Source organism: Macrococcoides goetzii (assembly GCF_002742385.2).
GTDB lineage: Bacteria > Bacillota > Bacilli > Staphylococcales > Staphylococcaceae > Macrococcoides > Macrococcoides goetzii.
The window spans coordinates 865072-922742 of the sequence record NZ_MJBI02000001.1 but is presented as its reverse complement, the minus strand read 5'-3'; the positions used below and the strand labels follow the sequence as shown (position 1 = coordinate 922742).

At 33.8% G+C, this 57671-nt stretch carries 60 protein-coding genes and 1 pseudogene (2 of these 61 only partly in view); 51 read left to right on the top strand and 10 right to left on the bottom strand.

What is annotated here, in order from left to right; all coding sequences use genetic code 11:
* From BFS35_RS04845 to BFS35_RS04825, 5 genes are all read left to right on the top strand, one after another.
* Positions 1-483: the 3' end of an ABC transporter ATP-binding protein gene (locus tag BFS35_RS04845; protein WP_099580715.1), read on the top strand. It extends 600 nt beyond the left edge of the window; 483 of the gene's 1083 nt are visible here — the last part of the coding sequence; its start codon lies off the left edge, out of view; the stop codon is at positions 481-483.
* A gap of 1 nt (position 484) precedes the next feature.
* Complete coding sequence (locus tag BFS35_RS04840) at positions 485-1291, top strand: ABC transporter permease (protein ID WP_099580717.1); 807 nt, start codon at positions 485-487, stop codon at positions 1289-1291.
* A complete protein-coding gene (locus BFS35_RS04835) occupies positions 1288-2100 on the top strand; it encodes an ABC transporter permease (RefSeq protein ID WP_099580719.1) in 813 nt (270 codons plus the stop codon). The genes BFS35_RS04840 and BFS35_RS04835 overlap by 4 nt, the downstream gene beginning before the upstream one ends.
* Positions 2097-3170 carry an ABC transporter substrate-binding protein gene (locus BFS35_RS04830; protein WP_099580721.1) on the top strand — a complete coding sequence of 358 codons (1074 nt, stop codon included), beginning with the start codon at positions 2097-2099 and terminating at the stop codon, positions 3168-3170. The genes BFS35_RS04835 and BFS35_RS04830 overlap by 4 nt, the downstream gene beginning before the upstream one ends.
* Before the next feature lie 109 nt (positions 3171-3279).
* The gene (locus BFS35_RS04825) at positions 3280-4119 is read left to right on the top strand and encodes a DUF4064 domain-containing protein (protein WP_099580723.1); all 840 of its coding nucleotides are present in this window, start codon (positions 3280-3282) and stop codon (positions 4117-4119) included.
* Positions 4120-4140: 21 nt separating this feature from the next.
* Here the strand turns inward: BFS35_RS04825 and BFS35_RS04820 are convergent, their stop codons facing one another.
* A complete protein-coding gene (locus BFS35_RS04820; protein ID WP_099580725.1) occupies positions 4141-4752 on the bottom strand; it encodes a YktB family protein in 612 nt (203 codons plus the stop codon).
* Between the two features lie 135 nt (positions 4753-4887).
* On the opposite strand from BFS35_RS04820, the gene BFS35_RS04815 reads away from it, so the two are divergent.
* Positions 4888-5709, top strand: coding sequence for an inositol monophosphatase family protein (locus tag BFS35_RS04815; RefSeq protein WP_099580727.1), 822 nt, complete (start codon positions 4888-4890; stop codon positions 5707-5709).
* 300 nt (positions 5710-6009) lie between these two features.
* On the opposite strand, the gene BFS35_RS04810 is transcribed toward BFS35_RS04815, so the two are convergent.
* On the bottom strand, positions 6010-6576 hold the full coding sequence (locus BFS35_RS04810) for a hypothetical protein (RefSeq protein WP_099580729.1): 567 nt from the start codon (positions 6574-6576) through the stop codon (positions 6010-6012).
* 165 nt (positions 6577-6741) lie between these two features.
* Entirely contained in the window at positions 6742-6936 is a 195-nt protein-coding gene (locus tag BFS35_RS04805; RefSeq protein ID WP_331466701.1) for a DUF5325 family protein, read from the bottom strand.
* 107 nt (positions 6937-7043) lie between these two features.
* Here BFS35_RS04805 and typA point away from each other — a divergent pair, with 107 nt between their 5' ends.
* Both typA and BFS35_RS04795 read left to right on the top strand, forming a co-directional pair.
* Positions 7044-8888, top strand: a complete 1845-nt coding sequence (gene typA / locus BFS35_RS04800) for a translational GTPase TypA (protein ID WP_099580730.1) — start codon at positions 7044-7046, stop codon at positions 8886-8888.
* A 3-nt stretch (positions 8889-8891) separates the two neighbouring features.
* On the top strand, positions 8892-9233 hold the full coding sequence (locus BFS35_RS04795) for a YlaH-like family protein (RefSeq protein WP_099580732.1): 342 nt from the start codon (positions 8892-8894) through the stop codon (positions 9231-9233).
* Positions 9234-9290: 57 nt separating this feature from the next.
* Here the strand turns inward: BFS35_RS04795 and BFS35_RS04790 are convergent.
* Positions 9291-9766, bottom strand: a pseudogene (locus tag BFS35_RS04790) (hypothetical protein).
* A gap of 118 nt (positions 9767-9884) precedes the next feature.
* On the opposite strand from BFS35_RS04790, the gene BFS35_RS04785 reads away from it, so the two are divergent.
* The 3 genes from BFS35_RS04785 (at position 9885) to BFS35_RS04775 (ending at position 15063) form a co-directional block, all read left to right on the top strand.
* Positions 9885-10160, top strand: coding sequence for an Fpa/YlaN family protein (locus BFS35_RS04785; RefSeq protein WP_096076877.1), 276 nt, complete (start codon positions 9885-9887; stop codon positions 10158-10160).
* Between the two features lie 50 nt (positions 10161-10210).
* Entirely contained in the window at positions 10211-11398 is a 1188-nt protein-coding gene (locus tag BFS35_RS04780; protein ID WP_099580734.1) for an FtsW/RodA/SpoVE family cell cycle protein, read from the top strand.
* 227 nt (positions 11399-11625) lie between these two features.
* Positions 11626-15063, top strand: coding sequence for a pyruvate carboxylase (locus tag BFS35_RS04775; RefSeq protein WP_099580736.1), 3438 nt, complete (start codon positions 11626-11628; stop codon positions 15061-15063).
* 31 nt (positions 15064-15094) lie between these two features.
* Here the strand turns inward: BFS35_RS04775 and BFS35_RS04770 are convergent, their stop codons facing one another.
* Positions 15095-16003, bottom strand: coding sequence for a COX15/CtaA family protein (locus tag BFS35_RS04770; RefSeq protein ID WP_099580738.1), 909 nt, complete (start codon positions 16001-16003; stop codon positions 15095-15097).
* 252 nt (positions 16004-16255) lie between these two features.
* Between BFS35_RS04770 and cyoE the strand changes: the two genes are divergently transcribed.
* The 7 genes from cyoE to BFS35_RS04735 all read left to right on the top strand — a co-directional run bounded on the left by cyoE (position 16256) and on the right by BFS35_RS04735 (position 22725).
* The gene (gene cyoE / locus BFS35_RS04765) at positions 16256-17179 is read left to right on the top strand and encodes a heme o synthase (RefSeq protein WP_099580740.1); all 924 of its coding nucleotides are present in this window, start codon (positions 16256-16258) and stop codon (positions 17177-17179) included.
* Positions 17180-17210: 31 nt separating this feature from the next.
* Positions 17211-18272 (top strand): cytochrome c oxidase subunit II, encoded by a 1062-nt coding sequence (gene coxB / locus BFS35_RS04760; RefSeq protein ID WP_099580742.1) that lies wholly within the window; start codon positions 17211-17213, stop codon positions 18270-18272.
* 52 nt (positions 18273-18324) lie between these two features.
* The gene (ctaD, locus tag BFS35_RS04755; protein ID WP_170137303.1) at positions 18325-20187 is read left to right on the top strand and encodes a cytochrome c oxidase subunit I; all 1863 of its coding nucleotides are present in this window, start codon (positions 18325-18327) and stop codon (positions 20185-20187) included.
* Positions 20187-20816 (top strand): cytochrome (ubi)quinol oxidase subunit III, encoded by a 630-nt coding sequence (locus BFS35_RS04750; protein ID WP_099580745.1) that lies wholly within the window; start codon positions 20187-20189, stop codon positions 20814-20816. Before ctaD ends, BFS35_RS04750 begins: the two co-directional genes overlap by 1 nt.
* Positions 20816-21169, top strand: coding sequence for a cytochrome C oxidase subunit IV family protein (locus BFS35_RS04745; RefSeq protein ID WP_096076869.1), 354 nt, complete (start codon positions 20816-20818; stop codon positions 21167-21169). Before BFS35_RS04750 ends, BFS35_RS04745 begins: the two co-directional genes overlap by 1 nt.
* A 131-nt stretch (positions 21170-21300) precedes the next feature.
* Positions 21301-22254: a cytochrome c oxidase assembly factor CtaG gene (ctaG, locus tag BFS35_RS04740; RefSeq protein WP_099580747.1), complete on the top strand. Its 954-nt coding sequence runs from the start codon at positions 21301-21303 to the stop codon at positions 22252-22254.
* Positions 22255-22263: 9 nt separating this feature from the next.
* Complete coding sequence (locus BFS35_RS04735) at positions 22264-22725, top strand: DUF420 domain-containing protein (protein ID WP_099580749.1); 462 nt, start codon at positions 22264-22266, stop codon at positions 22723-22725.
* A 45-nt stretch (positions 22726-22770) separates the two neighbouring features.
* Here BFS35_RS04735 and ytvI read toward each other — a convergent pair whose 3' ends face one another.
* Positions 22771-23820 (bottom strand): sporulation integral membrane protein YtvI, encoded by a 1050-nt coding sequence (ytvI, locus tag BFS35_RS04730; RefSeq protein WP_099580751.1) that lies wholly within the window; start codon positions 23818-23820, stop codon positions 22771-22773.
* 71 nt (positions 23821-23891) lie between these two features.
* Positions 23892-24251 carry a YugN family protein gene (locus BFS35_RS04725; RefSeq protein WP_096076864.1) on the bottom strand — a complete coding sequence of 120 codons (360 nt, stop codon included), beginning with the start codon at positions 24249-24251 and terminating at the stop codon, positions 23892-23894.
* 128 nt (positions 24252-24379) lie between these two features.
* On the opposite strand from BFS35_RS04725, the gene BFS35_RS04720 reads away from it, so the two are divergent.
* The 3 genes from BFS35_RS04720 to BFS35_RS04710 are packed head-to-tail and all read left to right on the top strand — an operon-like array spanning position 24380 to position 26487.
* Positions 24380-25459 (top strand): CAP-associated domain-containing protein, encoded by a 1080-nt coding sequence (locus BFS35_RS04720; protein ID WP_099580753.1) that lies wholly within the window; start codon positions 24380-24382, stop codon positions 25457-25459.
* Positions 25460-25470: 11 nt separating this feature from the next.
* The gene (locus BFS35_RS04715; RefSeq protein ID WP_240628364.1) at positions 25471-25893 is read left to right on the top strand and encodes a YlbF/YmcA family competence regulator; all 423 of its coding nucleotides are present in this window, start codon (positions 25471-25473) and stop codon (positions 25891-25893) included.
* A 9-nt stretch (positions 25894-25902) separates the two neighbouring features.
* Complete coding sequence (locus BFS35_RS04710; RefSeq protein ID WP_099580755.1) at positions 25903-26487, top strand: methyltransferase domain-containing protein; 585 nt, start codon at positions 25903-25905, stop codon at positions 26485-26487.
* Positions 26488-26514: 27 nt separating this feature from the next.
* Here BFS35_RS04710 and BFS35_RS04705 read toward each other — a convergent pair whose 3' ends face one another.
* Entirely contained in the window at positions 26515-27435 is a 921-nt protein-coding gene (locus BFS35_RS04705) for a glycerophosphodiester phosphodiesterase (protein WP_240628363.1), read from the bottom strand.
* An 89-nt stretch (positions 27436-27524) separates the two neighbouring features.
* Here BFS35_RS04705 and BFS35_RS04700 point away from each other — a divergent pair, with 89 nt between their 5' ends.
* Positions 27525-27785 (top strand): DUF2129 domain-containing protein, encoded by a 261-nt coding sequence (locus tag BFS35_RS04700; RefSeq protein ID WP_099580757.1) that lies wholly within the window; start codon positions 27525-27527, stop codon positions 27783-27785.
* Here BFS35_RS04700 and BFS35_RS04695 read toward each other — a convergent pair.
* Positions 27769-28158, bottom strand: a complete 390-nt coding sequence (locus BFS35_RS04695; protein WP_099580759.1) for a DUF7147 family protein — start codon at positions 28156-28158, stop codon at positions 27769-27771. The two genes, BFS35_RS04700 and BFS35_RS04695, sit on opposite strands and share 17 nt — an antisense overlap.
* Before the next feature lie 104 nt (positions 28159-28262).
* On the opposite strand from BFS35_RS04695, the gene rsmD reads away from it, so the two are divergent.
* Positions 28263-28802 carry a 16S rRNA (guanine(966)-N(2))-methyltransferase RsmD gene (rsmD, locus tag BFS35_RS04690; RefSeq protein WP_099580761.1) on the top strand — a complete coding sequence of 180 codons (540 nt, stop codon included), beginning with the start codon at positions 28263-28265 and terminating at the stop codon, positions 28800-28802.
* On the top strand, positions 28795-29298 hold the full coding sequence (gene coaD, locus BFS35_RS04685) for a pantetheine-phosphate adenylyltransferase (protein ID WP_099580763.1): 504 nt from the start codon (positions 28795-28797) through the stop codon (positions 29296-29298). Before rsmD ends, coaD begins: the two co-directional genes overlap by 8 nt.
* Positions 29299-29446: 148 nt before the next feature.
* On the opposite strand, the gene BFS35_RS04680 is transcribed toward coaD, so the two are convergent.
* The gene (locus BFS35_RS04680) at positions 29447-30517 is read right to left on the bottom strand and encodes a tRNA(Met) cytidine acetate ligase (RefSeq protein ID WP_099580765.1); all 1071 of its coding nucleotides are present in this window, start codon (positions 30515-30517) and stop codon (positions 29447-29449) included.
* 124 nt (positions 30518-30641) lie between these two features.
* On the opposite strand from BFS35_RS04680, the gene BFS35_RS04675 reads away from it, so the two are divergent.
* The 27 genes from BFS35_RS04675 to carB form a co-directional block, all read left to right on the top strand.
* A complete protein-coding gene (locus tag BFS35_RS04675; RefSeq protein WP_099580767.1) occupies positions 30642-31154 on the top strand; it encodes a YceD family protein in 513 nt (170 codons plus the stop codon).
* A 21-nt stretch (positions 31155-31175) separates the two neighbouring features.
* Positions 31176-31349, top strand: a complete 174-nt coding sequence (rpmF, locus tag BFS35_RS04670) for a 50S ribosomal protein L32 (protein WP_099580769.1) — start codon at positions 31176-31178, stop codon at positions 31347-31349.
* Between the two features lie 116 nt (positions 31350-31465).
* Positions 31466-33061, top strand: coding sequence for a bacillithiol biosynthesis cysteine-adding enzyme BshC (gene bshC, locus BFS35_RS04665; protein ID WP_099580771.1), 1596 nt, complete (start codon positions 31466-31468; stop codon positions 33059-33061).
* Between the two features lie 172 nt (positions 33062-33233).
* On the top strand, positions 33234-33665 hold the full coding sequence (gene mraZ, locus BFS35_RS04660; protein ID WP_099580773.1) for a division/cell wall cluster transcriptional repressor MraZ: 432 nt from the start codon (positions 33234-33236) through the stop codon (positions 33663-33665).
* A 9-nt stretch (positions 33666-33674) separates the two neighbouring features.
* A complete protein-coding gene (gene rsmH / locus BFS35_RS04655) occupies positions 33675-34607 on the top strand; it encodes a 16S rRNA (cytosine(1402)-N(4))-methyltransferase RsmH (protein ID WP_099580775.1) in 933 nt (310 codons plus the stop codon).
* 11 nt (positions 34608-34618) lie between these two features.
* Complete coding sequence (ftsL, locus tag BFS35_RS04650) at positions 34619-34993, top strand: cell division protein FtsL (RefSeq protein WP_099580777.1); 375 nt, start codon at positions 34619-34621, stop codon at positions 34991-34993.
* A complete protein-coding gene (locus BFS35_RS04645; RefSeq protein WP_099580779.1) occupies positions 34980-37319 on the top strand; it encodes a penicillin-binding protein in 2340 nt (779 codons plus the stop codon). The genes ftsL and BFS35_RS04645 overlap by 14 nt, the downstream gene beginning before the upstream one ends.
* A gap of 35 nt (positions 37320-37354) precedes the next feature.
* Positions 37355-38323 carry a phospho-N-acetylmuramoyl-pentapeptide-transferase gene (gene mraY, locus BFS35_RS04640; RefSeq protein ID WP_099580781.1) on the top strand — a complete coding sequence of 323 codons (969 nt, stop codon included), beginning with the start codon at positions 37355-37357 and terminating at the stop codon, positions 38321-38323.
* On the top strand, positions 38324-39664 hold the full coding sequence (gene murD, locus BFS35_RS04635) for a UDP-N-acetylmuramoyl-L-alanine--D-glutamate ligase (protein WP_099580783.1): 1341 nt from the start codon (positions 38324-38326) through the stop codon (positions 39662-39664).
* Positions 39665-39667: 3 nt separating this feature from the next.
* Positions 39668-40564, top strand: coding sequence for a cell division protein FtsQ/DivIB (locus BFS35_RS04630; protein ID WP_099580785.1), 897 nt, complete (start codon positions 39668-39670; stop codon positions 40562-40564).
* A 138-nt stretch (positions 40565-40702) separates the two neighbouring features.
* The gene (gene ftsA / locus BFS35_RS04625) at positions 40703-42091 is read left to right on the top strand and encodes a cell division protein FtsA (protein WP_099580787.1); all 1389 of its coding nucleotides are present in this window, start codon (positions 40703-40705) and stop codon (positions 42089-42091) included.
* A gap of 33 nt (positions 42092-42124) precedes the next feature.
* Complete coding sequence (ftsZ, locus tag BFS35_RS04620) at positions 42125-43252, top strand: cell division protein FtsZ (RefSeq protein ID WP_099580789.1); 1128 nt, start codon at positions 42125-42127, stop codon at positions 43250-43252.
* Between the two features lie 103 nt (positions 43253-43355).
* Entirely contained in the window at positions 43356-44144 is a 789-nt protein-coding gene (gene pgeF, locus BFS35_RS04615) for a peptidoglycan editing factor PgeF (protein WP_158554251.1), read from the top strand.
* Between the two features lies 1 nt (position 44145).
* Positions 44146-44808: a YggS family pyridoxal phosphate-dependent enzyme gene (locus tag BFS35_RS04610; protein WP_099580793.1), complete on the top strand. Its 663-nt coding sequence runs from the start codon at positions 44146-44148 to the stop codon at positions 44806-44808.
* A 10-nt stretch (positions 44809-44818) separates the two neighbouring features.
* Positions 44819-45373: a cell division protein SepF gene (locus BFS35_RS04605; protein WP_099580795.1), complete on the top strand. Its 555-nt coding sequence runs from the start codon at positions 44819-44821 to the stop codon at positions 45371-45373.
* Positions 45373-45666, top strand: a complete 294-nt coding sequence (locus tag BFS35_RS04600; protein ID WP_099580796.1) for a YggT family protein — start codon at positions 45373-45375, stop codon at positions 45664-45666. Before BFS35_RS04605 ends, BFS35_RS04600 begins: the two co-directional genes overlap by 1 nt.
* Positions 45667-45722: 56 nt before the next feature.
* Positions 45723-46493, top strand: coding sequence for a YlmH family RNA-binding protein (locus BFS35_RS04595; protein WP_099580798.1), 771 nt, complete (start codon positions 45723-45725; stop codon positions 46491-46493).
* A 15-nt stretch (positions 46494-46508) separates the two neighbouring features.
* Complete coding sequence (locus BFS35_RS04590; protein WP_099580800.1) at positions 46509-47003, top strand: DivIVA domain-containing protein; 495 nt, start codon at positions 46509-46511, stop codon at positions 47001-47003.
* A gap of 287 nt (positions 47004-47290) precedes the next feature.
* Positions 47291-50038 carry an isoleucine--tRNA ligase gene (ileS, locus tag BFS35_RS04585; protein WP_099580802.1) on the top strand — a complete coding sequence of 916 codons (2748 nt, stop codon included), beginning with the start codon at positions 47291-47293 and terminating at the stop codon, positions 50036-50038.
* Between the two features lie 197 nt (positions 50039-50235).
* A complete protein-coding gene (gene lspA / locus BFS35_RS04580; protein ID WP_099580804.1) occupies positions 50236-50727 on the top strand; it encodes a signal peptidase II in 492 nt (163 codons plus the stop codon).
* Positions 50714-51619, top strand: a complete 906-nt coding sequence (locus BFS35_RS04575; protein WP_099580806.1) for an RluA family pseudouridine synthase — start codon at positions 50714-50716, stop codon at positions 51617-51619. Before lspA ends, BFS35_RS04575 begins: the two co-directional genes overlap by 14 nt.
* 162 nt (positions 51620-51781) lie before the next feature.
* Positions 51782-52306: a bifunctional pyr operon transcriptional regulator/uracil phosphoribosyltransferase PyrR gene (pyrR, locus tag BFS35_RS04570; RefSeq protein ID WP_099580808.1), complete on the top strand. Its 525-nt coding sequence runs from the start codon at positions 51782-51784 to the stop codon at positions 52304-52306.
* A gap of 110 nt (positions 52307-52416) precedes the next feature.
* Positions 52417-53733 carry a uracil-xanthine permease family protein gene (locus tag BFS35_RS04565; RefSeq protein WP_099580810.1) on the top strand — a complete coding sequence of 439 codons (1317 nt, stop codon included), beginning with the start codon at positions 52417-52419 and terminating at the stop codon, positions 53731-53733.
* 36 nt (positions 53734-53769) lie between these two features.
* Positions 53770-54648 (top strand): aspartate carbamoyltransferase catalytic subunit, encoded by an 879-nt coding sequence (locus BFS35_RS04560; protein ID WP_099580812.1) that lies wholly within the window; start codon positions 53770-53772, stop codon positions 54646-54648.
* Between the two features lie 65 nt (positions 54649-54713).
* Positions 54714-55997, top strand: a complete 1284-nt coding sequence (locus BFS35_RS04555; RefSeq protein ID WP_099580814.1) for a dihydroorotase — start codon at positions 54714-54716, stop codon at positions 55995-55997.
* On the top strand, positions 55990-57078 hold the full coding sequence (carA, locus tag BFS35_RS04550; RefSeq protein WP_099580816.1) for a glutamine-hydrolyzing carbamoyl-phosphate synthase small subunit: 1089 nt from the start codon (positions 55990-55992) through the stop codon (positions 57076-57078). The genes BFS35_RS04555 and carA overlap by 8 nt, the downstream gene beginning before the upstream one ends.
* On the top strand, positions 57078-57671 hold the 5' end (the start) of the coding sequence (gene carB / locus BFS35_RS04545; RefSeq protein WP_099580818.1) for a carbamoyl-phosphate synthase large subunit. Its footprint extends 2580 nt past the window's final position; only the first 594 of its 3174 coding nucleotides appear in the window; it begins with the start codon at positions 57078-57080; its stop codon lies beyond the right edge, outside the window. The genes carA and carB overlap by 1 nt, the downstream gene beginning before the upstream one ends.

Below are 57671 nucleotides of genomic sequence, written 5' to 3'. Positions count from 1 at the left end.
ATGAGTGATTATATCTTCGTTATGAACAAAGGAAGAATTGAGCAAAGTGGCACACCAACTGATATTTATGATGAACCAATCAATCGATATGTTGCAGATTTTATAGGAGAATCAAATATCGTTTCTGGTGTAATGAAGCGTGATTATGTTGTTGAAATGTATGGGAATGAATATGCTTGTGTTGATAAAGGCTTTCAACCAAATGCTAAAGTAGATGTTGTCATTCGTCCTGAAGATATTAAAATAACTACTCCTGACGCAGGTAAAGTTAAAGCAGTCGTAGATTCACAATTATTCCGTGGGGTGCATTATGAAATATGTTGTTTTGATGAGGCTGGTAATGAGTGGATTATTCAATCAACGAAAAGTGCAATACCTGGAGAACATGTTGGTCTAACATTTGATGAGGAAGCAATTCATATTATGCTCCCAGGTGAAACCGAAGAAGAATTTGATGCACGTATTGAGTCTTACGAGGTGTAATATGGAAAAAGCAAAAAAATATTTTCTTATTCCCTATTTAATTTGGATTGTTATATTTATTATTGCGCCTTTAGTAATGATTTTTTATACAAGTTTTACAAACAACAGTGGTCATTTTACATTAGAAAATTATAAAGATTTCTTTACGATGTCGTATTTTAATATGACGCTCAGTTCAATCTGGTATGCAGTAATAATTACACTGTTATGTCTCATCATTTCTTATCCGATTGCAATGGTTTTACGCACTGCAAAAAATAAACAGTTCTGGCTGCTTATCATTATTTTGCCGACATGGATTAATCTTTTATTAAAAACTTATGCCTTTATCGGTATTTTTAGTAAGCAAGGTACAATCAATGATTTATTGAACTGGATGCACCTTCCGGCCACGAGTTTATTATTTACGAATACGGCATTTATCTTTGTGTCGGTGTACATTTACATTCCTTTTATGATATTACCAATCTTTAATAGTATGAATGCTATTCCGGAAAACTTATTACAGGCGTCGCGCGATTTAGGTGCAGATGAGATGACAACTTTTAGAAAAGTTATTATGCCTCTATCATGGGAAGGTGTGAAAACAGGTATTCAAGTGACATTTATCCCTGCATTAAGTTTATTCATGATTACGCGTCTTATTGCCGGAAACAAAGTCGTTAACTTAGGTACAGCGATCGAAGAACAGTTTCTTGTAACACAAAACTACGGTATGGGTTCTACAATCGCTGTGTTCTTAATTTTAGCTATGGCGTTAGTCATGATTATTACGAAGTCGAAAGAGGGAAGTGAGGATGTCAAATGAAACTAAGATCTAAACTATTTCTAGCATTTGCATTATTCATTTTATACTTTCCAATTTTCTACTTAATGTTTTATTCATTCAATTCTGCTGGAAATATGAATCATTTTAAATCATTTACATTAGATCACTATATAGCTGTATTTCAAAATAAACGTTTAATGGTCATCATTGTTAATACACTAGCAGTTGCACTGATTGCAGCAAGTATTTCTACAGTGATCGGTATTTGTGGTGCTTTAGGTATTTACTACATGAGAAATAAAAAATTAAAAGTTGGATTACTTACTTTAAATAATATATTGATGGTGAGTAGCGATGTTGTTATCGGTTCATCATTTTTAATTCTATTTACTGTAATCGGACATTATACAGGTATGGGCTTAGGATTCTGGTCAGTGTTGATTTCACATATCGCATTTTGTGTGCCGATTGTCGTACTACTGGTTTTACCGAAGTTATACGATATGAATCAATCACTTATCAATGCAAGTTATGATTTAGGTGCAAGTACTTACCAGACGATTACAAAGGTTGTTATTCCACATATATTACCTGGCGCTATTGCTGGTTTCTTTATGGCATTAACTTATAGCCTTGATGACTTTACAGTGAGCTTCTTTGTAACGGGCAATGGATTTAGCGTATTATCAGTTGAAATTTATTCAATGGCGAGAAAAGGTATTTCTATGGAGATTAATGCAATCAGTACATTACTATTCTTAATTGTCATGACAATTATTGTAATCTATTACTTTATTTCAAATAAACAAGATAAAAGAAGAAAAGTGAAAGCAGGTGTTGTGAAATGAAGCAATTGATGCAGTTAATTCTTATATCTCTTGCAGTTGCCGTACTTTTACTTTTCTCAGCTAAGTTTATCGATCCACCACCAAAAAGCGGTAAAGGTAATATACTTTATGTCTATAATTGGGGAGAATACATCGATCCGGCATTACTTAAAAAGTTTGAAAAAGAGTATGGTATTCGCGTAATACTTGAAACTTTCGATTCTAATGAATCAATGCTCGCAAAAATTAAAAATGGTGGTACACATTATGATATTGCTGTACCAAGTGAATATGCGATTCAGAAGATGAAGGAAGAGAAACTTCTTATTCCAATAGATCATAAGAAACTTCCAAACTTAAAAAATATTAATCCGGATTTTATGAATCTTGATTTTGATAAAGGCAATAAATATTCCATTCCCTATTTCTGGGGTACTGTAGGTATATTATATAATCCTGATAAAACAAAAGGAATTGACTTCTCACGTTGGGATAGTCTCTGGGATCCACGTCTTAAAAATAATGTACTCATCGTTGACGGTGCCCGTGAAGCACTTGGTTTTTCACTTAATAGCATGGGTGAGTCATTAAATGAAACCAATCCACAAATACTTGACAAAGCTGAACAAAAGCTTGAAAAGTTAGGACCTAACGTAAAAGGTGTCGTTGGTGATGAAATCAATACGATGATGGTTCAAAAAGAAGCAGATGTTGCAGTTGTCTGGAGTGGTATGGGTGCTGATATTATGACTGAAAATGAAAATTTAGATTTTGTTGTACCGAAAGAAGGATCAAATCTGTGGTTCGATAATATGGTGATTCCTAAAACTGCACAAAATGTCGATGGTGCGCATAAATTTATTAACTTTTTATTAGATGCAAAAATTGGTAAGCAGAATACGGAATGGGTTGGTTATGCTACTCCTAACACAGCAAGTTATAAATTACTTGATAAAGAAACGAGAGAAGATGAACGCTTTTATCCAAGTAAAGCAGTACAGGAAAAACTTGAAGTATACGAAGATTTAGGATTTGAGAATATTAAGCGCTATAATGAATTATTTTTAAAATTTAAGATGAGTTTGAACTAACAAAAAGTAAGGCAAGAGCCTTACTTTTTTATTTTATTTTTAAATTCTTGCATATATAGGTTATAGTAGGGTATAGAATATTTAAATAAAGTTATAAGGAGATGAACATATGAGTCGTAGAGAATACACACAAACAGTTAAACCTGTAAGTCGCGTTCCGGAAAAAATCTTTGGTTGGTTAGCTTGGTTACCATTATTAGCACTTTCAATCTTTGGTCTTTATCAATTATTAGTGAATGGAAATAATCCGGAGTTTGTTACACAATTAAAAGAAGCATTGAATAATGAATTAGGTAAAAATCCTGATTTTCAAAATTCATTAAATGAAGCAAATATGTCAGTTGATGAATTAGTACCATTAATGATTAAGAGTGTATGGGGCATTATAGCTTACACAATTTTACCATTATTATTTGGTTTAATTGGATTACTTAAAATGAAAAAGCGTATTTTAGCAGGTGTCATGTTATTATTAGCAGGATTACTGACTGCACCATTATTCTTAACAATCATTTTAGGATTTATTCCTTTATTCTTCTTAATCGCAGCAATTTTATTATTTGCGCGTAAAGATAAAGTAATTACAAATAATGATTATTATGAAGATCATCGTGAAGTAGAAACAGTTGAGAGAAAACGTAATGTTGCACCTACTTATGTTGAGCGTGACGAAACAATCGAACGTGAGCGTAACAATGATTATGTTTATGATGCAGATGTTACTAAAGAACGTGAAGTAAATTACAACAATCGTACAGTTGATACTGATCGTGATACAGTAATAGAGCAGAAAAATCATACAAATGTTGATCATGATTTCAACGCTTCAAATGAACGTAATACGTTTGATAATAATCTTGATGGTGATCGTGATCGTGTAACTTATGTTGATAATACAAAAGATGCAGTTAACGAACGTCGTGACAACTACAATAATCGCAACCAGTAAAAAACGCCCTCGGGCGTTTTTTTATTGATATAAAGGTAGTAATTCAAAGTATGTTTTCTCAATTTCATGAATAAATGCTTTATCAGATTTTAAAGCAGCATCGCCAGGAAAGAACACCTTACCAAACATTAATTCACCTTTTTTGACATTAATAAGTCGATCGATATAAGCTTCGATATCTTTCTTTTTTATATCTTTAATGAAATCATAATTTTCTTTCATATGATCGCCTTTAATGATATATTCATCACCTAATGCTTGAATTGTTTTAATTTGTTTCTTCCATTTTTTCGCCATACGTTCCTTATCAGGAGATTCATATATAACTCCGAATAATACAAATGCGTGACTGCCAAACAATCCAATTTGGAAATGAGGTAACATTTTATAACCACGTTTGTTCGTAGCAAAAGCAACCCATGTATCATTTGGGGGATTAGTCTTTCTACGTAGATGTTTGGCAACGTGCGGATAGAAAGTTTCATCTGTTTGTTCACTTAAATATGCACTAAAGTGCTCTCCTAGAGCTTCTAACTTAGGACGTGTCGTGTCAATCAATGCTTCCATACGTGGCGCAAGACCATCAATATTAAAAACATCGAAATCTTTTTTTGTAAAAGTATATTTAACCATAGAAACCTCGCTTATTTTTAAATTTAAATTCAAATGAATCATGATAAATACAACATTACATGAAAAAACATAAAGATAAAACATTTTTGCATATATTTATTCTTGTGTATAATATATGGAACAGGAGGAGTGCTTATGGAACTTTATAATTTTTTAAAAGATATCACATTGCAGGCTGGAGAAAATATCCGCAAGCAATTAAATGAACCACTTTTAATAGAAACAAAATCAAACCCAAATGATCTTGTTACCAATATGGATAAAGCAACAGAAAAATTCCTTTTTGATCGTATACAAGATACATATCCTGATCATCGAATTATTGGTGAAGAAGGTAGTGGAAAAGACATAGATAATTTAAATGGCGTCATCTGGATTATAGATCCGATAGATGGTACATTAAATTTTGTCCATCAACAAGAAAATTTTGCGATTTCTATTGGAATATTTATTGATGGTGAAAAATATGCTGGTGTTGTTTATGATGTTATGCGAAATATATTATTTGAAGCACGTGCTGGACATGGTGCATATAAAAACGGTGTAAAGTTAGAAAATATAACAGAAACACCACTCGCGACGTCTATTATTTCTATGAACCCAAATTGGTTAACGAAAGATTTTACGCGTGATATTTATATCCCGCTTGTCAGAGATTCACGTAGTGCAAGAAGTTATGGTTCTGCTGCATTAGATTTTGCGTATGTAGCATCAAACAAGATAAATGCATATATTACACTTCGCTTACACCCATGGGATTTTGCAGGTGGATTGATTATTGTTGAAGAAGTTGGTGGTATCGTGACAAATCAGTTAGGAGAACCGGTTAATTTACTAACTGCAAATTCTATAGTTGTAGCGAATAAGTCTCTTCATACGGAAATTATGAATGATTATCTTAGTCCGTTTAAATTAGAATTAGAAAAAATACATCAAGGCAGATTTTCTAAACGATAATTTGATTTGTTTGTTTCTTTTTGGATTTCGGAAAAAGTTTTTGTAATTGATAATTCGTAAAGAAATAATCAGAAAATCTTTGTATTTTTGCCTTTGTAATCGTTTGATCTGAGTGAATTTGAATTAATGCATTCAAAGTATAGTTAAAAATTTCATCGATAGTATGTATCGTCTGGCATTGACTGCAATAAACAAGTGATTTGTATTTTGAAATGTGATTTAATGCTTTACATTTTGGACAGACGATTCCTGTACTATAAGCAGATTGTTTGTTGAGGATTGGCTCAATATGTGCACTTTTTAAGTACTCACTGTTCTGAGTGCTTTTTTTTTATTCATTTTGTTGATTTTATTAATATATGGAATGATATCGTGTCTAAAAAGAAATGGATAATGATCAGAATTGGAATCAAGTTCAAACGTTTCATCCATGCACACACATTTAATATATATTGGTAAATGTTTGTATTTACTATCTAATATAGAATATATCGAATATTTTACGCAGTTTAACTGTAATATATCCAACTGCGGCTGTTCAGTAATATAATGTGCCAGAATGCCTTCATTATTTACATAATGCAGGCCAGAATAATTGTTGAGTTTAAAAAGATAGATTGCAGATTCAGATACTAATATGACATTGATTAATGCATCAACATGATAATCTGAATAATTAAATTGCCATATAATATCAAAACAATCGGTGTTTAAATGATTAAGAAAAGATTCAAATTCAATTTCTAAACTTTCTGTATTGCGTAGTAGTATTAATCTTTCTATCTGTTCTTCAGTGAATTCAATTCTACCTTCTAACGCTTCTAAATATGCAAGATGTTTATTCTTTTGTCTTGGCTTTAAGATCATGTTATCACCTCTATATAGAATCAATACAGTGATAATATAATAGACCATTGAATTGTGTGCAAATTGCAGCATTTCAATTTTTTAATAAATATTTGTCCAGAAAATTAATTTTGATTCGAAATATAGGAAAAACTGCAAAGGTTCCTTTGCAGTTTTACAAAATTACTATAACCAATCATTTTTTCGGTATTGACTTTTTAGTGTAAATCCATATCCAAAAGTTGCAATGAACAAAATAATTGATATAACGATTAGTAAATAATTTAATTCAGCTAATCCAATGCTGAAGAGAATTAACATTAACACGGCAAAAATTGCTAACAGAAAAAATGGTAACTTACTTTTTATCAAAAAAAACACCCCTTATATTTTGAATCTGGAATTTATCGATATATAATTAACCTATAATATGATATAATATCACAGTTACATAATAAACTGTAGTTCGATTAAGGAGAAACAAATTAATGACAAATTTTAGAGAAGATGTTCGTAATATTGCAATTATCGCCCACGTTGACCATGGAAAAACTACCCTAGTTGATGAATTATTAAAACAATCAGGTACTTTCCGTTCAAATGAACACGTTGAAGAACGTGCGATGGATTCAAATGATATCGAAAGAGAACGTGGTATCACGATCTTAGCAAAGAACACAGCAATCGATTATAAAGGAACGCGTATCAACATTCTGGATACTCCAGGGCATGCTGACTTCGGTGGTGAAGTAGAGCGTATCATGAAGATGGTAGATGGTGTATGTTTAGTTGTAGATGCATATGAAGGAACTATGCCTCAAACACGTTTCGTATTAAAGAAAGCATTAGAACAAAACTTAAAACCTGTAGTGGTAGTAAATAAAATAGATAAACCTTCAGCAAGACCTGAAGAAGTTTTAGACGAAGTATATGACTTATTTATTGAATTAGAAGCAAATGATGAACAGTTAGACTTCCCAGTAGTATATGCTTCAGCAATTAATGGTACTGCTAGTCTTGATGCGTCGACTCAAGATGAAAACATGCAAAGCTTATACGAAACGATTATCGATTATGTACCAGCACCAGTTGATAACCGTGAAGAGCCATTACAATTTCAGGTTGCTTTATTAGATTACAATGATTATGTTGGTCGTATCGGTATTGGCCGAGTATTCCGTGGAACGATGGAAGTAGGACAACAAGTTTCATTAATAAAGATTGACGGAACAATTAAAAATTTCCGTGTTACTAAAATCTTTGGTTTCTTCGGTTTAAAACGTGTTGAAGTTGAAAAAGCATATGCTGGTGATTTAATTGCTGTATCTGGTATGGAAGACATTAACGTAGGTGAAACTGTTACTCCAGTAGATACTCCGGAAGCTTTACCGATTTTACGTATCGATGAACCAACATTACAAATGACTTTCTCAGTAAACAATTCTCCGTTTGCAGGTAAAGAAGGTAAATTTGTAACTGCGCGTAATATTCAGGACCGTTTAGAATCACAACTTGAGACAGACGTATCATTACGCGTAGAGTCTGTTGGACCTGATAGCTGGACTGTTTCTGGACGTGGAGAATTACATTTATCTATCTTAATCGAAAACATGCGTCGTGAAGGATTCGAATTACAAGTTTCTAAACCAGAAGTTATCGTAAAAGAAATTGATGGTAAGAAATATGAGCCATATGAACGCGTTCAAATTGATGTACCAGAAGAAAATACTGGATCAGTTATTGAATCTTTAGGAACACGAAAAGGTGAAATGGTTGATATGGTTAACAGTGGTAATGGTCAAACACGTTTAATCTTTAACGTACCTGCACGTGGATTAATCGGTTACCGTACTGAATTCATGTCAATGACACGTGGTTATGGGATTTTAAATCACACATTTGATGAATACCGTCCATTATTAAAAGGGCGTATCGGTGGACGTCGTAACGGCGTATTAGTTTCTATGGAGAAAGGAGTAGCTTCAACATATGCTATCTTAGCTCTAGAAGATCGTGGTGTAAACTTTATGGAACCGGGTACTGAAGTATACGAAGGTATGATCGTTGGTGAAAACTCACGTGATAATGACTTAACAGTAAACATTACTAAAGTTAAAGCTGCAAACAATATCCGTAGTGCTACTAAAGAACAAACAACAACGATGAAAAAGCCAAGAACTTTAACGTTAGAAGAAGCTTTAGAATATTTAAATGAAGATGAATTAGTTGAAGTTACACCTGAATCAATTCGTTTAAGAAAGAAAACTTTAGATAAATCTCAACGTGAAAGAGAGCAAAAGAAAGCAAAAGCAGCGATGCAAGAGGAGGAGTAATCAATGAATTTTATGATCGGAAATGCGCAAGTGAGCGTAGATCCTGAACAAAGAATGTCATTTCTTGCTAAACTTTTTGCAGTTGATAAACATCCAGAGACTGGTATGTGGTATTTGTTGATAGCGATATTTATATTAAGTGCAATCGTTTATAATTTAGGATTTGCGAGAAAGTTAAAACCTTGGCAAAACGTGGTCATATATATTCTATTATTCCTGGGCTGTATTATATTAAACTTCCTGGCAGTATTTTTACCTGTCGGTGAAAGTTTAATTATTGCAGCGATTGTACTTGGATTGTATCGATATCGATTACATAAAGAGCGACAACAAAAAGAAGCTTGAGACGAATGTCTTAAGCTTCTTTTTGTGATGAAAAATTTCGAATAATCATCTTATAAATTAAATTAACGCAATACCTGTAACGTGTTTCATGATTAATTTAAGTTCGTCGTTATATAAATATGCATCTACCATACCATCATCGTATAAACGTTTACCGTCTTTTGAAAACTGGAAGTATAGATGCTTTAATTCAGCTAAAGTAATTTGTACTTTAGTATCTTCGTTCGATAATTCAACTTTTGTTGCGTCACTATCTGGTTCTGCATTAATAATAAACGAATGCATATTCATTAAGAAGGTACCTTCTAATAATGCTTGTTTCTTAAATTCTTTTCAGAAACAAGCGTCGGAGGTTTTGAACCACCTTCTAATATTTCGCGGTTCCATTCATAATTATCCTGGAAGGTTATTGGTTCTTCTCCTGAGGATTTACCTTGTAATAGCGCTTCCATTTCAACTTTACGATCATCAAAGATAAAAGTAGATGGATCTAATGTAATATTGAATTTTACTTTCCCTTTAATCTGTATAATCATACTATCACCCTTTCATATTTATAATACCATATTCTATTTAAGTAAATGCTTGATTTTTAAGGACTTGTCATATAGAATTTTAAAGTATAAGAATAATGAAATGAAGGTGTATGCTATGCGTGACCATTTAGATTACAAACAAAAGGCATATGACCAGCTCAATCAAGATGCAGAGAAAATTTTGCAGTTGATTAAAGTTCAAATGGACAACTTAACAATGCCACAATGTCCTCTTTATGAAGAGGTGTTAGATACACAGATGTTCGGTTTAAGTCGTGAAGTAGATTTTGCAACACGTATCGGATTAATTGAAAAAGATGAAGGCAAAAAGATTTTATCTGCTCTCGAGAAAGAACTTTCTAAATTACATGATGCCTTCACAAATGTCTAAAGTCTAGAGCGTTTGCTTTAGACTTAATTTTATTTCAGGAGCGGGTCCTTTTGAAACACATAAGAAATTTTATCGATTACATAAAAGAATATACAAAGTATGTAGACTTTCCACTACTATTGAGTTATGTAGCACTGGTATTGATAGGGTTAGTGATGATTTATAGTGCGAGTATGGTCGCTGCAACGCGTGGGACGTTGACAGGTGGTCGTCCAGTAAGTGCATCTTATTTTTATATTAGACAGCTGGTTACAATTATCTTGAGTTTTGGTATCGTCTTTTTTATGGCCTATTTCATGTCCATTAAAATAATTAAAAATAAACGCGTCCAACAATTCTCGATTATTGCAATTATGATACTATTACTTTTTACGCGTTTATTTGGCGTAGAAGTAAACGGTGCTAAAAGTTGGTTACCTCTGGGTTTTATGCAGTTACAAACTTCAGAATTACTTAAAATTGTTGTAATTATTTATTTAGCATATATTTATGATAAGAAAGAAAATCTTGAAAAGATGAGCTGGGATATTATCGCACCACTTGTTTTAGTAGGTATTTGTGCAGGACTTGTTATTATCCAGAATGACTTTGGATCGACAATGATAATTTTAATGATAATCGGTTGTATTTTCCTATATTCAGGAATCGCATTTCGTGCCATGATGATTATGATTGGTTTAGTAAGTGGTGCAGTTGTACTTATTATGACGGGGATGTTTTTAATCACTGGTAAGTTTTTAGCGACACATCAACAGCAACGTTTTGAGGTGCTTGCAAATCCTTTTAAAGACGAAGAGGGTGCTGGTTATCATTTATCAAACTCGTTAATGGCGATTGGTAACGGTGGTATATTTGGTAAAGGTTTAGGAAATGGTGTGATGAAACTTGGTTATCTACCTGAACCCCATACAGACTTTATATTTGCTGTCATTGCCGAAGAGTTAGGTCTTGTTGGTGCCATAATTATCATATCTTTACTATTCTTTATTGTTTATAAAGGATTTATGTACGCTGCTCTTGCAGATACTGTGTTCTATAAGCTCATTTGCGTTGGTGTAGCAAGTTATATCGGAATTCAGGCTTTTATTAATCTTGGTGGTATATCTGGTTTAATTCCATTAACAGGTGTTCCTCTTCCATTTTTAAGTTACGGTGGATCAAGTTTATTAAGTCTATCTATTGCGGTCGGATTACTATTGATGGCTGCAAAAGATGTAAAAAAGAAATCGTTGGAATAATTAAATTTATTCAAAAATATGAATACGTTTACAGAAATGCATGTGTCTTTTGGCACATGCATTTTTGTATAAGTTGTTGATTTTAAAATAATCAATAAGTATGACCTATTTTCTAATTAGTATGATACAAATGAATATTTTATGTATAATATGTCTTAACAATTTTATTTTGGAAAAGGATTATATATAATGTATGTGAAAAGGATAACATGTCGAGGAGGAATTGTATGAAACACATTAAAAAGTTACTCGTAGCAAATCGTGGGGAAATCGCAATAAGAATTTTCCGTGCAGCAACCGAACTAGAGATACCAACTGTAGCTATTTATTCTAAAGAAGATAAAGGTTCACTTCATAGATACAAAGCGGATGAATCTTATTTAGTTGGTGAGGATATTGGTCCTACTGAAAGTTATCTTCATATCGAACGAATCATTGAAATAGCAAAAAAATGTGGTGCAAATGCAATTCATCCTGGTTATGGTTTCCTAAGTGAAAATATGACTTTTGCTGAACGTTGTGCTGAAGAAGGTATTATCTTTATTGGTCCAGAAACGAAACATTTAGATATGTTTGGAGATAAAGTGAAAGCACGTGCGACAGCAGAAATGGCAGAATTACCGATTATTCCTGGTACGAAGGATGCTGTTACTTCTTTTGAAGAAGTAAAGGAATTTACAGATTTATATGGTTTCCCTATAATTATTAAAGCCATTTCTGGTGGTGGCGGAAAAGGGATGCGAATCGTTAACAATCAGGAAGAATTGGAAGATGCCTATCAACGTGCCCAGTCAGAGGCATTAAAATCATTTGGTAATGCAGAAGTTTACCTAGAGAAGTATATTGATCAGCCAAAACATATTGAAGTTCAAATACTTGGAGACATGCATGGTAATCTGGTTCATTTATTTGAACGTGACTGTTCAGTACAGCGTCGTCATCAAAAGGTAGTTGAAGTTGCGCCTTCTGTTGGTTTAAATGATGATTTAAGAATGCGCATTTGTGAAGCAGCTGTTCAGTTGATGAAAAAGATCAATTATATAAATGCAGGTACTGTTGAATTTTTAGTGAGCGGAAATGAATTTTACTTTATAGAAGTTAATCCACGTGTGCAAGTTGAACATACTATAACTGAGATGGTAACGGGTGTTGATATTGTCAAAACGCAAATATTAATTGCTGATGGTGAGAACATGCATGACGAGCGCATCGCTATGCCTATGCAGAAGGATATTATTACATTAGGTTATGCAATTCAGTGCCGTGTTACGACTGAAGATCCCCTAAATGAATTTATGCCAGACACAGGAACAATTATGGCATATCGCTCTACTGGAGGTTTCGGTGTACGTTTAGATGCCGGTGATGGTTTCCAGGGAGCAGAAATTTCTCCTTATTATGATTCTTTACTTGTAAAAATTTCTACACAAGCGATTACTTTTAAGCAAGCTGAAGAGAAAATGATACGTTCATTACGTGAAATGCGTATCCGTGGTATTAAAACGAACTTACAGTTTTTAATGAATGTCGTTAAGCACCCTAAGTTTGTGAGCGGAAATTATACAACGAATTTTATTGATGATACACCTGAACTATTTGATATTAAAACACCACGTGATCGTGGTACGAAGACGTTAGAATATATTGCAAATGTAACTGTGAATGGTTTTCCTGGTGTTGAAAAAAAAGAGAAACCAAACTTCGAGCCGCTATATATAGAAAAAAAAGAACCGAGTACGGAATCAGGAACGAAACAGTTATTAGATTTACATGGACCTGAATATGTTAAACAATGGTTGCTTGATCAAAAAGATGTTTTAATTACTGATACAACGTTTAGAGATGCACATCAATCATTACTTGCAACACGTGTACGTACAAAAGATATTTTAGAAGTTGCACCTATGACCAGTCATTATCTTAAGGATAGTTTTTCTCTCGAGATGTGGGGGGGAGCTACATTTGATGTAGCGTATAATTTCCTGAAAGAAGATCCGTGGCAACGCCTTGAGCGATTACGTAAAGCTATACCGAATATTTTATTCCAGATGTTACTTCGCGCTTCTAATGCTGTTGGATATAAAAATTATCCGGACAATGTGGTAATAAAATTCGTAGAAGAAAGTGCGAAAGCTGGTATTGACGTATTCAGAATATTTGATTCATTAAACTGGTTAGATCAAATGAAAGTGGCAAATGAAGCGGTTCTGAAAGCCGGTAAAATTTCTGAAGGTGCTATTTGTTATACTGGTGATATATTAAATCCTGAACGTTCAAGCATTTATACGCTGGATTACTATAAGAAGATGGCAAAAGCTATGGAGCGTGAAGGATTCCATATTTTAGCGATTAAAGATATGGCAGGTCTGCTTAAACCAGAAGCTGCATTTGAGCTAGTAAGTGAATTAAAAGCAACTGTAAATATGCCGATTCATTTGCATACACATGATACGAGTGGAAATGGTGTGATGCTTTATTCAAGAGCTATAGAAGCTGGTGTTGACGTCGTAGATACAGCACTCGGAGCGATGAGTGGATTAACAAGTCAACCAAGTTCCAATACGTTATTCTACGGATTAAATGGTAAAACACGTCAAATGAGAGCTGATATTGAGGGTATGGAAAAATTATCGCATTACTGGGAAGGTGTACGTCACTATTATAAAGACTTTGAAAGTGACATTAAATCGCCACATACAGAAATATACAAACATGAAATGCCAGGTGGGCAATACTCTAACTTAGGGATGCAGGCAAAGAGTTTAGGTTTAGGAAATCGTTTCAGTGAAGTTAAAGATATGTATAGACGTGTTAATTTAATGTTTGGTGATATCGTTAAAGTTACACCGTCATCTAAAGTAGTAGGAGATATGGCCTTATACATGGTTCAAAATGACTTAGATGAAACGTCAGTTATCGAGCGTGGAGCAACATTAGACTTCCCAGAATCAGTTGTTTCATTCTTTAAGGGTGAGATAGGCCAACCAGTAAATGGTTTCCCGGAAGCACTTAAGAAAGTAGTACTGAAAGATATTGAAAGTATTGATGTTCGTCCCGGTGAATTATTAGCACCGGTTAATTTCGATATATTACGTAAGGAACTTGAGGAAAAACAGCATAAACAAGTATCAGAACAAGACATTATCAGTTATGCTTTATATCCAAAAGTATATGAACAATACATTGCAACAAATGAAAAGTTTGCAAATGTATCGTTACTAGATACACCAACATTCTTTTATGGAATGCGTAAAAATGAGAAAGTTGAAATAGCTATTGATGAAGGTAAAACATTGATTGTGAATTTAATCAGTGTGGGACATGTCCACGAAGATGGTTATAGATGGGTGTACTTCGACTTTAATGGTATGAGTCGTAAAGTATACGTTAAAGATACAAACGTTGAACCAAGTCTAGCTACGATTCCTAAAGCAGATCCCAAAAATAGAAGTCATATCGGAGCACAAATGCCTGGAACAGTCGGTGTCGTAAAAGTAAAAGAAGGTGATGTTGTAACTAAAGGCCAATCATTACTTATTACTGAAGCGATGAAGATGGAAACGACTATCCAGGCACCATTCTCAGGTACTATTGACAAAGTTTATGTTAATACGGGAGATAGTATACAAACGACAGATTTATTAGTGGAAATTTCAGAAGCTTAAAAAATAGAAAAAAATAACCTGCCGTGGCAGGTTATTTTTGCGTTGCACGAGAAATGAGAAGTAAGAAATAGCACAGCAACCCAAATAGTAAGGTAATAAATAATGCATGTAATAATGCCACATATAAATTTAGCATCGTAAATATTGACAACGCACCTGTCGTTACTTGTAAACAAATTAATAAAAATGCGATTGAGTAGCCATATTTAATAACACGATACTGACTATAATTTTTTACGGCATGGTAAACAACGTAACTTAACCATATAAATAAGATAAAAGCTAGTGTACGGTGACTCATCTGTACCCATTCAAAAAATGTTTCGGGCAAACCGATTTGTCCTTGTTTACAAAGTGGCCAGCTCAGACAAGCAAGGCTAGCTTTTTCGTGACGTACAAGGGCGCCACTATAAATTACAATATAAATAAAGCTTGTTAAAGCTATTGTATGTCTTCTTAAATGAGAATGTATCACTAATTTTGTAGCGTCGAACTTTTGATCTACTTCAAATATTAATAATGTGAGTAAAAACACAGAACTAAAACTAATTAATGAAATTCCGAAATGTAATGCTAATACAAATCCATTTTGTTGCCAGATTACAGCAGCTGCACCGATTAAAGCTTGTGCAAAAATAAAGCCGATACTCATCCAGCATAAAAACTTTGTTTCTCTTTTATGACCAATATATTTAATGCTTAAAACAACAAGCCATGTTACCGAAATCAAAGCAAGTCCAGATACACCACGATGTGCGAGTTCAATCAATGTTTCCATAGGAATATGTGTCGGTACAAACTTACCATGACAAAGTGGCCAGCTATTACCACATCCGTCAGCAGAACCCGTCTTTGTTACTAGCGCACCACCGATTTGTACTAGTATCATCAGTACGGTCGTAAACAAAGATAACCATTTTAAATTCTTTTCTTTTAACAAATACTTCACCTCTAATTATCATTATGCACGTGAAGTGTAAATGTAAACTTTATTACATCGCGACTTCAGTATATACTTAAGATATAGTATAACAATCTAACTTTAAAGTAAATGTGTCACATTCGTGAATTATTTATAATTGTAGAGAAATAGAAAAATGTCACAATTTAATTTCGAAAATGTATAGAAAATGTGACAGTTTTCATATATTATTGTTATTATATGCGTTAGTATTGTTAAAGGAGGGTGAAAATGCAAAATGAACAAGTCTTAAAGAGCGTCAAATCGGTCGAACAAACGCGATTGACATTTAAAGATGTCAAAGCAATTGTCAAACTTGGTCTCGTTCAAGGTAATTTGATACCGACGTTTGCGGGAGCATTTCTTGCTATCATGATGACACAACGTTCATTTTTAAATAGCATTCCTGAATTATTAACGATGCTTACGGGATCTACACTTATTATGGCAGGAAGTTGTGCATTAAATAATTTTTATGATCAAGATATTGACCGCATTATGCCAAGTAAACAGGAACGGCCAAGTGTTACTGGGAAAATTGCTTCTCAATCACTATTCCAGCTGAGTTTATTATTGATGTTCATCGGAGAAGTTTTACTTTTCATGATAAATATTGAAACAGGAATAATTGGATTTTTAGGGATATTTGGTTATGTGGTTTTGTATTCTGTATGGTCTAAACGTCATTTAGTGTCAAATACTATAATAGGTAGTTTTCCAGGAGCGATTCCACCACTTGTGGGTTGGGCTGCAATTGATCCTAATCTTTCAAAGGTAGCATGGATGTTATTCGTCATTATGTTTATTTGGCAACCGGCACATTTTTATGCGCTGGCTATAAAACGTAAAGAAGAATATGCTATGGCGGGGATACCGATGTTGCCATCTGTTAAAGGTTTTGAAAGAACTAGACTTGGAATGCTTTTCTGGGTTGCTTTACTTCTTCCAACACCATTTTTAATGGATGAACTAGGAACTATTTTTATAGTACTTGCCACAATCTTAAATCTAGGTTGGCTTTTGCTTGCTGTATCAGGGTTTAAGTCAAATGTTAAAGAAAACAGATGGGCAATGACAATGTTTATTTATTCTTTAAACTATTTGATGATCTTTTTTGTTATGATAGTAGTAGTTACATTAATTCAAATGATTTGATTATGAATGGTGAAAGAGGGGTTAGAATTTAATGAAAAACAAATTTAAGAATGTAAAGTTGATGGGCTTAATTTCATTATTATTAATGACTTTAGCTGGTTGTGGTGAACCACATTTATCAGCTTTACGTCCAGCAGGGGAAGTTTCAAAAGATCAATTCAACTTAATGATGTTAGCGGTTTACATCATGCTATTTGTTATTGCAGTTGTTGTCGTTATTTTCGTTTTAGCAGTTGTAAAATTCAGACGTAGTAAAGTTGGAGAGAATTTTGTACCGAAAGATGTGCACGGTAATCATAAGTTAGAGATTATCTGGACAACTATTCCAATTCTTTTATTAATAATTTTAGCAATTCCAACAGTTATGCTAACTTTTAAATTAGCTGATACGAAAGCTATGGATAAAGTAGATGCAAAAGGAAAGAATAAAGAAATCGTAGTCGATGTAACTGCAAATCTTTACTGGTGGGAATTTGAATATCCAAACCAAAAGATTGTGACAAGCCAAGAACTTGTTGTACCGACGGATACAAAAGTTTATTTCAAATTACATTCATCAGATGTTAAACACTCATTCTGGATTCCAGCAGTTGGTGGTAAGATGGATACGAATGTTGAGAACATCAATAAATTCTATTTAGTATTTGATGGTGATAAAGCTAAAGATGCTAAAAATATGTTCTATGGTAAATGTGCAGAGTTATGTGGACCTTCACATGCATTGATGGACTTTAAAGTTAAAACAATGTCTAAAGATGATTTTAAAACTTGGGTATCTAAAATGCAGGATGTGAAAAAACCTGTGGCAACAACTGATGCTAAACAAGGTGAAAAGGTATTTAAACAATCTTGTCAAGGTTGTCACGCGGTAACACCAACTGGTAAAGGAGCAAAAGGTCCTAACTTAACAACTTTCGGAGAAAGAACAACAGTTGCTGGCGTTTTAGAACATAACGAAGAAAACTTAAAAAAATGGATTAAAGATCCTGAAAAATACAAACCAGGGAATAAAATGACTGGTTCGTATAAAGTATCTGATTCAGACATCGATGCATTAACTAAATACTTAATGGAACGAAAAGTTGAAGAGTAATAAATAAAGGGAGGTTACACAATTGGCTACACAAAAAAAACGTGGTTTAATTATGGAATATTTAACAACAGTTGACCATAAAAAAATTGCAATATTATATCTTATCATGGGTGGATTATTCTTCGCCATGGGTGGTATTGAAGCAATGATTATTCGAATTCAACTTGCTGTTCCTGAAAATGATTTTGTTTCAGCAGGTCTATTTAATGAAATAATTACGATGCATGGTACAACAATGATTTTCTTAGCGGCTATGCCGTTATTATTCGCATTTATGAACGCTGTAGTACCTTTACAAATTGGTGCACGTGACGTAGCATTCCCATTCTTAAATGCATTAGGTTTTTGGTTATTCTTCTTTGGTGGAATATTCTTAAACTTATCTTGGTTCCTAGGTGGAGCACCTGACGCAGGTTGGACATCATATGCTTCATTATCTTTAGCATCACCTGGACACGGTATTGATTTCTATGCTTTAGGTTTACAAATTTCTGGTGCTGGTACATTAATTGCAGGGATTAACTTTGTGGTTACAATTATGAATATGCGTGCACCAGGTATGACATATATGCGTATGCCGTTATTTACATGGACAACGTTTGTTGCTTCAGTATTAATCGTATTCGCATTCCCACCACTTACTATCGGATTATTCTTATTAATTTTCGATAGAATGTTTGGTACAGGATTCTTCGTAGTATCACAAGGTGGTAACACAATTATCTGGGAACATTTATTCTGGATTTTCGGTCACCCAGAAGTTTACATCTTAGTATTACCGGCATTCGGTATTTTCTCTGAGATTTTCGCTACATTCTCAAGAAAACGTTTATTCGGATATTCAGCGATGGTATTCGCTACAGTATTAATTGGTTTCTTAGGATTCATGGTTTGGGCTCACCACATGTTTACAGTAGGTCTGGGTCCAACTGCAAACGCAATTTTCGCGGTTGCTACTATGGCAATTGCAGTACCAACAGGTGTTAAGATCTTTAACTGGTTATTAACAATCTGGGGTGGTAGTATCGAATTTACGACGCCGATGCTTTATGCATTAGCATTTATTCCATCATTCGTTATGGGTGGAGTTACTGGTGTAATGCAAGCATCAGCGCCAGCTGACTATCAATATCATGATTCTTACTTTATCGTAGCGCATTTCCATTACGTTATCGTTGGTGGGGTAGTATTCTCATTACTTGCAGGATTACATTTTTACTTCCCGTTAATGTTCGGTAAGATTTTAAACGAAAAATTAGGTAAAATTTCATTTGTTTTATTCGTAACAGGTTTCCATTTAACATTCCTAGTACAACATTTCTTAGGTTTATGGGGTATGCCAAGACGTGTATTCACATACTTACCTGGTCAAGGTTACGATACATTTAACTTAGTATCCACGATCGGTGCATTAACGATGGCTGTGGCAGTAATTATCTTGTTAGTTAACGTTGTGATTACTTTAGCTAAAGCGCCAAAAGTAGGTCGCGATGCTTGGGGCGACGGTCGTACTTTAGAATGGTCACTTCCACAACCAACTCCATTCTACAACTTTGCTCAAACACCACTTGTTCGTGGTTTAGATGCGTTTGATTTAGAGAAAAAACAAGGTAACGGTGAGATTTTACCTGCTGAATCTTTAGGTGATATTCATATGCCTAATAATTCAATCTTGCCATTTATGCAATCACTTGGATTATTTGTAGCAGCTTTTGGTACTTTATACTTAGCTGATGGTCAAAAATGGGCGTTAGATGCAGTAAAAGATTTACCAGCTCAACCTTGGGCTCCATTTGTATTAATTTTAGGTTTAGCGATTACAGCAGGCGCAATGATTGCGCGTTCACTAAAAGATGATTTAGGATATCATATTACTAAAGATGAGCTAATTGAGTACGAAAGAGGTGTTAAATAATGGCACATCACGAAGAGAAAATGACGGCTGAAAGATGGCCAAGTCATCCTGAAACAGCTTCTTTAGAAGGTAAAAATAAGTTATTAGGATTCTGGGTATTCCTTGGTGGAGAGACTGCATTATTCGCATCTTTATTCGCTACTTACTTAGCATTAAAAGATCGTGTCCCAAGTGAAGATCACCTTTTAGCAAAAGATTTATTCAATTTACCTTTAGCATTTGTTATGACGATGTTATTATTAACATCTTCATTAACAAGTGTGTATGCGCTATATCATATGAAAAACTATGATTTCGGCAAAATGATTACATGGTTTATCGTTACTGTAATTTTAGGTTTAAGCTTCTTAGGTTTAGAAATTTATGAGTTCGTTGAATATATCCATCAAGGTCATACTTTCAGATCAAGTGCATTTGGTTCAGCCTTCTACTTCTTAGTAGGAACTCACGGATTCCACGTAATTATAGGTTTAACATGGATTATACTTTTAATCATCCGTAATATGAAACGTGGATTAAGTGTATACAACGCTGCGAAGTTCAATACAGCTGCTTTATACTGGCATTTCATTGATGTCGTGTGGGTATTTATCTTCACAGTAGTTTACTTGTTAGGGGTGTTAGGATAATGTCAAATGAAACTAACAACAACTTAAAGTTTAATCAGGATCGTTACAATTTCGAAAAAAGAACAAGAACTGAAGAAATGAGAATGCAGGTTACTACATTTGCTATAATGATTTTCTTGACGTTAATTGCTTTTGCTATGGTTGCAGCTGGATTAAGTAAAGAATTTGTTATTCCTGCAGTATTATTAATGGCGTTAATTCAAGTCATACTTCAATTCTATTATTTCATGCATATGAAACATCCAGGTCATGGGACAGCTAAATTAATGATGCTTTCTGGATTGTTTATTGCCGGGACTTTTGTAGTAATGGCTTTATATATCACGTGGTTAGGTGAGCCATTATTAAAATAATCAATAAAAACTGAGACGATTGTCTCAGTTTTTTTATTATCACGATTTCGTCAAGAATTTGATATATTTTATCCACTTGTCTGCCATAATTTGCGTTATAATGGTGACAGTATATTTTATGGAGTGATGATATGGGTAGTATTCGTTCTATCTCAATTTTTGGATTTTTAGCAAACTGGAGTCCATTTTTCTTAGTTGCAATTATTTTTGCAACAATTGTCTTTTTCTTAATTACTGTGAAATGGTATAAAGATATCCCAGGAGGACGCCCTCTCAAGAGGTCAGAAGGTATCTTATTTGTCTTCTTAATGATATTACTTTATATCATGAAAGGTGCACCAATTGATTTACTGAGTCATATTATTTTTAGCTTTCATATGTTACAGATGGCAGTCTTGTATTTACTTATGATGCCGTTATTCTATTTTGCAATTCCGAATTACTTAATAGAATATGTAATCAATCTTCCATATGTTAAGCCCGTATTTCAATTTATGACACGACCGATTATTGCACTGGTTACTTTCAATGCATTCTTTTCATTGTATCATTTACCGATTGTACTAGATTTCTTAAAACAAAATGCAACACCACATTCACTATATACGATTTTATTATCGATTACCGCTTTTACAATGTGGTATCCGATTTTTAATCAAAAAGGTGAAACGAAGAAACAGTTATCTGGTCTAATGAAATTAGGATATATTTTTGGAATCGGAGTATTGCTTACACCATCTTGTGGATTAATTATCTTTGCACAACATCCAATGTATAAGACATATACAGATCCGAAAGCCTGGATGAGTGCAATGAGTTTATGTGTACCTACAGGGACATTAAATGATGTTCTACAAAATTCAGGTATTAGCGGACCACAATATTTTACTAATATGACACCTAAAGATGATCAGCAAACTGGTGGAGTAATCATGAAAGTATTACAAGAAATATTCTTTGGTTTTATGTTCTATTATATTTTCGTCAACTGGTCTCGTTCTGAAAGATTAGATCCTGACGAAATTACACGTCTGAGTTTAGAAGAAAAAAGAAAGCAAGATGCTTATTTCAGAGAATTTGAATAGGGGGACAATATGAGTTTACCAATCTTACCAACAATCAGTACTACATTTATTGTCATCAGTGCTATACTGGTCGCTATCGGCTGGTATTTGGTGGCTAAAGGACGAATTGAAGCACATAAAAAAGTGATGCTCGCAGCGGGTGTTGCAGCGACAATTTTCTTTATTATCTATGCTTCAAGAACAATTTTTATTGGCAATACATCATTTGGTGGACCTGATAATTTTAAAATTTATTACACTGTATTTTTAATTTTTCACATTACTTTAGCAACGATAGGTGCTGTAATGGGAATATTAAATATCTATACAGGTTTGAAAGATAAACTTAATATTCACAGAAAATTTGGACCGATCACATCAATCATCTGGTTTTTTACAGCAATCACCGGTGTAGCGGTATACCTATTACTTTATGTGTTCTACCGTGGTGGTGAAACAACATCAGTAATTAAAGCAATCTTAGGATTTTAAAAAAGATCATCTCAATTGAGATGATCTTTTTTGATAGTGATAAAGTTAAATTTTTATATTCGCTTTTATAGCACCTGATTCAATAATTGTTATAATAATAATTAACAGAATCGGACCTATAAAGAACCCTACAAAACCCATTAATTTTAAACCGATATACATTGCTATTAAGGTAGGTAAAGGACTGAGTCCAACACCGTTACCCATTATTTTTGGTTCTAATACTTTACGTTGTACGAGTAAAAATGTTGAAAGTACAATTAATTTTAACGCTAATCCAACGTCCCCTGTCACATATGCGTAAATCGCCCATGGTATTGTTATGCCGGTAGCTCCAATAATAGGCAATAAATCGACCAGACAAATAATAAATGAAAGTACTAGAGCATTTTTAGGCGTAATAAATAATAATCCTATAAAAGTAAAAAACCATGTAATTCCTGAAAGTATAACTGCAGCACGCATCATTCCAAAGATGGAAGACGTAACGCGATTCCACACAAAACTTGTCTTGTTGTAGGTTGTATCATACATATGGTTTCTAATAAATTGGTGCATCTTAGGTATTTCTAACATAAATAAAAATAAAGCAACGAGAAATACTAAGCCAGAGATAAAGGTCTCTGGGAGACTGGCAACAAGTGAAGTTATGCGTTCTACATTAAAGTAATTTAAAATAGAATCTCGCATTGAAAATAAGAATTTCTGGATCTCGTCAAATAAAGATGAAGCGATACTTTCTGGAATCATCTTAGAAATTTTTATTTCTACCTTGTCCCATACTGCCATCAAATTGTTCAACTTATTCGGTAAATCTTTAGAGAACTGAATGATGTGTTCAATTAGTTTTGTTAAGAAGAAATAAGTAAATAATAGTATTGAAACGAGTATCGTAGAGTAAATGATTGTAACACTCCACTTTCTACTTCCAACTTTCTTCTCGAGTATTTTAACAAATGGTTCTATCATCAATGCAATTACTAAAGCTGATATAAGAGGAATAGATATTGGGATAATAAAATATAAAAAAAGTATCGCAATAGCAATTAAAGAAATAATGAGTAATGTGCGTTTATTCAGCCATTTTTTTACCATGACATCACCTCTTCTTTGGTAATAAAAATAGCGTGAGACAAATGAATTTGTTCACGCTTAGTTAACTAGAATTATGCTTGAATCGCTTTAATATCATTATAGATGCTAGTAATCGTACGTTTACAATGTTCAACTAATGCATCACTAAAATATTCATCTTCTCCGTATTCGACACCAGTTGGATAATAGTGTTTACCTAAATATGGATCCATCATTTGCAAAGTAGCATTTCTAGCGCCCACATCACCATCAATAGCGTAACCAGGAATACGTAAATAATAAATACCTTCTGATAATTCATATTTTAAATCATAAGTAGCACGTTCAAAATCCCAATGGCCCCCTAATACTAAACCGTGTTTATTCATTACATGCTGGATTAAAGATTGTTCAGCTACGATTGTTTCAATCCCTGAATTTGTGAATACCATTCTAAGTTCCTCCCTAAATCATTCTATCTTCAATTTTAAGATAAAATCGTTATTGATGCAATCGAATATTCATTTCATTTCAAATAATGTTAGAATAGTGATAAGAAAAAGAAAAAGAAGGTGTATTTTTGAAAAGTATTTTAATTAAACTTCTGCTAATTTTTTTAATGGGTGTATTTTTATTTTATTTATTTTATTCACCTTCATTAAAATTTGATGTATTAGAAAATCCCGCAAAAGAGAAGATTTCAAATGAAGATATCAAACCTTCATCTAAAAATACAGTTAAAAGACCAAAACTTAGTAAAGGTCTTGGTGTTTACATCGGTAAAAATATAAATCAGTTTACTGAACAATATGGTTATCCAAAACGAATATATGATTCAAATTTTAATTACAAGAATTTTGTCTATGAGTTTAAAGACCAATATTACATACTTGGTGTCAATAATAAAAAAATTGTAATGGCTTATGCAACGGGTAAAAATGCAAAAAGCTATCCATTTAAAATTGGACAAAGTGCAGATAATATCTTTAATGGAAATGCGATTGTAAGTGAACCCATAATCAAAACAAAACAGTCAGAATATCAGTTTCAGTTAACCGAGGTAGATATTAAAACACAGACTTTAATACAATATGATGATATTTTTGTACAAGTTTATATTGATAGAATTTCAAACAAAGTAATGGCGATGCGTTATATTGAGCCGAATACACTCGTTCAGATGCAACCCTATGCGATGAGTAGTAAAGGTAAGACGATAGAGAAGACTGCTAATAACGAAATTCACACTAAAGATGAAGTTGCAATTAACAGTAACAAAGTACTGACAATGTTTGAAATCACGAATTATATGCGTAAAATAAATGGAAGACAGCTACTAGAAACAAACGAATTAATCAATCATGTAGCACAATTTCAGGTTGCTTCTTTAAATAAGGAAAAACAAAAGAAAGTAAAGCAGGTTGAAGATGAAATTGGCAGTGAACTAAATAAACTGGATATTAATTATTTGCATTTATCTCAAAATATCGCGTTTAATTTTGATGATGTACCAAGTTTAATCAATAGCTGGTTAAACTCTGATGAGCATAGAGAAAATATGCTTAACAGAAATATCAATGAAATGGGTGGAGGAATTTCTGGTTCATATTATTCATTAATTTTTATAAACAATGAAAACAGAGATACACAAGCAGATTAGGAAGTGGAATTATGATTTATGATATAGATTTTATAGAAGTAATGGATCTTGCAGACGAATTAAATCAAATGATCCTTCAAAGTGAGTCTTATCAAGCATATAAAAAAGCATTTTTAGACTTAAGTATTAATGAAGAAGTACAGCAGCTAAAAAACGAACTCATCCGTATAAAAGAAAGATATGATGAAGTAAACCGATTTGGCCGTTATCATCCTGATTATCAGCGTGTAATGCTTGAAACAAGAAAGAAGAAAAAAGAATATGATATGCACCCTGAAGTGGCACAGGTGAAACTTCTTGAAACACAATTACAAACTTTACTGGATGAAGTTCTTATCATAATTGCATCATCTGTTTCAGCAGAAGTAAAGGTAGAAAAAGGTAATCCATTTTTTGAATCCCATACATGCAGCAGTGGATGCGGGTGTAGTTAGGAGGTTTTTATGGAGGTAAATGAGAAGAAACTCATTTCTAAATGGGAAAAGAAAATTAAATTTTTGAACCGTCCGGATGAGCATTTATTTAAAGCTAAAAATAGTGATTTAATTTTTATCCCGATATTTGAAAAATTTCTTGGTAACTATGTACCTATAAAATATCATCAAAAAGTATTATGTATAGGATGTCATACCGGTAAATGGGTGAATAGTATTGACCATCAGACAAATATTAAAGGTTATATTCTGGATCAGTCTATTCGAAATTTGCAAACTTCAATGCATATATATCCACATTTTAATTATGAAATAGCTTCGAGTAACGCATTGCCTTATAAAGATAAGAAGTTTCATTATATATTAATTAATCAACCTTTTGATACTTTTCTTGAAAAAGAAGAACTTATAAAAGAATTTCAAAGAATAATAAAGAAAAAAGGGAAAATTATTTTATACTATAAAATTAATCTCTTTTTTAACAGAAGACAACAGCTTGAATCAATGTTTGAAGCTGTGGATTTACAAATTGAAAATATTATGCATTACCGAGGTATAGAAATATATGAAATAAAAAATAAAGGAATGGCTTAACTTAGCCATTCCTTTATTTAATTAAACTTACTTTTTATACTTCTCATTAATTAAATGCATTGCAATATCAGGGCGATCTGTAACGATAGTGTGTACACCTTTTTTTAGTAAAGCATCCATTTCATCGATACTGTTGATGACCCAATATCCTACTGCGATATTTAAACTTTGAAGAAACTGAATGAATTTTTCATTATTTAATGGAATACCACGATAATGTGTCGGTATTTGGAACGTATCCACATTAGGTTGATATATATGTTTCATCCCTGAATTAAAAGCATAATATGCACGAGCAACTTCTTTTTGACCAGCACCAACTGCAACACGATCATGTGCATATGCATTAAAACGTAACGTTTGTTCATCTTCAAAGCTTGTTACGCAAACGCGGTCAAAGGCCTGTTTAGAATGAATTAAGCGGTACAATAGCACAGGTGCTAGTTTACCAGGCGTTGATTGTTTGCTATCTTTAATATCAATGTTGATGAGTAAATTAGGAAAAGCATCTAATAACTCGTTTAAAGTAACTATTTTAGCATCTTCATGACCACGATATGGATATTCGCCATTAATATCTTTAAAATGATAACCAAAGTCAAGCTGCTTCAATTCTTCTAAAGTATGATCACATACTTTACCAGAACCATTCGAAACGCGATCAACAAGAGCATCATGAAGTACTACGATTTCATTATCTTTCGTTAATCTAATATCAATCTCAAAACCGTCAATGCCTAATTTATGTGATTGGTTAAATGCAGCCATCGTATGTTCAGGAGCAAGTTTTAATCCTCCACGATGTGCAAATATGTACGGTGAACGTTTGCTGAAGAAAGGTTTAATATTGCGTGCACTTTGCTTACTCGTCATTTTAGTAGCTGCAACAGCTGCTGAATATGTAAGACCTGTTATAGCGATTGTTTTTAATAAAGTGTTTTTTTTCAAAATATGTACCTCCAACTGAAATTTGTTATTTTAATTTTAACAGAACAAATGATACTATAAAAGAAAGCAGAATGAGAGGAAAGAAATATATGACATTAGTTCAAAGAGAACAACTTATTATTTATTTGAAAAGTCATAAACATGAACGTCAAATTCGAAAGTATGGTCATATTGTGCATAGCAATCGTAAGGAAAAATGGGTTGCAATGTATATCAATGAAGATAAGTTAGATCATACACTTTCACAATTGGAAAAATTAAAGTTTGTGACAAATGTTCTTATCTCACCATATAAACAATTAAGGACAGACTACAGTTCAAGTGATAATAAACTTAATGCATCGGTTTAATAACACGTTGAAGACGTAACACACCAATTAAGTACTGATGATAAAGTGCATCTTCATAAAAGAAATGCTTTGCTTTTACATCAAATTCTTTTATTGGAATTTGATATTTTTCAGCCCATGACTTAACGAGATCAAAGCGTTTGTTACTATCGGGATATGGATAATTTATCCCTTCAAAAATACTATACATCGCCTGGAAGTTACCATCTTCTGTTGGATTCATAATCAGTACAACGGACGTTTTAGGCTGTTCTTCTAACGTCGTATGTAAAAATAAGACACAATCAGTACGATCATGATTATATTTCATTAATTGCTCGAGTTCGAAAAGATCACTATAACCTTCGCCGAGCGAAATAAAAGCTTGTTTCATTACGGTTCCCCTTTATATATTGATATTATTATTATACATGTATATATTGATATTATTATTATACATGAAAAGAACCGTGATATTAAATTTAAAAGGAGTAATATATGCGTGTTATTGGTGGTAAATATAAACGATTTCAGTTAACTGCGCCAAAAGGAGTAACTTCAAGACCAACAACAGATAAAATTAAAGAAACGATGTTTAATATTCTCGGTCCGATGGATGGCATAGGACTTGATTTATTTGCTGGAAGTGGTGGATTAGGTGTAGAAGCGATAAGCAGGGGACTTTCTAAAGTGATTTTTGTAGATGGGAGTTTTGATGCAATACAGATGATTAAGAAAAATACTTCTTTTCTTGACGAAGAAGTCGAAATTTATAAGAATGATTACAAACGAGCATTAAAGGCTCTAAATAAAAGAGATATTCAGTTTAATATGATCTTTTTAGATCCTCCGTATCAAAAGAATATCGTAAATGAAGCATTGCCATTGATTAAGGCATTTGATTTACTTGCAGAGGATGGACAAATCCTTATAGAATGTGAGAAGAATGAAGCTATAGATACGCTTGACTTTGAAGTGATAAAAAATGAAACATATGGCATTACAAAATTAATCATATTAAGAGGTAATTATGAGTAAAACAATCGCAGTAGTACCAGGAAGCTTTGACCCTATCACAAAAGGACATTTAGATATCATACAGCGAAGTAGTGAACTGTTTGATGAAATACATGTTTCTGTATTGAATAATGCTAAAAAAACCGGTTTTTTCACCATAGAAGAACGACTTGCGCTCATTGAAGAAGCGGTTAAAGATATACCCAATGTTAAAGTTGATTATTTTTCGGGCTTACTTGTGCATTTCTGTGAAAGCGTAGGTGCTAAACAAATCGTACGTGGATTGCGTGCAGTATCTGACTTTGAATATGAGATGCAGCTGACAAGTATGAATAAGAAATTAAACGATGATATAGAAACACTATATATGATGACTAACAACCAATATTCATTTATTTCTTCGAGTATGGTTAAAGAAGTTGCGAAATATGATGGAGATGTCTCAAGTATTGTACCTAAAAATGTTGAGATTGCACTAAAAGAAAAGTATAAGCAATTAGCAGAAGAAGAAAAGTAAATCATATTGAAAAACCACATCCAGATATGATGTGGTTTTTTGATGGAGTAGTTGAATTTTACACACTTTCCTATGGATTGATATGCAAGTGCCAGAGTATGGGGGAGTAATTTGATAATACAACCGTTTTAACCGCGCATCTCAATCTTTAGCGCTTATATATAACTGACGTGTTAAAATCTGTCATCGTGCTACCACTAATAAGGTTATATATTTCAGTAGCTTTTATTTCTAAACCGAAATGGTCACGTGACACACTGTTTACATTTGTCACGATTACAACGTCTTCAATAGATTTAATTAGTTTTCGTCCTGAATCATTCATCCCTAGTACTCGTACAGCTGTAATTTCTTTTAATAGAGGAACATCTTTTTCTTTTATATTTAACAAAATATAAACAAGTAAACGTTGAATTCTACTTCTTGTATATCGTTTTGATACCATCTTTTCTATTAATTCATCGAATGTTTTCACTTCACGAATAACTTTCTTTAATCGATTTTCTAATCCTTCATACATCGTATATATTTCTTGAAGTTCAAGTACATTCATGGATAGCATACGATATTTTATTAACGTAAAATAATCTTCCCAACGGACTGCATTGACAATCAGTTCACTGTGTGGCATTGTCGCTTTAATGTCATTGTCATTAAAATAATTTTTGCGTATTGCAGTTGCACTTGAAATTGTACCTGTCAAAACTTCATCTGTGTAATCATTATAAATTCGTGGGATTGGAATTAATGTAAGTGTAGGGTAAATTTCTTTCGTAGCTTTTAAATATGCATGAGCTAATATATCATTTGATTTTAAATCAGCACTCATTAATTTTGGGTACGCTGCTCCAGTACGTATATCTTCACGAGTAGGTGACTTTATCTCAAAATCAATTTTGTTAAGATTACCGCTTTCACTGCCAAATGACAAACCATCAAGTCTGAGCTTTTTAGCAATCATGATACCACCACGAGCAAAGTCATCTGCATAACTTACTGCATAGAATTGAGGGAGTTCAACAACTAAGTCCACATAATCAAGTGCCATTTTTGTACGTATAAATTTATTTAGAAATGCTGGTTCACCACGTTGAACGAATTGTCCACTCATGATTGCTACTATTTTTGCTTTAGGGTATAATTTTTTTACTTGTTCTATCTGATATTTATGCCCATTATGAAAAGGATTATATTCACAAATAATTCCGATTGACTTCATTGTATTTCCCCTCCCATCAGTTTATAATGATGATTGTAACAGAAATATCTGTTAAGAAAAAATCTTGACAAACTGTTATTAAAAGAGGTAAAATAAATTTTGTGTTTGTAAGAGGTGAAACCATATGAAATGGTCATTAGCTGAATTAAGAAAACACCGTGATAGTGGTTATCCATTTGAATCAGAAATCAACTTAAATCATTTAATATCTAGCTTACAGTTAGTTGATATATCACCTATTAAGGTGGAAGGTAAATTAACACCTAAGTCAAACGAAGTAGTAGCTGATTTACATGTAACTGGACAATTCGTTATGACTTGTGCAAGAACATTAGAAGATGTTGAAGTTCCATTCGACATCCAATCAGTAGAATATTTTGATGATAACGATTATGTTGAATATGATGAGAATAGACATGCCATTTTGAATGGTGTTATAGACTTAACACCCGTTATTCAAGAGTTAGTTGTAATCAATAAACCTGTACGTGTGGTAAAAGAGGATGTTGATTTAGAACTAACAAAAGGTAAAGGTTGGGAAGTAATTGATGAAAGTCAATTAGAAGATGAAAAGCCTAAGGTTGATCCAAGGCTTGCAAAACTTCAAGCTTTAAAAGACAGTATGTCTGAAAACTAGATCGATAGGAGGCAAAATACAATGGCAGTTCCTTTTAGAAGAACATCTAAAACAGCGAAAAGAAAACGTCGTACACACTTCAAATTATCAGTACCTGGTATGGTTAAATGTCCATCATGCGGCGAAATGAAATTATCTCACCGCGTATGTCCATCATGTGGTTCATACAATGGTAAAGAAGTAGTTTCTAAATAATTTTTTATAAGTGTATCGCTTTTGCGATACACTTATTTTTTTGAATAAGCCGTAAAATTGTATTTGCGCTTGAATATCATTATACTAAATAATGATAAAATGCGAGGTGTAGACAAGTGGAGATAATTAAGCAGTTAGCAGATAATAAAGGGGCTTTTATAGAGCGCTACACACATCAGGATGATGTGTTATCACAATATAGGTATGATGTAACAAAAGATGAAAGTTATGAAGTGCGTATGAATAATGCAGCAAATGGTTTAGAATCTAAACTTTCAAAAGTTATAGAAAAGTATATGGCTAAGTTTGAACTAAGTGAAAAACAGTGTAAAAATATTTCACTTTTGGCTGAAGGTAATAAGGTTGTCATCGGTGGACAACAAGCAGGGCTGTTTGTTAGTCCGATGTATACAATACATAAAATTATTTCTATAATTGTTCTTGCAAAAGAACAATCAAAAAAACTAGGTACTGAGATTATACCTGTATTTTGGATTGCAGGTGAAGATCATGATTTTGATGAAGTAAATCATGTTAATGTATATACAGCGGAAAATAATGTGCATAAAATAAAATATTATCCAACTGAAGAAGTAACAGACAGTGTTTCTGTACTTAACTTTGAACAGGAAGCATTAAAATTTACGATTGACCGCTTTATTACGCGTTTAATAGAAACTAAATCAACAAAATCGATTCATAATCTTTTAAATGATTTGCCTGAAAATTGGACGGATCATTTCCAGTACATCATTCATACGTTATTTAAAGACTATGGTTTACTGTTAATTGATAGCCAGCACAAAGAAATTCGTGCGCTGGAAACGGACATACTTGTTTGGATGTTTGATCATCATGAAGCAATCAATCAAGCCTTTAGAAACGGTCAAGAGAAGATGGAATCTCTCATCGGAGAACGTCAAATTTTAACTGATACAAACGTTCATCTGTTTATGTCTTTTGAAGGCAAACGTCAGTTATTAAAGTTTGAAGGTGGTAAATATAGACTATCAAAATCTGATGCAACTTTTACTAGAGCTGAAATCAGAGCTAAAATTCAAGTTGCGCCACATTTATTTAGTAATAATGTTGTTACTCGTCCATTGATGGAAGAAATGCTATTTAACACTTTAGCTTTTGTTGGTGGCCCATCAGAAATTAAATACTGGGGAGAGTTAAAGCAGGTTTTTGATTTCGCAAAAGTTGAAATGCCTCCAGTGGTTCCGCGTATGCGTATAACTTATACAAACGATAAATTATTAAAAGATATGCAACGTTTCAATATAACATTTGAATCTCTATACGATAATGGTATTGAGAAGTTCCAGAATGATTTTTTAGGTTCAAAGGAAAATAGACTATTACTTAGTCAAATGCAGGAAACGATTGCGAACATTGAAGCAGATTATGAAGCGATGCAACTACTAGATGTTCCAATGGAGACAAAGCAATTGTTACAAGATAATCTAAATTATCATAAACGTCAATTTGAATATTTTAAGAAAAGATATCACCAAGATATAAAGCGTCGTCATGATGTTGATTTCAACGCTTTAAATGCTATCGGTAACATGATGAACCCTGGTGGAGGATTACAGGAGAGAATTATGCATCCTCTTCAGTTCATCAACACTTACGATTTTGGCATCTTTGATGAAGTTATTGATAACATTAATAACTACACGTTCGATCATATAATTTTAAAACCATAGGTTATATTATTTTTCTTTTTTCAACATAATTTTTGGGAATTCCCCCCACCACGTTTTTTAGCGTGGTGGGGGGCTTTTTAATGCATAAAAATAAAAAATAAAAAAGTTTTGTATAATTAGTGGAGGAAAGTGGTGGGATGTGGTAAATTTATATTAAGGCTAGGTGATGACTATGTTCATGGGTGAATATCAACATCAATTGGATACCAAAGGTCGCATGATTGTACCTGCTAAGTTCCGAGATGAATTGACAGAACATTTTGTTATTACTCGTGGCCTTGATAAGTGTTTGTTTGGCTATCCTTTAGATGAATGGAAAAGAATTGAAGAAAAATTAAAAACTTTACCAATTACTAAACGAGATGCCAGAAAATTTATGCGTTTATTCTTCTCTGGTGCAGTAGAAGTAGAATTAGATAAACAGGGCCGAATTAATATTCCTAAAAATTTAATGGAATACGCTGGTTTATCAAAAGAATGTACAGTAATCGGTGTTTCTACCCGAATTGAAATATGGGATAGAAATAGCTGGGATAATTTCTACGAAGATACTGAAGAACATTATGAAGAAATTGCTGAAGAGTTAATTGATTTTGATTTATAGGAGGTAAACATGTTCCATCATATTACAGTGTTATTAGAAGAAACGGTCGATCAACTTAATATAAAACCGGATGGTATATATGTTGATTGTACATTAGGTGGAGCGGGTCATAGCCTTTATTTAGTCAAACAATTAACGAATGGTAGATTGATTTCAATCGATCAGGATCAGACAGCAATTGACAACGCGCACATCATTTTGAAAGATCATTTAGATAAAGTAACTTTCGTTAAAGATAACTTCAGAAACTTAAGCGTTATCTTAGATGAACTAAATATTGATAAAGTTGATGGTATTCTTTATGACTTAGGTGTTTCAAGTCCGCAACTTGATGTTGGTGAAAGAGGTTTTAGTTATCATCAGGAAGCAAGACTCGACATGCGAATGGATCAATCACAAAGTCTTTCAGCATTTGAAGTAGTCAATGAATGGCCATATGAAAAGTTAGTTTCAATATTCTTTCGCTATGGTGAAGAAAAATTTTCTAAACAAATCGCTCGTAAAATTGAAAATATTAGAGAAACAACACCAATTGAAACAACATCTGATTTAGTTGAAATTATTAAAGACGCAATTCCAGCACCAGCCAGAAGAACAGGTGGACATCCCGCCAAAAGAGTTTTTCAGGCCATAAGAATTGCGGTAAATGACGAACTAGGTGCTTTTGAAGAGTCGATTGAACAAGCGATTGATTCTGTTAAAGTGGGTGGAAGAATTTCAGTAATTACTTTTCATTCATTAGAAGATAGACTATGTAAGCAAGTTTTTCAGGAGTATGAAAAAGGTCCTGATATCCCTAGAGGTTTACCGGTTATTCCGGATGAATATAAGCCGAAATTAAAACGTATTAATAAGAAGCCAATTGTATCGACAGAACAAGAACTAGAAGAGAATAATAGAGCACGCAGCGCAAAACTTAGAGTCGTAGAAATATTAAAATAAGAGGTGACAACATGGCAGTAGAATACATCAATCCGAATTATTATGAACAGACACAAGTACAACCAAAAGTTGAAACAAAAACAATTACAAAATCCCATGTTGTTTCGTTATCTAAATTAGAGAAATTAGTATATTTATCATTGGTGACATTGATTGCTTTAGTAAGTATTTATATGCTATCTTTAAAATATGATGCGTATCATACAAATAGTAAGATTGCTGCTATTGAACAAAAAATTGTCCATCAAAAATCTGTAAATGGTGAGTTAAATTCAGAAGCGATGAAACAATCTTCATATGAACGTGTCTATAGTAAAGCAAAGTCTTTCGGACTGAGCTTGAATAATGATAACGTAAAGGTAGTGCAAAAAGATGTCACGAACTAAGTTAAAAATAAGAAAAAATAAAATAGGAGCGGTCCTTTTAGTAATGTTATTCGGACTGCTCTTTTTTTCATTGATTTTGAAATATTCTTTTGTCATGGTTACTGGTCACTCCAGCGGACAAGATTTATCGATGCGTGCAAGCGAAAAATATGTACGCAGTATTGTTAATCAACCTATTAGAGGGAAAATTCTTGATCGCAATGGCGAAGTACTTGCTGAAGACATTGAATCATATAAGCTTGTTGCTGTACTTGATAAACGAATCAGCCAAAAAGGCAAGCCACCTCGTCATGTTACTGATAAAAAGAAAACTGCAAAAGCATTAAGCAAAATAATCGATATGCCTTATAAATCAATTCTAAAAACACTTAACACCAAAAATGCATTTCAAGTCGAGTTTGGTAAAGCAGGTAAAGATTTAACATTTAATCAGAAGAAAGCAATTGAACAATTAAAGTTACCTGGCCTGACATTTTTCTCTGAAAAAAAACGATTTTATCCTAACGGTAATTTTGCATCTCATTTAATTGGATATGCTGAAAAGAACTCAGAGACTAATCAAATACAGGGTATGATGGGTACCGAAAAGATATTTGATACGTATCTTTCAGGTAAAGCAGGTAAAACGAGTTATAAACAAGATATTTGGCAATATGTTCTACCTAAATCAGGGAATGTAATTCCTGCTGTTAATGGTGATAATATTAAGCTAACAATTGATAAAAATATCCAAATATTTGTTGAAGATTCTCTTGATCTGATGGTGAAACGATACCAACCTAAAGATTTATTTGCAGTAGTAACAGATGCCAAGACCGGTGAAATCCTTGGCTATAGTCAACGACCTACATTTAATCCGCAAACACGAGAAAACTTTGGTGATAAATGGGCTAATGATCTATATCAAAATACATATGAACCTGGCTCAACATTTAAAACTTATGGTTTAGCAGCTGCAATTGAAGAAGGTAAGTATAAACCAAATGAAAAGTTTAAGTCAGGTGAGAGGGAAGTTGCTGGTAGTGTGATTTCTGACTGGAATGATGTTGGGTGGGGCATGATTTCTATGGATAAAGGTTTCCAGTTATCTTCAAACGTATTAATGATGAAACTTCAGGATGACGTTGGAACAGATAAGATGAAATCCTACTACGAAAAATTTGGATTCGGCAAATCTACAAACTCGTTATTTGATTCAGAAGTTACAGGTCATATTTCCTGGGGTGATGAATTAAGTAAGAAAGTCTCAGCATTCGGTCAATCGACGACTGTCAGTCCTGCCCAGATGATTCAGGCAGAAACTGCAATTGTTAATGATGGGAATATGCTCAGTCCGTATTTTATAAAAGATATCACTAGTCCGGATAAAAGTATTGTCTATAAAGGTAAGAAAAAGGTGATTGGTCAACCGATTTCAAAAACGACAGCACATAAAACAATGAAAGCTCTACATGATGTAGTTTACGGTTCTGAAATGCATGCCTATAATTACCGTATTGACGATTATAAAATTGCCGGTAAAACGGGTACAGCACAAGTACCAGATACGAAAAATGGTGGATATGTAAAAGGTTATCAGCCATATATGGTAAGTTTTATGGGGTATGCGCCTGCAAAAAATCCTCGAGTAATAATTTATTATGGTATGTCTCTAGCTCAAAAAAATGCTGGGGAAGCATATAATCTAGGTGTTTCTAAAGGTTATAAACCATTGATGGAAAATACTTTGAAATATTTAGATGTTGGCGCTACAAAAGATAAAGGTAAAAAGTTATCTTCAGAAGTGGAAGATGTAATTGGATCAAATGTCGATAAGGCAACTGGAGTAATTGAAGGAAATGGTTTTGTACCTGTTGTGATTGGTGATGGTAATAAAGTTACTGAACAAACGCCGCATCAGACTGAATTGTTAAAAGGTGACAAAGTATTCTTACTTACTGACGGAAAAATAACAATGCCCGATATGACGTCTTGGTCAAAACGTGATTTATTGATGTTTGAACAATTAACACAAATCAAAGTTCAGTTTGATGGTAATGGATATGTTGTAAAACAGTCAATTGCACCGAATACGGATGTTAAAAAAGGAGATAAAGTAATGGTTTCAATGGACTCACTTGACCCTTTAAAACAATCACCTGCCTATGATAATATTATTGATGCAAATAAAAAGGATGAAGAAAAAGCATTAAAAAAACAGCTAGAAACTGAGACGAAAAAGAATAAAAAAACTAGTCAAAGCTCAAATGTTAGTTCAACAGAAGAAAATACGACAGAAGAAGTAACAACCGAAACAATTTCTACAGAATCTAAAATTACGGAATAGAAAGGAATCAGTTAGCAAACTGATATGTGAAAAATATGAATGCATTAATTTTTGGATTAGCAAGTTTTATATTAACTGCAATTTTAGTCCCTTTGTTTATCCCATTACTCAAACGAATGAAATTCGGACAGTCCATCAGAGAAGAAGGGCCGAAAAGTCATCAACAAAAAAGTGGCACACCAACGATGGGTGGATTAACATTTTTAATCAGCACAATTCTTTTAAGTATTATTGCAACATTTTTTGTAGATGACAAAGGTCCGATTATATTATTGATATTAGTAACTTTAGGGTTTGGGCTAATTGGATTTGTAGATGATTACATTATAGTGGTTAAAAAAAATAATCAAGGTTTAACATCAAAACAAAAATTCTTATTCCAGATATTAATTGCAGTTTTATTTTACGTTGTAAGTAATGGACTCGGTTTACTTTCACTATCAAACGAGATCAATTTACCTTTTACGGATATCGGAATTCCTTTGTCTATATTCTATGTTGTATTTATTATCTTCTGGCAAGTAGGTTTTTCAAATGCTGTAAACTTAACAGATGGTTTAGATGGTCTGGCAACAGGATTATCTATCATTGCATTTAGTTGTTATTTCTATTTAGCACATCACACGATGAGCCAGGGCATGATGTATTACTTAGCGATTCTTATCGGTAGTTTATGTGGATTCTTAATTTATAATAAATATAAAGCGAAGTTATTTATGGGAGATACAGGTTCACTTGCTTTAGGAGGCGTAATTGCTACTGTTTCTATCATGTTAAATCAAGAATTAACGTTAATATTTATCGGGTTGATGTTTGTACTGGAAACTTTATCAGTAATGTTACAAGTTGCCTCATTCAAATTAACCGGTAAACGTATTTTTAGAATGAGTCCATTACATCACCATTATGAATTAGGTGGATGGTCTGAATGGAAAATAGTAATTGTATTCTGGACAGTCGGTATTATTTCTGGATTAATCGGGATTTATTTAGGAGTGAATTAAGTGAAGAATATAACAAGTTATCAGGGAAAAAATATTTTGGTACTTGGTCTTGGAAAAAGTGGATACGAAACTGCAAAACTATTACATGTTCTAGGAGCGAATGTAACTGTCAATGATGGCAAGGATGTTAGTTTAACGAATGAAGCAAAAGAATTAGAAGCACTTGAAATTAAAGTAGTAAGTGGACATCATCCAATTGAGTTATTAGGTGATATTGATCTTATCGTAAAAAATCCAGGCATTCCTTATCATATACCTTTTATTCAAGAAGCAATTGCCCGTAATATTCAAATTATTACTGAAGTGGAACTCGCATATGAGATTAATGAAGGTAAAATCATCGGTATAACTGGAACAAATGGGAAGACGACTGTAACGTCATTGATTGGTGATATGTTCAAGCATAGTAATCAAACAGGACTTTTATGTGGAAATATCGGCTTTGTTGCATCTTTAGTTGCACAAAATGCTAAGTCTGAAGATACTTTAATAACAGAACTATCATCATTTCAATTGATGGGCATCAGACATTTTAAACCACATATCGCTTTAATTACTAATATTTATTCAGCGCATCTGGATTATCATGGCACGCAGGATGAATATGTAAGTGCAAAGTTAAATATCGTAAAAAATCAGACTGCAGAAGATTATTTAATTTTTAACTATAAACAAAAAGAGCTACTTAATAACTTTGAAATTGAAAGTCAGATTATTTATTTCAGTACAGAAGAAAAAGTCAACGGAAGTTATATTGTCGATGGGAAAATTTATTTTCAAAATGAATTTATTATTGACGTAGACGAAGTAGTGTTACCTGGTAAACATAATCTTGAAAATATTTTATCAAGTATTGCGGCTGCTAAACTAAGTGACATTCCAAATGAAAGTATTATTGCTACGTTAAAGTCTTTTGAAGGCATCAAACATCGATTACAATTTGTCATGACACATGAAAATGTTAAATATTTTAACGATTCAAAAGCAACAAACACTTTAGCAACTACTTTTGCACTGGATGCGTTTCACTCTCCGATTCACTGGCTATGTGGTGGCTTAGATAGAGGAAATGGATTTGAAGATTTAGATGAACATGTCAGTAATGTAAAACATATGTATATTTTTGGTCAGACGACTGAAAAATTAAAGGCATTTGCTGAATCACATCATATACCATATTCAATTTGCGATGATGTAAAAGATGCGGTGCTGCAAACGAAAGGTAATACTGTTGCAGGAGATACGGTACTGCTAAGTCCGGCTTGTGCCAGCTGGGATCAATATCCGACCTATGAAGTTAGAGGAGAAGACTTCATTCAACATGTGAAGTTGCTGCAATAGTCTATGGAAGATCAAATTATAGAAACGCCTCACTATGTGGAGGAAAAGAAAAAACGTCGCAAACGAAGACAACGTATTCAACTTACAATATTTTTATCAATCGTAGCAGTAGTTACTTTAATTTTACTGTACATGTTTACAAATATTAGTTATGTGAACAAAGTGTCCGTCAATAATACTTTACTTAATAGCAAGGAAACTATTTTAAAGAAAGCTCAAATTTCAAATCGTGACCGAATATACAGTTTAGATACAGGCGAAATATCAAGTAATATTGAATATTTAGATGGCGTAAAGTCGTCGACTGTAAAAAGACATTTTCCAAATAAAGTATCAATCATCATTGACGAATACAATGTAGTCGGAGTGATACCAGACGGAAGCGAATTTCACCCTGTCTTAGAAAACGGGCAAATAATACATCAAATGAATTTTAATAGACCGAGTGATGCACCATTAATCAATAATTTTGGTAAAAAAGAATTAAATCAACTCGTTAAAGTATTAAATCATACAAAACCGGCGATTGTAAATCAAATTTCAGAAATTAACTTTGTGCCAAATGAACAGTCATCAGCACGTATTCAAATGTTTATGAAAGATGGTATTGAAGTTATTGGAGATTTAAGGACAATATCTGATAAACTTGATTACTACCCAAGTATGGCTAAAAATATCGAACGTGATGAATCTGGTAAAATGATAAAACCAGGCATAATTGATTTAGAGGTCGGTGCAGTATTTATTCCATATGAATCAAAGAAAGCTGAAACGCGACGACTTGAAATGGAATCAGAAATGAAAGCTAGTGAAGCAAAAGAGAAAGAAAAAGTTGAAAAAGCAGTACAAGATTTACAAAAGCAGTTAAATAACGTAAAACAAAGTAACACATCAAATTAATATGAAAAATATATTGTATTAAACTTTATAAAAAAATTATTTTATTCTGAAAAAAAGCGTTTATAGTTTTCTGAATAAAGTCTATAATGTAATATTGATAGTGTATGTTAAACAAACATAAATAGGAGGTGCCTATCGATGGAAGAACATTACTATGTTTCTATAGATATTGGATCATCGAGCGTTAAGGTAGTTGTAGGCGAAAAGTTTCATAATGGCATTAATGTGATAGGTACAGGTCAAACTTTTACTGATGGTATTAAAAAAGGTATGATTGATGATTTTGATGTCGCAAGTCATGCGATTAAAGATACGATTAAGAAAGCACAAATTGCATCAGGCATAGAGTTTGAAGATGTATTTTTAAAAATGCCGATTATTCATTCTGAAATTCATGATATTGAACACGAAATTACATTCAATGGTGAATCAACTGAAATTACTGGAGAGCATATTGAAGAAGTATTAGATGGCATTCGTGCAAAAAACACTTCGAATGAAATTGAAATTATCGGTGTATTCCCGAAAATGTTTAAAGTTGATGACTTACATGAAGTAAGTGATCCAAAAGAAATGATTGCAACGCAAAGTTTATCGGTTGATGCTGGAGTAATCACAACAAATCGTTCAGTTTTAATCAATACATTGAAATGCGTTGAAAGTTGTGGTGTACATGTATTAGATGTTTATTCTGATGCTTATAATTATAAATACATCTTGACTCCAACTGAAGTAGAGCTAGGTGCAGTAGTCATTGATATTGGTGACCAGTTAACTCAGGTGGCATATTATGAACGTGGCAACTTGTTTGACGCTGATAATATTCCAATGGCAGGAAGTCAGATTACAAATGATATTGCACAAGCGTTAAATACTACTTTTGATCAGGCTGAAAAAGTAAAAGAGCAGTATGGTCATGCGTTTTATGATTTAGCTTCTGAACAAGATGTATTCACTGTAAATCAGGTAGACACTAATGAACCGATGAGCTTTAATCAAAAAGATTTAAGCGATATCGTTGAAGCACGTGTCGAAGAAATATTTCTTGAAGTATTTGATTTACTACAGGAAATGGGCTTAAATAAAATTAATGGTGGCTTTGTATTAACTGGTGGTACTGCAAACATGTTAGGCATTAAAGAATTATTATCTGATATGGTGAGTGAAAAAGTGAGAATTCATGTGCCGCAACAAATGGGAATTAGAAAGCCAGAATTTTCTTCAAGTATTTCTACAATCAATAGTGGTATTAGCTTTGATGAACTATTAGATTATGTTACAATTAATAATCATGAAACTACTTCTGAAGAGGAGTATGTTGAAGAGTACGTGGAAGAGAAACCAAAATCAAAAGGATTTGATGGATTCTTTAAACGTAAAGCGAACAAAGATGTTGAAACAGAAACTTATACATCTAAAACGATCGGCGCACGCGTTGAACGAGAAGATGGTACTTTTGAACAACCAAAAGATGAAAATGAAAAACCAAGTGTAATGAAAAAAATTATGAAATCATTATTTGAATAATAATTGGCCACAATTATATAGGAGGAAAATTGAATGTTAGAATTTGAACAGGGCTTTAATCATTTAGCAACATTAAAAGTAATCGGTGTAGGGGGCGGCGGTAATAACGCTGTAAACCGAATGATCGATCACGGTATGAACAATGTAGAATTTATTGCAATCAATACTGATGGCCAAGCTTTAAACTTATCTAAAGCAACTTCTAAAATCCAAATCGGTGAAAAATTAACACGTGGTTTAGGGGCTGGAGCAAATCCTGAGATTGGTAAGAAAGCAGCTGAAGAGTCACGTGAACAAATTGAAGATGCAATCCAGGGCGCAGATATGGTATTTGTAACTGCTGGTATGGGTGGCGGAACTGGTACAGGTGCTGCACCAGTTGTAGCTAAAATTGCTAAAGAAATGGGTGCTTTAACAGTTGGTGTCGTTACGCGTCCGTTCTCTTTTGAAGGCCGTAAACGTCAGACACAAGCTGCTGCGGGTGTTGAGGCAATGAAAGCTGCCGTAGATACTTTAATCGTTATTCCAAACGATCGCTTATTAGATATCGTTGATAAATCAACGCCAATGATGGAAGCATTCAAAGAAGCAGATAATGTATTACGTCAAGGGGTACAAGGTATTTCTGATTTAATCGCAGTATCTGGGGAAGTTAACTTAGACTTCGCAGACGTTAAAACAATTATGAGTAACCAAGGTTCTGCTTTAATGGGTATCGGTGTATCTAGTGGTGAGAATCGTGCGATTGAAGCGGCGAAAAAAGCAATTTCTTCTCCATTACTTGAAACATCTATTGTTGGTGCTCAAGGGGTATTAATGAATATTACTGGTGGCGAATCATTAACGTTATTCGAAGCACAAGAAGCAGCTGATATCGTTCAGGACGCAGCTGACGAAGATGTTAATATGATCTTTGGTACAGTGATTAATCCAGAATTACAAGATGAAATCGTAGTAACAGTTATTGCAACTGGTTTCAATGACAAACCGACACGTAGTGTTGCACCAACTGGTTTTGGCACACCTCAGCCACAACGTGAGACACGCACTGAATCAGTATCTCAACCACAACAAGCACAACCCGAAAGAGAATCAAATAGAGATGATTTAGATGTTCCAGGTTTCTTAAAAGACCGTGGTACACGTCGTCGTAGAAGATAATTCACATAAATAATTGATTGACAATACATCCGAACAAACATAAGTCGCTCTTTGATTTCTGTTTGTTCGGTTTTTATATAATATGCCATTTTGGAGGCACATAATGGAACCATTTCAAATAATGAAGCATACATATAACGTATCGAATGATTACAATAAAGTGATTGGTATTACGAGTCGACATGGTGGGATTAGTGATTATCCTGAGGATAGTTTAAACATGGCGTTATATATTGATGATGCTCCGTTTAATGTCCATCATAATCAGGCATTAGTAGCGAATGAAATTGGCTTTAAGACGAGTGACTGGGTCTTTCCGATTCAAAAGCATGGCAATAATATTCAGGAAGTATTTTTAGAAGACAAAGGGACAAATGTTTTTGAACTTACACCTAAATGGTTAGATGTTGATGGTTTATATACGAATGAAAAAGGTATACTATTAACAATGTGTTTTGCAGATTGTGTACCAGTTTACCTGTATAGTGTTAAAGATGACTTTATTGCATTGGGACATGCAGGTTGGCGAGGTACAGTCGGTTTAATCGTTGACCGACTTATAAAAGCTTATACTGGTAATATAGATGACCTTAAATGTATCATCGGTCCATCAGTAACTGCACCCTGTTATGAAGTGAATGATGATATTAAAAGACAATTTACTGAGCTAAATTTAGAACTTGAAGATTGTTTCCAAATCAATAAGAATAATATGTTTGATATTAACCTACAGGAAATTAATGCACGTATTGCGATGAATGCAGGAATTAAACAAGAAAACATAACAATCACAACACGTTGTACTTCTACTGAGAATAAAGAATTTTTCTCATATCGTTTAGAAAAAGGTAAAACAGGTAGAATGTTAGCATATATTGGAACGAGGGATTAATATGGAAGTTAAGGATAATCTGGAAGTTATCTTAAATGATATTGAAGAGAGTAAGTCAAATTCACCTTATCATCAAACGCCGACAATTATTGCGGTAACAAAGTATGTTTCAACAGAACGTGCAAAAGAAGCAGTATCTGCTGGAATTAAAGATTTAGGTGAAAATCGAATTGAAGGATTTATTGAAAAAAAAGAAAACATCGACAACGTGACGATGCATTTCATTGGGTCTTTACAGACGAGAAAAGTTAAAGAAGTCATCAATCAGGTAGATTATCTACATTCATTAGATAGAATGAGTTTGGCTAAAGAAATTCAAAAACGCGCAGATAAAAAAGTGAAATGTTTTATTCAGGTGAATGTAAGTGGAGAAGATAGCAAGCACGGTATTAAACCGGAAGAAGTACAATCATTTACCCAAAGTTTAGCTGAATATGATAACATTGAGGTAGTAGGTTTAATGACAATGGCACCACTTGAGGCCAATGAAATAGAAATTAGAGCTTACTTTAAACATTTAAAGCAATTACAACTTAAAATTCAGGAATTGGCATTACCACATGCACCATGTACTGAAACTTCAATGGGAATGAGTAATGATTACAAAATTGCGATAGAAGAAGGTGCGACGTTTATTCGTATAGGAACGAAACTCGTCGGTTAGGAGGGAATTTATGGCCATTAAAGATGTATTTAAAGGATTCTTCGTTTATGAAGATGAAGAAGAAGTCGTATATGAAGATAATACACCGAAAAAAGCTGTAGAAACAGTTGAAAGAGAAAAAATTCAGGCGAGTAATGACAAAGCAGATAAAAAGATTATCAAACAAGAAACGGTGTATCGCACGAAACCTGAACCTGTAAAATCTAAAGTGAAAGTGAATGAGCGCAAAGTGAGTCAAAACAATGTTGTGAATATGCATGAGCAACCGTCATCAAGTATCTCTAAAGTCTGTTTATTTGAACCACGCGTTTTTAGTGATACACAAGATATTGCAGATGAACTTAAAAATCGTCGTGCGACACTTGTTAACTTGCAACGTATAGATAAAATTTCTGCAAAACGTATCATTGATTTTTTAAGTGGAACTGTCTATGCGATTGGCGGAGACATTCAGCGTATTGGTGCAGACATCTTTTTATGCACACCTGATAATGTTGAAGTAGCTGGATCAATCACTGAAATGTTAGAAGCACCAGAAGATTATAATGAACACGAGGAGTTTTAATGAGTACTTTAGAAATAGTAATTTTGATTATGAACTTTATTCTTAAAGCAATTGATATTTATACTATCGGGATGATAATATATTTCTTTATGTCCTGGGTTCCAGGATTAAGAGAATCTGTAATTGGTGAATGGATGGGTAAAATTTATGAACCATTTTTAGAACCGTTCAGACGTATGATACCACCGATTGGTATGTTTGATATTTCAAGCATTGCAGCGCTTATTTTCCTAAAGTTTTTACAAGTTGGTTTAGCTGCAATTTTTAACGCTATCATACCGTATTTCGCATAATCTTAAAAATCTCATTGCTATGAGATTTTTTTCATGTCAAAGTAAAAGAGGATATTATGAATTTATATCAGCATTTTAGAAATGAAGAAATAGAGATTGTAAAGTTTTTAGAAAGTTTAGTAGAACGGGCAGAATCTCAGTATTCACCAGTTCTAACGCATTTTTTAGATCCACGTCAGCAGTTTATTTTAACGACCCTTGTTAATCGAACGGAACTGAATGTATCTTTTAATGGCGGACGTGGTGAGCGTGAGCGTATGCGCGCATTAATTTATCCTGGTTATCACGAAGTGAGTCCTGAGGATTTTGAGTTAACCATCATCGAAATTAAATATGCTGATAAATTTGTAACATTAACACATCGTAATGTGTTAGGTGCACTTATGTCTATCGGCTTCAAACGTGATTTATTAGGTGATATACTCGTTGGGGACAAGATTCAGTTTGTAATTGCTTCACATTTAAAAGACTTTGTATTTCAGAATTTAACGAAATTAAAAGGTTCTCGTATTAAGTTGTTTGAAATTGATAAAGAAGCAATGGTAGATACTTCCGAACCATTCACTTCACATCAGTCAACAGTTTCTAGTTTACGTCTTGATAATATTGTGGCTTTAATGATTAATAAATCACGTAGTATCGCACAAAAACATATTGAAGCTGAGCACGTAAAAGTGAATCATGTTGTTATTGACAAGACAAGTTTCAATGTTGAAACGAATGATTTGATTTCAATAAAAGGTTACGGTCGTGGTAAAATAGAAACAATCGGAGATCGTACAAAGAAAGATAAGATTCGTATAACTTTTGGTACGATGTTTAAATAATTATGAGGTGACATTATGAAATTTAGTCCGGAAGAAATTCAAAATAAATCGTTTAATATAGTGCATAAAGGTTTAAATGAAAACGAAGTAAGAGATTATTTGAAAGCATTGAGTGATGAGCTTGAAACAATGCGTCGAGAGAAAAAGATGTTAGAGCAATTAATTGCTGATAAAGATGAGAATATTACGCGATTTAAAAACGTTGAAAATACCATCTCAGAAGCTTTAATCGTCGCACAAAAAGCAGGTGACGAAATTAAAGCAAGTGCTGGTATGCAGGCTGATGTAATTATCCAGGATGCAAAGAATCACGCAGAACTCATAAAGAAAGATGCGATGCAACAAGCTAGGGAAATTGCTTTTCAGACTGAAGATATGAAACGTCAATCAAAAATCTTTAGAGCGCGTTTTAAAATGTTAGTTGAAGCGCAATTAGATCTTCTGAAGAGTGAAGACTGGGATCATTTATTAAATTATGATTTAGAAATGAAACCATTAGAAGAAGAATAATTTAAGAAATTTTATTTATTATTTATTTTCACTTATCAAATGAATAAAAACGTGATAGTATAAAGAATAATCAAAATAATCATATAGAACCGTATCTATTGATGACATGCACAGCGAATTAGGGTGAGTGGGAGCCTAATCATCGATAAATAGATAAGATCAGTCTATATTCAATTAAATATATTAAAGAGAACTCTTAAGTTGAGTTAATTCAGGTGGTACCGCGGATTCGTTCGTCCTGAAGCAATCAGCTTAAGTGTTTTTTTATTTTTCAGGAGGAATATTAAATGGATTATAAAGACACATTATTAATGCCAAAAACAGATTTTCCAATGCGTGGAGGATTACCAAACAAGGAACCTCAAATTCAAAGTAGCTGGGATGGAAAAAATCTATATGAAAAATTATTAAAGAAAAATGAAGGTAAAACACCGTATATTCTACACGATGGACCACCGTATGCGAACGGACAAATTCATATGGGACATGCTTTAAATAAAATTATTAAAGATTTTATCACGCGTTATAAAGCGATGAATGGTTTTTACACACCTTATGTTCCTGGATGGGATACGCATGGTTTACCGATTGAACAAGCTTTAACTAAAAAAGGTGTCAATCGTAAAGAAATGTCTACTGCAGAATTCCGTGAATTATGTCGCAAATATGCATTAGAACAAGTTGAATTACAAAAAGCAGACTTCAAACGTCTTGGTGTTAATGGCGACTGGGAAAATCCTTATATTACGTTACAGGAAAAATTTGAAGCAGAACAAATTCGTCTATTTGGAGATATGGCTAAAAAGGGTTATATCTATAAAGGTAAGAAGCCAGTTTACTGGTCTCCATCTAGTGAATCATCTTTAGCAGAAGCTGAGATTGAATATCAGGATAAAAAATCCGCATCTATCTATGTAGCATTTGATACAGTTGATGGGCGTGGCATCGTAGACCCTGGTGTTAAATTTGTAATCTGGACAACTACTCCTTGGACAATTCCTGCTAACGTTGCGATCTCTTTAAATCCAGAGTTAACGTATGTACAAGTAGCGATTGAAGGTAACTCATATATCGTGGCGCAAGCATTACTTGATAGTGTATGTGAAGCAATTGGCTGGGATAAAGAAAGTGTTGTACTTGAAAAAGAATTTAAAGGTTCAGAATTAGAGTTGATTGAAACACAGCATCCATTAATTGAAGACAGAAAATCAATCATCATCTTAGGTGATCACGTTACTACAGATGCTGGTACTGGCTGTGTTCACACTGCACCTGGTCATGGTGAAGATGACTTTATCGTTGGACAAAAATATGACTTACCGGTTATTTCACCAGTTGATGATAAAGGTGTATTTACAAAAGAAGCTGGAGAATTTGAAGGATTATTCTATGATAAAGCAAATCCAGTGATCACAGAGCGTTTAAAAGAAGTTGGCGCATTATTAAAATTAGATTTCTTCACGCATTCATATCCTCATGACTGGAGAACTAAAAAACCTGTAATCTTCCGTGCAACACCACAATGGTTTGCGTCAATTAATAAAGTGCGTCAAGATATCTTAAATGCGATCGATGAAACTGAATTTAAAGTGGAATGGGGTAAAACACGTATTTACAATATGATTCGTGACCGAGGAGACTGGGTAATTTCACGTCAACGCGTATGGGGTGTGCCATTACCTGTATTCTATGCAGAAAACGGTGACATCATTATGGATGAAGCGGTAATTGAACATATTGCATCTTTATTTGAAGAACACGGCTCTAATGTATGGTACGAAAGAGAAGCGAAAGATCTATTACCTGAAGGATTTACGCATCCTGGCAGTCCTAATGGCGAATTCACAAAAGAAACAGATATTATGGATGTATGGTTTGATTCAGGTTCATCACATCGTGGTGTATTAGAAGCGCGTCCTGAATTATCATTCCCGGCAGACTTATACTTTGAAGGTAGTGACCAGTATCGTGGATGGTTTAACTCTTCAATTACGACAGCTGTTGCAACACGTGGGAAATCACCTTATAAAAAGCTGTTATCACATGGATTTGTAATGGACGGAAAAGGTCGTAAGATGAGTAAATCTCTGGGCAACACAGTGCTACCTGAAAAAGTCGTAAAACAAATGGGTGCAGATATCATTCGTCTATGGGTAATGTCTGTAGACTATTTAGCAGACGTACGTATTTCTGATGATATCTTAAAACAAGTATCAGAAGTATACCGTAAAATCCGTAACACATTTAAATTCTTATTAGGTAACGTGAATGATTTCAATCCTGCAACAGATGCAGTTGCTTATGAAGATTTAAAAGAAATCGATCAGTTTATGTTAAATAAATTGTATAATTTTGTAAACAATACACATGAGCATTATGAAAATAACGACTATCTTGATATTTATCAGGAATTACAAAACTTTATCAATGTTGAATTAAGTAACTTCTATTTAGATTACGGTAAAGATATTCTTTACATCGAAGCAGCAGATAGTCACGTTCGTCGTAGCATGCAAACGGTAGTATATGAAGTATTAACTTCTTTAACGAAAGTTTTAGCGCCAATTATTCCACATACAGCAGAAGAAATCTGGAGTCACACACCACATGTTACTGAAGAAAGTGTTCATTTAACGGATATGCCTGCAGTTCATGATGTGGATCATGTATTAATCGAGAAATGGTCTAGATTCTTAGAACTTCGTGATGATGTGTTAAAAGGTATCGAAAACTTACGTAATGAAAAAGTGATCGGAAAACCTTTAGAAGCAAAAGTTACTGTATTCACTGAAAATGCTGATGATTTAGCATTACTTCAATCATTTGATAACTTACATCAATTGTTTATCGTTTCTCAGGCAAAAGTAAGTGATAGTGCAGTAGGTACGCAATATACAAACTTAAACGTATTAGTAGAACGTGCTGATGGTGAAAAATGTGAAAGATGCTGGAATTACTCAACTGAAATTACAGCAGAAGATCATAAACACCCACATGTTTGTCCGAGATGTTTAAGTGTTTTAGAAAGTAAATAATATAGTGAATCCCGAGCGTACTGTTGTGAGTGCGTTCGGGATTTCTAATTGTGAATGACATTAACTTGTTTCGTAATTATTTATTAAACTTTAAAAATAAGTCGTAATTATATTATGTAAACTATTTCAGTGTTTCAAAAACAAAAACAGACTTACCCATAAAAATATGTTAAAATACTAAAGATTGGAGTGAAATTATGAACAAGCGATATAACCTTACAATGATGTCTATTTTAGCGATATTTTTAATCGCGATGGATCAGATAACGAAATATATTATTGTTAAAACAATGAAAATCGGTGACAGTATTTCTGTAATCGGTGATATTTTAGAAATTACATCACATAGAAACCATGGTGCTGCATGGGGGATGTTACAAAATCAAATGACTTTCTTTTATATTATTACAGTTATCGTATTAGTAGCGATCGCTTTCTTTTATTATAAAGAAGCAATGTTCAATCCGATAATGCAGCTTGGCCTAACTTTAATTTTTGCTGGTGCAATCGGTAATTTTATTGATCGTCTATTACGTGGAAATGTTGTAGATTTTATTGATACTAAAATTATCAATTATGATTTCCCGATTTTTAATGTGGCTGATAGCTGTTTAACAATCGGTGTTATTGTCTTACTCTATGACATGTTATTTAACCAAAAAGAGGAGAAAAGAAATGGAAACATATAATTTTTTAATTGAAGAAGAAGAAGTAGGATCAAGAATTGATCGCTACTTAACAGATATGAATGAAGATTGGTCTCGTAACCAAATTCAGGACTGGATCAAACTAGATTTAGTAATCGTTAATGGAAAACCAGTGAAAGCGAACTATAAACTTCGCTTGGACGATGAAATTGTTGTTACTGAAAAACCTGTAGAGGAAATTGATTTGCAAGCTGAAGATTTAGGTATTGAAATTTACTATGAAGATAAAGATGTTGCAATTGTCTATAAACCAAAAGGCATGGTAGTGCATCCAGCACCTGGTCATCCGAATGGTACATTGGTAAATGGATTGATGTATGCGATTAAAGACTTATCAGGTATTAACGGCGAGATTCGTCCGGGTATCGTTCATCGTATCGATAAGGATACATCTGGATTACTTATGATTGCTAAAAATGATATCGCACATCGCGGACTTGTAGAACAATTGGTTGATAAGTCTGTAACGCGTAAATATACTGCACTGGTACACGGTGTCATTCCACACGAATTTGGTACGATTGATGCACCAATTGGACGTAATGTGCGTGATCGTCAGGAAATGGCGATAGTAGATAATGGTAAGCAGGCAGTCACACATTTCAATGTAATCGAAACATTTGATAAATATACTTTAGTAGAATGTGTATTAGAAACTGGACGTACACACCAAATTCGTGTACATATGAAGCATATTGGTTTCCCATTAGTTGGTGATCCTAAATATGGACCGAAGAAAACGATGGATATTGATGGACAAGCGTTGCATGCTGGTGTAATTGGATTTGAACATCCGGTTACTGGTGAATACATTGAACGTACAGCGCCAATACCTGAATATTTTGAAGAAATTTTAACGAAACTTAGAAAATAAAATGTAATTTTTCTATGATGATTGACATTGAAATTAATAGTGCTATTATTATATGTAATAAATCACACGTTAATGCTTTTAATTAAGTCCAGAGAGGCTTAAAAGGCGTCGAGGAATCCTCACGTCTATTTGACGTGAGGATTTTTTGAGGAGGGAATTAATGTGGATAAAAGAATCGTGCTGGATGATAAAGCTGTAGACCGTACGTTAACACGTATTGCGCATGAAATTCTTGAAAATAATAAAGGTGCAGATAATCTGGTACTTCTTGGTATTCGTACACGTGGCATTTATCTTGCTAACCGCATTCAGTCAAAAATTGAACGCATCGATGGTATTAAAGTACCGACAGGCATTTTAGATGTAACAAATTATCGTGATGATAAGACTGATCGCATCAGCTCGGATGTTATCGCTTACGAGATTGATACTGATATGAACAATCAACATGTTGTGATTGTTGATGATGTTCTTTTCACAGGCAGAACAGTACGTGCTTCTCTTGATGCGATATTAGACCATGTACGTCCAAAACGCATCAGTCTGGCAACGCTTGTAGATAGAGGACATCGTGAATTGCCAATACGTGCGGATTTTATCGGTAAAAATATTCCTACGGCAACTTCAGAAGAAGTCATAGTCTTATTAGATGAAGTCGATGAGCGAACACAAGTTTATATTAAATAACTCTTTTAAGTTGGTGCGAGACACCTGCAAAGGGTTTAAGTGAGTAATAGACACTTAAGTCTCTTTGCATGTGCAAAGAGACTTTTTTAATGGTAAAAAGGGAGGAAATTATGAATTCTACAAATGAAGAAATTTACGAAAGAACTGTTGAACCTGTACTCGATGTTCACGAAAAACCGAAAGCAAGTCAGTGGTTCTTACTGAGTTCACAACATTTATTTGCAATGTTTGGTGCAACGGTATTAGTACCTTATTTAACAGGGTTACCAGTGTCAGCTGCGTTAATTGCATCTGGTCTAGGAACGTTACTCTATATATTAATTACAAAAGGAAAAATTCCTGCCTACTTAGGCTCAAGTTTCGCATTCATCACACCAATTATCGTGGGTCTTAAAACCCATGAGATGGGTGAAATGTTAATGGCTCTTTTCATGAGTGGTTTAATGTACGTTATTATCGGACTGATAATCAAAATGGTTGGTGTCAATTGGTTACTTAAACTTTTACCACCAGTTGTAGTTGGACCGGTGATTATGGTCATTGGTTTAGGATTAGCACCAGTTGCAGTTAATATGGCAATGTATACAGATAGTGGTGCAATGAAGGGTTATAACCTTACATATTTAAGTATTGCATTGATTACACTGCTAACAGTAATTATTTTTTCTGTGGCAGTGAGAGGTTTCTTATCAATTATCCCGGTACTTATTGGAATAATTGTTGGATATATAACTTCTATCTTTCTAGGCGTAGTAGATTTCACAGGTATAGAAAAAGCACAATGGTTTGAAGCGCCTAAAGTATATTTACCATATGTTAATTATGAACCACAGTTTGATTGGGTATTGATAATGATTATGTTACCAATCGTATTTGTAACGGTTAGTGAACATATTGGTCACCAAATCGTAATTAATAAAATTGTAGGACGTAACTTCTTTAAAAATCCAGGATTACACCGCAGTTTAATGGGTGATGGAATTTCAACCATGGTCGCTTCACTGATCGGTGGACCACCGAGTACAACTTATGGTGAAAATATTGGCGTTCTTGCGATTACAAGAATTTATAGTATATGGGTGATCGGTGGTGCTGCAGTCCTTGCTCTTATTTTAGGATTTGTAGGTAAATTTACAGCACTTGTATCAAGTATCCCCACTCCCGTAATGGGTGGTGTGTCAATACTGTTATTCGGTATTATCGCTTCAAGTGGTTTACGTATGCTCGTTGAATCGAAAGTGGATTTTGGCGATAAGCGAAACTTAGTCATCGCCTCTGTCATTTTAGTTTTAGGGATTGGTAAAGCCCACATTGATCTAACAGTGAATCAAATTCATTTAAATATTGAAGGTATGGCATTAGCAGCTCTTGCTGGTATTATATTAAACGCTATCTTGCCTGAATCAAAAACACACGAGGATTACTAATATAAAATACAATAAAATGAAAAGGGGCTATTTACTTTGAGACATTTACACTCGATCACAGATTTATCTAACGAAGCAATCATGACTACGATTGAACGTGCAATCGATATTAAAAATGGTAATGTCGCTAATTTTCCAGAAATTTATGCAGCAAACTTGTTCTTTGAAAACTCGACACGTACAAAATGTTCATTCGAAGTGGCAGAACGCAAATTAGGTATGCAAGTGATTCCATTTGAAACGAGTACTTCATCAGTTACAAAAGGTGAAAGTCTATATGATACATGCAAAACACTGGAAAGCATCGGATGTAACGTTTTAGTCATCCGTCATCCAGAGAATGATTACTATAAACAGTTAGATGGATTAAATATACCAATTGTTAATGGTGGTGACGGGTCAGGACAGCATCCAACTCAATGTTTATTAGATTTGATGACGATCTATGAAGAGTTCGGAAAGTTCGATGGTTTAAAAGTAGTGATTTGCGGAGATATCTTGAACTCACGTGTTGCACGAAGTAACTACGATGCTTTAACTCGTTTAGGTGCAGAGGTTAAATTTGTAGCACCGGATGCCTGGATCGATAAATCAATACCCGCTGATTACGTAAATATTGATGATGTGATAGAAGAAGTGGATGTATGCATGTTACTGCGTGTACAACATGAACGTCATGATAAAGCATCATCGTTTACAAAAGAAGAATATAATAACAGATTTGGTCTTAATCAAGCGCGTTATGACAAGTTGAAAGATAATGCAATCATTTTACATCCTGCACCTGTTAATCGCGATGTTGAAATAGCTAGTGAACTAGTAGAAGCACCGAAAGCGAGAATCTTTAAACAAATGGAGAACGGTGTATATACTCGAATGAGTGTATTATCTCAAGTCATTGAAGGCAATCAGTAATAACGTGTAATAAGAATTAGGAAATTGTAAAATAAACATAAATCATATTTCAAGGAGTGCATACTATGTCAACATTACTTAGAGGCGGCAAAATATTAATCAATGGTGAATTAAAAGAGCGAGATATTAGAATTGAAGATGGAAAGATTACTGAAATCGGTGAAAAACTAAATGTCTATAATTCAGAAATTATCGAGCTAAACGGACAGTTTGTATCTCAAGGTTTTGTCGATGTGCACGTTCATTTACGTGAACCAGGTGGCGAACATAAAGAAACGATTGAAACAGGTACAAAAGCTGCAGCACGTGGGGGATTCACAACTGTATGCCCGATGCCGAATACGCGTCCTGTACCAGATTCAGTAGAAAACCTGGAGGCATTAAACGCTTCAATTGAAAAGAATGCGAAAGTTCGTGTATTACCATATGCTTCTATCTCAATGCGACAAAAAGGTGAAGAACTTGTTGATTTTAAAGCATTAAAAGAACATGGTGCATTCGCTTTTACAGATGATGGTGTCGGCGTACAAACTGCTTCAGTAATGTATGAAGCGATGCAACAAGCAGCAGCACTTGATATGGCAATAGTTGCACATTGTGAAGATAATTCACTGATTTATGGCGGTGCGATGCATGAAGGTAAAGTGAGTAAAGCATTAAATATTCCTGGCATCCCTTCAATTTGTGAAGCGGTTCAAATTGCTCGTGACGTGTTACTTGCTGAAGCAGCTGATTGTCACTACCATGTATGTCACGTTTCAAGCAAAGAAAGTGTCCGAGTTATACGTGATGCAAAACGCGCAGGCATTAAAGTTACTGCAGAAGTTACACCACATCACTTATTGTTAAATGAAGAAGTAATCACAAAAGATGACGCAATTCTTAAAATGAATCCGCCGTTACGTGCAAAAGAAGATCATGAAGCGTTAATAGAAGCTTTACTTGACGGAACGATTGATTTTATTGCAACAGATCATGCACCACACGCTGCTGATGAAAAAGCACAACCGATGACAAAAGCACCGTTTGGTATCGTTGGTAGCGAAACAGCATTCCCGTTATTATATACAAAGTTCGTTAAAAATGGGGACTGGACTTTACAGCAATTAATTGATTATTTAGCGGTTAAACCTGGGGAAGTATTTAACTTACCGTACGGGAAACCTTTAGAAGTTGGTGGTATTGCAGATATTACAATAATTGATTTAGAACAAGAATATGAAATCAAAGCTGAAGATTTCTTATCAAAATCAAGTAACACACCATTTATCGGTGAAAAAGTATTCGGTAACGTAACGAAGACATTTGTAGAAGGACAATTAGTTTATGAGGGGGCACACCATGCGTAATAAAAAATATTTAGTATTAGAAGATGGCACAGTATTTAATGGCTATGCATTTGGTAGCGATAAAGAAGTTGTTGGAGAAATCGTATTTAACACTGCGATGACAGGTTATCAGGAAACATTGTCTGATCCGTCTTATACAGGACAGATTATTACATTCACTTATCCGTTAATCGGTAACTATGGTATTAACAGAGATGATTTTGAAACATTAAATCCATCTTTAAAGGCAATGGTTATTCGAGAACTATGTGATTATCCAAGTAACTTTAGAAATACTGCAAGTCTTGATGAAACGTTAAAAAGTTATGATGTGCCAGGTATTGACGGTGTAGATACACGTCAATTAACACGCATCATAAGACAGCATGGTGTCTTACGTGCAGCACTTATCAATGATGCTTCTAAAATTGATGCAACAATTGCATCGTTAAAAACAACTGAGTTACCTACAGATGAAGTCGCGCAAGTATCTACAAAATCACCGTACATCTCAACAGGTAGTGACTTACGTGTTGTACTGATTGACTTTGGTAAAAAAGAAAATATCGTTCGAGAATTAAACTTACGAGGTTGTGACGTAACGGTAATGCCATATACAACATCTGCCGAAGAAATCTTACGTGTACAACCGGATGGCGTAATGCTTTCAAACGGACCAGGTAATCCAGAAGTTGTGACTGAAGGCATTGAAATGATTAAAGGAATTTTAGGGAAAGTACCTTTCTTCGGTATTTGTTTAGGACATCAATTATTCAGCTTAGCGTGTGGCGCAACGACTTTTAAATTAAAATTCGGTCACCGAGGCGCGAACCACCCAGTTAAAAACTTAGCAACAGGTAAGATTGAAATCACGTCACAAAACCATGGCTATGCAGTTGACGCAGATTCGATTGCAAACACAGATTTAGAAATTACGCATATCGCGTTAAATGATGGCACTGTTGAAGGTGTTAAACATAAAACGTTACCAGCATTTTCGGTACAATATCACCCTGAAGCATCTCCAGGGCCACATGATCCGAACTACTTATTTGATGAATTTATTGATTTAATGACTAACTTTAAGGAGCGTGCAAAATAATGCCTAAACGTAATGATATTAAAACAATTCTAGTGATTGGATCTGGTCCAATCATTATCGGTCAAGCAGCAGAATTTGACTACGCCGGCACACAAGCATGTCTTGCCTTAAAAGAAGAAGGATACAAAGTTATTCTTGTGAACTCAAATCCAGCAACCATCATGACAGATACAGAAATTGCAGATAAAGTTTACATCGAACCATTAACATTAGATTTCGTTGCGCGTATTATCCGTAAAGAACAACCCGATGCATTACTGCCGACGTTAGGTGGACAAACAGGTTTAAATATGGCTGTTCAATTAGAAGAAGCGGGTATCTTAAAAGAAAACAACGTTAAACTATTAGGTACAGAATTATCTTCTATCAACCAGGCAGAAGATAGAGACTTATTCAGAAGCTTAATGTACGAATTAAATGTACCGGTTCCTGAAAGTGATATCGTTAATACGGTTGAACAAGCAGTTGATTTTGCAAATGAAATTGGTTACCCAGTAATTGTACGCCCGGCATTTACGATGGGTGGTACAGGTGGCGGTATTTGTCACGATGAGAGAGAATTAATTGAAATCGTAATAAATGGTTTAAAATAT

What these genes read in the sequence shown, in the direction of transcription:
- BFS35_RS04825 (WP_099580723.1), top strand. Translation starts at nt 3,280, where the DNA reads ATGAGTCGTAGAGAATACACACAAACAGTTAAACCTGTAAGTCGCGTT.
- BFS35_RS04590 (WP_099580800.1), top strand. Translation starts at nt 46,509, where the DNA reads ATGAAATTTAGTCCGGAAGAAATTCAAAATAAATCGTTTAATATAGTG.
- coxB (WP_099580742.1), top strand. Translation starts at nt 17,211, where the DNA reads ATGAAAAACAAATTTAAGAATGTAAAGTTGATGGGCTTAATTTCATTA.
- ftsL (WP_099580777.1), top strand. Translation starts at nt 34,619, where the DNA reads ATGGCAGTAGAATACATCAATCCGAATTATTATGAACAGACACAAGTA.
- ftsA (WP_099580787.1), top strand. Translation starts at nt 40,703, where the DNA reads ATGGAAGAACATTACTATGTTTCTATAGATATTGGATCATCGAGCGTT.
- coaD (WP_099580763.1), top strand. Translation starts at nt 28,795, where the DNA reads ATGAGTAAAACAATCGCAGTAGTACCAGGAAGCTTTGACCCTATCACA.
- BFS35_RS04680 (WP_099580765.1), bottom strand. Translation starts at nt 30,517, where the DNA reads ATGAAGTCAATCGGAATTATTTGTGAATATAATCCTTTTCATAATGGG.
- typA (WP_099580730.1), top strand. Translation starts at nt 7,044, where the DNA reads ATGACAAATTTTAGAGAAGATGTTCGTAATATTGCAATTATCGCCCAC.
- ytvI (WP_099580751.1), bottom strand. Translation starts at nt 23,820, where the DNA reads ATGGTAAAAAAATGGCTGAATAAACGCACATTACTCATTATTTCTTTA.
- mraZ (WP_099580773.1), top strand. Translation starts at nt 33,234, where the DNA reads ATGTTCATGGGTGAATATCAACATCAATTGGATACCAAAGGTCGCATG.
- BFS35_RS04700 (WP_099580757.1), top strand. Translation starts at nt 27,525, where the DNA reads ATGACATTAGTTCAAAGAGAACAACTTATTATTTATTTGAAAAGTCAT.
- BFS35_RS04835 (WP_099580719.1), top strand. Translation starts at nt 1,288, where the DNA reads ATGAAACTAAGATCTAAACTATTTCTAGCATTTGCATTATTCATTTTA.
- rpmF (WP_099580769.1), top strand. Translation starts at nt 31,176, where the DNA reads ATGGCAGTTCCTTTTAGAAGAACATCTAAAACAGCGAAAAGAAAACGT.
- BFS35_RS04750 (WP_099580745.1), top strand. Translation starts at nt 20,187, where the DNA reads ATGGCACATCACGAAGAGAAAATGACGGCTGAAAGATGGCCAAGTCAT.
- BFS35_RS04795 (WP_099580732.1), top strand. Translation starts at nt 8,892, where the DNA reads ATGAATTTTATGATCGGAAATGCGCAAGTGAGCGTAGATCCTGAACAA.
- carA (WP_099580816.1), top strand. Translation starts at nt 55,990, where the DNA reads ATGCGTAATAAAAAATATTTAGTATTAGAAGATGGCACAGTATTTAAT.
- ileS (WP_099580802.1), top strand. Translation starts at nt 47,291, where the DNA reads ATGGATTATAAAGACACATTATTAATGCCAAAAACAGATTTTCCAATG.
- BFS35_RS04810 (WP_099580729.1), bottom strand. Translation starts at nt 6,576, where the DNA reads ATGATCTTAAAGCCAAGACAAAAGAATAAACATCTTGCATATTTAGAA.
- BFS35_RS04715 (WP_240628364.1), top strand. Translation starts at nt 25,471, where the DNA reads ATGATTTATGATATAGATTTTATAGAAGTAATGGATCTTGCAGACGAA.
- BFS35_RS04610 (WP_099580793.1), top strand. Translation starts at nt 44,146, where the DNA reads ATGGAAGTTAAGGATAATCTGGAAGTTATCTTAAATGATATTGAAGAG.
- BFS35_RS04605 (WP_099580795.1), top strand. Translation starts at nt 44,819, where the DNA reads ATGGCCATTAAAGATGTATTTAAAGGATTCTTCGTTTATGAAGATGAA.
- cyoE (WP_099580740.1), top strand. Translation starts at nt 16,256, where the DNA reads ATGCAAAATGAACAAGTCTTAAAGAGCGTCAAATCGGTCGAACAAACG.
- rsmH (WP_099580775.1), top strand. Translation starts at nt 33,675, where the DNA reads ATGTTCCATCATATTACAGTGTTATTAGAAGAAACGGTCGATCAACTT.
- BFS35_RS04840 (WP_099580717.1), top strand. Translation starts at nt 485, where the DNA reads ATGGAAAAAGCAAAAAAATATTTTCTTATTCCCTATTTAATTTGGATT.
- rsmD (WP_099580761.1), top strand. Translation starts at nt 28,263, where the DNA reads ATGCGTGTTATTGGTGGTAAATATAAACGATTTCAGTTAACTGCGCCA.
- BFS35_RS04695 (WP_099580759.1), bottom strand. Translation starts at nt 28,158, where the DNA reads ATGAAACAAGCTTTTATTTCGCTCGGCGAAGGTTATAGTGATCTTTTC.
- BFS35_RS04630 (WP_099580785.1), top strand. Translation starts at nt 39,668, where the DNA reads ATGGAAGATCAAATTATAGAAACGCCTCACTATGTGGAGGAAAAGAAA.
- BFS35_RS04600 (WP_099580796.1), top strand. Translation starts at nt 45,373, where the DNA reads ATGAGTACTTTAGAAATAGTAATTTTGATTATGAACTTTATTCTTAAA.
- ctaG (WP_099580747.1), top strand. Translation starts at nt 21,301, where the DNA reads ATGGGTAGTATTCGTTCTATCTCAATTTTTGGATTTTTAGCAAACTGG.
- BFS35_RS04815 (WP_099580727.1), top strand. Translation starts at nt 4,888, where the DNA reads ATGGAACTTTATAATTTTTTAAAAGATATCACATTGCAGGCTGGAGAA.
- mraY (WP_099580781.1), top strand. Translation starts at nt 37,355, where the DNA reads ATGAATGCATTAATTTTTGGATTAGCAAGTTTTATATTAACTGCAATT.
- lspA (WP_099580804.1), top strand. Translation starts at nt 50,236, where the DNA reads ATGAACAAGCGATATAACCTTACAATGATGTCTATTTTAGCGATATTT.
- BFS35_RS04565 (WP_099580810.1), top strand. Translation starts at nt 52,417, where the DNA reads ATGAATTCTACAAATGAAGAAATTTACGAAAGAACTGTTGAACCTGTA.
- BFS35_RS04595 (WP_099580798.1), top strand. Translation starts at nt 45,723, where the DNA reads ATGAATTTATATCAGCATTTTAGAAATGAAGAAATAGAGATTGTAAAG.
- BFS35_RS04725 (WP_096076864.1), bottom strand. Translation starts at nt 24,251, where the DNA reads ATGGTATTCACAAATTCAGGGATTGAAACAATCGTAGCTGAACAATCT.
- BFS35_RS04775 (WP_099580736.1), top strand. Translation starts at nt 11,626, where the DNA reads ATGAAACACATTAAAAAGTTACTCGTAGCAAATCGTGGGGAAATCGCA.
- BFS35_RS04645 (WP_099580779.1), top strand. Translation starts at nt 34,980, where the DNA reads ATGTCACGAACTAAGTTAAAAATAAGAAAAAATAAAATAGGAGCGGTC.
- ctaD (WP_170137303.1), top strand. Translation starts at nt 18,325, where the DNA reads ATGGAATATTTAACAACAGTTGACCATAAAAAAATTGCAATATTATAT.
- BFS35_RS04830 (WP_099580721.1), top strand. Translation starts at nt 2,097, where the DNA reads ATGAAGCAATTGATGCAGTTAATTCTTATATCTCTTGCAGTTGCCGTA.
- pgeF (WP_158554251.1), top strand. Translation starts at nt 43,356, where the DNA reads ATGGAACCATTTCAAATAATGAAGCATACATATAACGTATCGAATGAT.
- BFS35_RS04575 (WP_099580806.1), top strand. Translation starts at nt 50,714, where the DNA reads ATGGAAACATATAATTTTTTAATTGAAGAAGAAGAAGTAGGATCAAGA.
- BFS35_RS04555 (WP_099580814.1), top strand. Translation starts at nt 54,714, where the DNA reads ATGTCAACATTACTTAGAGGCGGCAAAATATTAATCAATGGTGAATTA.
- BFS35_RS04745 (WP_096076869.1), top strand. Translation starts at nt 20,816, where the DNA reads ATGTCAAATGAAACTAACAACAACTTAAAGTTTAATCAGGATCGTTAC.
- BFS35_RS04735 (WP_099580749.1), top strand. Translation starts at nt 22,264, where the DNA reads ATGAGTTTACCAATCTTACCAACAATCAGTACTACATTTATTGTCATC.
- ftsZ (WP_099580789.1), top strand. Translation starts at nt 42,125, where the DNA reads ATGTTAGAATTTGAACAGGGCTTTAATCATTTAGCAACATTAAAAGTA.
- BFS35_RS04820 (WP_099580725.1), bottom strand. Translation starts at nt 4,752, where the DNA reads ATGGTTAAATATACTTTTACAAAAAAAGATTTCGATGTTTTTAATATT.
- BFS35_RS04710 (WP_099580755.1), top strand. Translation starts at nt 25,903, where the DNA reads ATGGAGGTAAATGAGAAGAAACTCATTTCTAAATGGGAAAAGAAAATT.
- BFS35_RS04785 (WP_096076877.1), top strand. Translation starts at nt 9,885, where the DNA reads ATGCGTGACCATTTAGATTACAAACAAAAGGCATATGACCAGCTCAAT.
- BFS35_RS04675 (WP_099580767.1), top strand. Translation starts at nt 30,642, where the DNA reads ATGAAATGGTCATTAGCTGAATTAAGAAAACACCGTGATAGTGGTTAT.